51 protein-coding genes (1 of these 51 running past the window's edge) are annotated in these 52076 nt (G+C 71.4%); 29 read left to right on the top strand and 22 right to left on the bottom strand.

The window, feature by feature from the left end:
- Positions 1–376 (top strand): elongation factor 1-alpha C-terminal domain-related protein (locus AC2A1K_RS20815; protein WP_483898227.1); only part of this gene is annotated, 376 nt, incomplete at its 5' end.
- Between the two features lie 40 nt (positions 377–416).
- Here AC2A1K_RS20815 and AC2A1K_RS20810 read toward each other — a convergent pair.
- Entirely contained in the window at positions 417–830 is a 414-nt protein-coding gene (locus tag AC2A1K_RS20810; RefSeq protein WP_483898226.1) for an IS3 family transposase, read from the bottom strand.
- Positions 831–1668: 838 nt separating this feature from the next.
- Here AC2A1K_RS20810 and ccsB point away from each other — a divergent pair.
- Positions 1669–2697 (top strand): c-type cytochrome biogenesis protein CcsB, encoded by a 1029-nt coding sequence (gene ccsB, locus AC2A1K_RS20805; protein ID WP_483898225.1) that lies wholly within the window; start codon positions 1669–1671, stop codon positions 2695–2697.
- Positions 2698–2790: 93 nt separating this feature from the next.
- Complete coding sequence (gene resB / locus AC2A1K_RS20800) at positions 2791–4410, top strand: cytochrome c biogenesis protein ResB (protein WP_483898224.1); 1620 nt, start codon at positions 2791–2793, stop codon at positions 4408–4410.
- A 246-nt stretch (positions 4411–4656) separates the two neighbouring features.
- Here resB and AC2A1K_RS20795 read toward each other — a convergent pair whose 3' ends face one another.
- The 3 genes from AC2A1K_RS20795 to AC2A1K_RS20785 all read right to left on the bottom strand — a co-directional run bounded on the left by AC2A1K_RS20795 (position 4657) and on the right by AC2A1K_RS20785 (position 5534).
- Positions 4657–4809 carry a hypothetical protein gene (locus tag AC2A1K_RS20795; RefSeq protein WP_483898223.1) on the bottom strand — a complete coding sequence of 51 codons (153 nt, stop codon included), beginning with the start codon at positions 4807–4809 and terminating at the stop codon, positions 4657–4659.
- Between the two features lie 75 nt (positions 4810–4884).
- Entirely contained in the window at positions 4885–5208 is a 324-nt protein-coding gene (locus AC2A1K_RS20790) for a hypothetical protein (RefSeq protein WP_483898222.1), read from the bottom strand.
- Positions 5199–5534, bottom strand: a complete 336-nt coding sequence (locus AC2A1K_RS20785; protein WP_483898221.1) for a hypothetical protein — start codon at positions 5532–5534, stop codon at positions 5199–5201. Before AC2A1K_RS20785 ends, AC2A1K_RS20790 begins: the two co-directional genes overlap by 10 nt.
- A 363-nt stretch (positions 5535–5897) precedes the next feature.
- Between AC2A1K_RS20785 and AC2A1K_RS20780 the strand changes: the two genes are divergently transcribed.
- From AC2A1K_RS20780 to AC2A1K_RS20730, 11 genes are all read left to right on the top strand, one after another.
- Positions 5898–6050: a hypothetical protein gene (locus tag AC2A1K_RS20780; protein WP_483898220.1), complete on the top strand. Its 153-nt coding sequence runs from the start codon at positions 5898–5900 to the stop codon at positions 6048–6050.
- A 17-nt stretch (positions 6051–6067) separates the two neighbouring features.
- Positions 6068–8122: a DUF3631 domain-containing protein gene (locus tag AC2A1K_RS20775; RefSeq protein WP_483898219.1), complete on the top strand. Its 2055-nt coding sequence runs from the start codon at positions 6068–6070 to the stop codon at positions 8120–8122.
- Between the two features lie 868 nt (positions 8123–8990).
- Positions 8991–9416: a hypothetical protein gene (locus tag AC2A1K_RS20770; RefSeq protein WP_483898218.1), complete on the top strand. Its 426-nt coding sequence runs from the start codon at positions 8991–8993 to the stop codon at positions 9414–9416.
- A gap of 56 nt (positions 9417–9472) precedes the next feature.
- Complete coding sequence (locus tag AC2A1K_RS20765; RefSeq protein WP_483898217.1) at positions 9473–9745, top strand: hypothetical protein; 273 nt, start codon at positions 9473–9475, stop codon at positions 9743–9745.
- 347 nt (positions 9746–10092) lie between these two features.
- Positions 10093–10416 (top strand): hypothetical protein, encoded by a 324-nt coding sequence (locus tag AC2A1K_RS20760; protein ID WP_483898216.1) that lies wholly within the window; start codon positions 10093–10095, stop codon positions 10414–10416.
- Between the two features lie 9 nt (positions 10417–10425).
- On the top strand, positions 10426–11406 hold the full coding sequence (locus tag AC2A1K_RS20755) for a hypothetical protein (RefSeq protein WP_483898215.1): 981 nt from the start codon (positions 10426–10428) through the stop codon (positions 11404–11406).
- A 27-nt stretch (positions 11407–11433) separates the two neighbouring features.
- Complete coding sequence (locus AC2A1K_RS20750; RefSeq protein WP_483898214.1) at positions 11434–11958, top strand: hypothetical protein; 525 nt, start codon at positions 11434–11436, stop codon at positions 11956–11958.
- 613 nt (positions 11959–12571) lie between these two features.
- Complete coding sequence (locus AC2A1K_RS20745) at positions 12572–13795, top strand: DUF262 domain-containing protein (protein WP_483898213.1); 1224 nt, start codon at positions 12572–12574, stop codon at positions 13793–13795.
- 269 nt (positions 13796–14064) lie between these two features.
- Positions 14065–15150 carry an OLD family protein gene (locus tag AC2A1K_RS20740; protein ID WP_483898212.1) on the top strand — a complete coding sequence of 362 codons (1086 nt, stop codon included), beginning with the start codon at positions 14065–14067 and terminating at the stop codon, positions 15148–15150.
- Positions 15151–15339: 189 nt separating this feature from the next.
- Positions 15340–17031 (top strand): N-6 DNA methylase, encoded by a 1692-nt coding sequence (locus AC2A1K_RS20735; protein WP_483898211.1) that lies wholly within the window; start codon positions 15340–15342, stop codon positions 17029–17031.
- Positions 17032–17040: 9 nt separating this feature from the next.
- The gene (locus AC2A1K_RS20730) at positions 17041–17790 is read left to right on the top strand and encodes a hypothetical protein (protein ID WP_483898210.1); all 750 of its coding nucleotides are present in this window, start codon (positions 17041–17043) and stop codon (positions 17788–17790) included.
- Between the two features lie 1689 nt (positions 17791–19479).
- Here the strand turns inward: AC2A1K_RS20730 and AC2A1K_RS20725 are convergent.
- The 5 genes from AC2A1K_RS20725 to AC2A1K_RS20705 all read right to left on the bottom strand — a co-directional run bounded on the left by AC2A1K_RS20725 (position 19480) and on the right by AC2A1K_RS20705 (position 26451).
- Complete coding sequence (locus tag AC2A1K_RS20725; RefSeq protein ID WP_483898209.1) at positions 19480–21075, bottom strand: recombinase family protein; 1596 nt, start codon at positions 21073–21075, stop codon at positions 19480–19482.
- 16 nt (positions 21076–21091) lie between these two features.
- Positions 21092–22957, bottom strand: coding sequence for a DUF222 domain-containing protein (locus AC2A1K_RS20720; RefSeq protein WP_483898208.1), 1866 nt, complete (start codon positions 22955–22957; stop codon positions 21092–21094).
- Between the two features lie 154 nt (positions 22958–23111).
- Positions 23112–24269 (bottom strand): hypothetical protein, encoded by a 1158-nt coding sequence (locus AC2A1K_RS20715; RefSeq protein ID WP_483898207.1) that lies wholly within the window; start codon positions 24267–24269, stop codon positions 23112–23114.
- 90 nt (positions 24270–24359) lie between these two features.
- Positions 24360–24758, bottom strand: coding sequence for a hypothetical protein (locus AC2A1K_RS20710; protein WP_483898206.1), 399 nt, complete (start codon positions 24756–24758; stop codon positions 24360–24362).
- Positions 24759–24831: 73 nt separating this feature from the next.
- Positions 24832–26451: an FAD-dependent monooxygenase gene (locus AC2A1K_RS20705; RefSeq protein WP_483898205.1), complete on the bottom strand. Its 1620-nt coding sequence runs from the start codon at positions 26449–26451 to the stop codon at positions 24832–24834.
- A 196-nt stretch (positions 26452–26647) separates the two neighbouring features.
- Here AC2A1K_RS20705 and AC2A1K_RS20700 point away from each other — a divergent pair, with 196 nt between their 5' ends.
- A complete protein-coding gene (locus AC2A1K_RS20700) occupies positions 26648–27751 on the top strand; it encodes an LLM class flavin-dependent oxidoreductase (RefSeq protein ID WP_483898204.1) in 1104 nt (367 codons plus the stop codon).
- Positions 27751–28353, top strand: a complete 603-nt coding sequence (locus tag AC2A1K_RS20695) for an FMN reductase (protein WP_483898203.1) — start codon at positions 27751–27753, stop codon at positions 28351–28353. The genes AC2A1K_RS20700 and AC2A1K_RS20695 overlap by 1 nt, the downstream gene beginning before the upstream one ends.
- Here AC2A1K_RS20695 and AC2A1K_RS20690 read toward each other — a convergent pair.
- Positions 28350–30062, bottom strand: coding sequence for an MFS transporter (locus AC2A1K_RS20690; protein ID WP_483898202.1), 1713 nt, complete (start codon positions 30060–30062; stop codon positions 28350–28352). The genes AC2A1K_RS20695 and AC2A1K_RS20690 overlap by 4 nt on opposite strands.
- A gap of 58 nt (positions 30063–30120) precedes the next feature.
- On the opposite strand from AC2A1K_RS20690, the gene AC2A1K_RS20685 reads away from it, so the two are divergent.
- The 7 genes from AC2A1K_RS20685 to AC2A1K_RS20655 all read left to right on the top strand — a co-directional run bounded on the left by AC2A1K_RS20685 (position 30121) and on the right by AC2A1K_RS20655 (position 36588).
- Positions 30121–30798, top strand: coding sequence for a TetR/AcrR family transcriptional regulator (locus tag AC2A1K_RS20685; protein ID WP_483898201.1), 678 nt, complete (start codon positions 30121–30123; stop codon positions 30796–30798).
- Positions 30795–31988, top strand: a complete 1194-nt coding sequence (locus tag AC2A1K_RS20680) for a cytochrome P450 (RefSeq protein WP_483898200.1) — start codon at positions 30795–30797, stop codon at positions 31986–31988. The genes AC2A1K_RS20685 and AC2A1K_RS20680 overlap by 4 nt, the downstream gene beginning before the upstream one ends.
- Before the next feature lie 45 nt (positions 31989–32033).
- Positions 32034–32645, top strand: a complete 612-nt coding sequence (locus AC2A1K_RS20675; RefSeq protein ID WP_483898199.1) for a TetR/AcrR family transcriptional regulator — start codon at positions 32034–32036, stop codon at positions 32643–32645.
- Positions 32646–32786: 141 nt separating this feature from the next.
- Positions 32787–35285: an HAD-IC family P-type ATPase gene (locus AC2A1K_RS20670; protein WP_483898198.1), complete on the top strand. Its 2499-nt coding sequence runs from the start codon at positions 32787–32789 to the stop codon at positions 35283–35285.
- A complete protein-coding gene (locus AC2A1K_RS20665) occupies positions 35282–35935 on the top strand; it encodes an O-methyltransferase (RefSeq protein ID WP_483898197.1) in 654 nt (217 codons plus the stop codon). Before AC2A1K_RS20670 ends, AC2A1K_RS20665 begins: the two co-directional genes overlap by 4 nt.
- Positions 35936–36137: 202 nt before the next feature.
- Entirely contained in the window at positions 36138–36323 is a 186-nt protein-coding gene (locus AC2A1K_RS20660; RefSeq protein WP_483898196.1) for a hypothetical protein, read from the top strand.
- A complete protein-coding gene (locus AC2A1K_RS20655; protein ID WP_483898195.1) occupies positions 36307–36588 on the top strand; it encodes a hypothetical protein in 282 nt (93 codons plus the stop codon). Before AC2A1K_RS20660 ends, AC2A1K_RS20655 begins: the two co-directional genes overlap by 17 nt.
- A 29-nt stretch (positions 36589–36617) precedes the next feature.
- Here the strand turns inward: AC2A1K_RS20655 and AC2A1K_RS20650 are convergent, their stop codons facing one another.
- Positions 36618–38753: a molybdopterin-containing oxidoreductase family protein gene (locus AC2A1K_RS20650; RefSeq protein ID WP_483898194.1), complete on the bottom strand. Its 2136-nt coding sequence runs from the start codon at positions 38751–38753 to the stop codon at positions 36618–36620.
- 226 nt (positions 38754–38979) lie between these two features.
- Between AC2A1K_RS20650 and AC2A1K_RS20645 the strand changes: the two genes are divergently transcribed.
- Positions 38980–40011 (top strand): AraC-like ligand-binding domain-containing protein, encoded by a 1032-nt coding sequence (locus AC2A1K_RS20645; RefSeq protein ID WP_483898193.1) that lies wholly within the window; start codon positions 38980–38982, stop codon positions 40009–40011.
- Between the two features lie 62 nt (positions 40012–40073).
- Here AC2A1K_RS20645 and AC2A1K_RS20640 read toward each other — a convergent pair whose 3' ends face one another.
- Entirely contained in the window at positions 40074–40271 is a 198-nt protein-coding gene (locus AC2A1K_RS20640) for a hypothetical protein (RefSeq protein WP_483898192.1), read from the bottom strand.
- A gap of 95 nt (positions 40272–40366) precedes the next feature.
- Positions 40367–40849 carry a CGNR zinc finger domain-containing protein gene (locus tag AC2A1K_RS20635; protein ID WP_483898191.1) on the bottom strand — a complete coding sequence of 161 codons (483 nt, stop codon included), beginning with the start codon at positions 40847–40849 and terminating at the stop codon, positions 40367–40369.
- A gap of 77 nt (positions 40850–40926) precedes the next feature.
- Here AC2A1K_RS20635 and AC2A1K_RS20630 point away from each other — a divergent pair, with 77 nt between their 5' ends.
- Positions 40927–41085 carry a hypothetical protein gene (locus AC2A1K_RS20630; RefSeq protein WP_483898190.1) on the top strand — a complete coding sequence of 53 codons (159 nt, stop codon included), beginning with the start codon at positions 40927–40929 and terminating at the stop codon, positions 41083–41085.
- Positions 41086–41089: 4 nt separating this feature from the next.
- On the opposite strand, the gene AC2A1K_RS20625 is transcribed toward AC2A1K_RS20630, so the two are convergent.
- Entirely contained in the window at positions 41090–41347 is a 258-nt protein-coding gene (locus AC2A1K_RS20625; RefSeq protein ID WP_483898189.1) for a hypothetical protein, read from the bottom strand.
- A 176-nt stretch (positions 41348–41523) separates the two neighbouring features.
- Here AC2A1K_RS20625 and AC2A1K_RS20620 point away from each other — a divergent pair, with 176 nt between their 5' ends.
- Positions 41524–42825 carry a hemolysin family protein gene (locus AC2A1K_RS20620; protein WP_483898188.1) on the top strand — a complete coding sequence of 434 codons (1302 nt, stop codon included), beginning with the start codon at positions 41524–41526 and terminating at the stop codon, positions 42823–42825.
- Here the strand turns inward: AC2A1K_RS20620 and AC2A1K_RS20615 are convergent.
- The gene (locus tag AC2A1K_RS20615) at positions 42822–43520 is read right to left on the bottom strand and encodes an SDR family oxidoreductase (protein ID WP_483898187.1); all 699 of its coding nucleotides are present in this window, start codon (positions 43518–43520) and stop codon (positions 42822–42824) included. The genes AC2A1K_RS20620 and AC2A1K_RS20615 overlap by 4 nt on opposite strands.
- A 30-nt stretch (positions 43521–43550) precedes the next feature.
- Here AC2A1K_RS20615 and AC2A1K_RS20610 point away from each other — a divergent pair, with 30 nt between their 5' ends.
- Together AC2A1K_RS20610 and AC2A1K_RS20605 are read left to right on the top strand one after the other, a co-directional pair.
- Positions 43551–44045, top strand: coding sequence for a GNAT family N-acetyltransferase (locus AC2A1K_RS20610; protein WP_483898232.1), 495 nt, complete (start codon positions 43551–43553; stop codon positions 44043–44045).
- 7 nt (positions 44046–44052) lie between these two features.
- A complete protein-coding gene (locus tag AC2A1K_RS20605; protein ID WP_483898231.1) occupies positions 44053–44382 on the top strand; it encodes a UBP-type zinc finger domain-containing protein in 330 nt (109 codons plus the stop codon).
- 81 nt (positions 44383–44463) lie between these two features.
- Here AC2A1K_RS20605 and AC2A1K_RS20600 read toward each other — a convergent pair whose 3' ends face one another.
- Positions 44464–45225, bottom strand: coding sequence for an FAD-binding oxidoreductase (locus tag AC2A1K_RS20600; RefSeq protein WP_483898186.1), 762 nt, complete (start codon positions 45223–45225; stop codon positions 44464–44466).
- Positions 45188–45793, bottom strand: a complete 606-nt coding sequence (locus tag AC2A1K_RS20595; RefSeq protein WP_483898185.1) for a sulfite oxidase-like oxidoreductase — start codon at positions 45791–45793, stop codon at positions 45188–45190. Before AC2A1K_RS20595 ends, AC2A1K_RS20600 begins: the two co-directional genes overlap by 38 nt.
- A gap of 248 nt (positions 45794–46041) precedes the next feature.
- Here AC2A1K_RS20595 and AC2A1K_RS20590 point away from each other — a divergent pair, with 248 nt between their 5' ends.
- Positions 46042–47085: an LLM class flavin-dependent oxidoreductase gene (locus AC2A1K_RS20590; RefSeq protein ID WP_483898184.1), complete on the top strand. Its 1044-nt coding sequence runs from the start codon at positions 46042–46044 to the stop codon at positions 47083–47085.
- Positions 47086–47123: 38 nt separating this feature from the next.
- Here AC2A1K_RS20590 and AC2A1K_RS20585 read toward each other — a convergent pair whose 3' ends face one another.
- The 5 genes from AC2A1K_RS20585 to AC2A1K_RS20565 all read right to left on the bottom strand — a co-directional run.
- Complete coding sequence (locus AC2A1K_RS20585; protein WP_483898183.1) at positions 47124–48260, bottom strand: acyl-CoA dehydrogenase family protein; 1137 nt, start codon at positions 48258–48260, stop codon at positions 47124–47126.
- A gap of 16 nt (positions 48261–48276) precedes the next feature.
- A complete protein-coding gene (locus tag AC2A1K_RS20580) occupies positions 48277–49008 on the bottom strand; it encodes a GntR family transcriptional regulator (RefSeq protein WP_483898182.1) in 732 nt (243 codons plus the stop codon).
- A gap of 69 nt (positions 49009–49077) precedes the next feature.
- Entirely contained in the window at positions 49078–50385 is a 1308-nt protein-coding gene (locus AC2A1K_RS20575) for an MFS transporter (protein ID WP_483898181.1), read from the bottom strand.
- A gap of 12 nt (positions 50386–50397) precedes the next feature.
- The gene (locus AC2A1K_RS20570; protein WP_483898180.1) at positions 50398–51201 is read right to left on the bottom strand and encodes an IclR family transcriptional regulator; all 804 of its coding nucleotides are present in this window, start codon (positions 51199–51201) and stop codon (positions 50398–50400) included.
- A 163-nt stretch (positions 51202–51364) separates the two neighbouring features.
- A protein-coding gene (locus tag AC2A1K_RS20565) for a cytochrome P450 (RefSeq protein WP_483898179.1) crosses the window boundary here: on the bottom strand, positions 51365–52076 show its 3' portion. The gene runs 476 nt beyond the window's last position; 712 of the gene's 1188 nt are visible here — the last part of the coding sequence; its start codon lies off the right edge, out of view; its stop codon occupies positions 51365–51367.

Genomic DNA, 52076 nt, shown 5'->3' with positions numbered 1-52076 from the left:
CGGCGCGCTGCTCGCGGCGCCGGGCGCGCCGGAGCCGGTCACGGAGTTCGACGCGACGCTCGCCTGGCTGCACGAGAAGCCCCTGCGTCCCGGCGCCCGCCTGCTGCTCAAGCACGGCACCCGCACCACTCAAGCCGTAATCACTGAAGTCCTCGACCGTCTTGACATGCAGACCCTTAAGCGTGAGCCCGACCCGGGCGCCCTGGCGATCAACGATATTGGACGCGTCGCGGTGACCGTCGCCGAGCCCCTGCCGCTCGACCGCTACGACCGGGTTGCCGCGACCGGTTCGTTCCTCGTCATCGACCCGCAGACCGGGGACACGCTCGCAGCAGCGCTTGCCCTCTGTCCACCGATACCTCCATCTCCTAGATAGAGAGAGGTGCGCTGGCCAGGACAGCCGCCGCTCGCGGCAATCAAGACAGCCGACGACCGACAGGGGCCGTGCGTTCGCCATCCGGGCCGGGGCACGTCGGGCCAGAGAGAAGGCCTCGTCGTTGATCCACACATGTCAGTGCGTTTAGTACTGCAACGGCCCTTATAGGTGGTATCCGCGTTGTCGGTAGTGGCGGGTGCGGGCCTGGTGAGGTTTCCCCCGGTAGCCCGGAGTGGTTCCTACCTGGCGGTGGCGGGCTCGGGTGAGCTCGGCTGGTGTGCCAGGTGTGCTCGTACTCGTCGGGGGACTGCCATCCCAGCCGGGCCTGGATGCGTTCGCGGTTGTACGACCCGTCGATGTAGGTGAACAACGCGTTCTCGGCCTCTTCGCGGGTTCGCCACGTTCTGCGGTAGACGAGTTCGGTCTTGAGGGTGGAGAAGAAGAAGTTCTCCATCAGCACGTTATCGTAGGAATCACCGACCGAACCCATCGACGCGAGAATCCCATGCTCTCGAGCCGGGCCGAGAACCGAACGATGTGTAGGTCGAGCCGCGGTCGGAATGATGCCGAAGTCGGCCATCACGAACATCACCGGACCACACGCCGTACTCGAGGGCGCCGAGGACGAGTCCGGTGTCGCAGCGATCGGAGGTCTTCCAGCCGACGATTCGGTTGGACAACACATCGCGCACCGCCCGCGAGCCAGAACACGCCCTCGCCGCTGGGGGTGCGGGTGGCGTCGGCGACCCAGAGCCGGTCCGGGGCGGGAGCGGTGAAGTCTCGTTCGACCAGGTCCGGGGCCGGCGCGGCGCGCGGGTCCTGCCGGGCCGAGGATGCGCGAACGCTTGCGCAGGTAGGCGCCCTGCAGCCCGGCGGTGCGCATGAGCCGCTCCACGCGCTTGCGCTTGGTGCACCCCGAGCTGCTCGGCGAGCTGGCGGAACGTCGGGCGCGGGGTGCTCGTGCGGTACAGGCGCACCGCGCGTCCCGTCGACCCCCCGACGGTGGGGGCCCCGCAGCTCGTCGGGGTACTTCTTCGGCGCTGCCATGGAGACTCCCTTCACGGCCACCCGGCCATGATCGTCGGTCTCCGGGCTACCGGAACCTCACCTCCTGGTTGATCCTGTCCGGCCGCCAGCGCCGACGACCGCCAGGCCGATCATCCGCAAGCTTGCCTGGCTCGCCAAAGCGATGTCCAACGGGTGTTCGGACAGGCTGCGGCGACCCGTGTGGCGCGGGCTGTCTCCTACGTGGTGTAGTTGGGCGCTTCCGCGGGCTAGTCGAGGGGGATCGGGTGGGCGTCGCGACCTTTGGCGACTGGCTGTTCGGGTCGACGTGCGGGGTGCTGGTCCTCGCGTTGATCTTCTTCCTGGTCGAGCAGGCCTGGGGCCGACATGCGGTGGCCGCCGCCGCGGGGCGACGTCGTCAGGCCCACGAGCTGCTGGCCGTAGGCGGTGCTCGCCGCCGCGACGTCGGCGCGCAGTCGGGGCCGCACGAGGTGGGCACGGACGAACTGGGCACCGCCGCGGGGCCGACCGAGCCGGCGGGGCCCGAGGGGGCTGCGCCAGCGCCGGCCGAGCGGGTGGGGCGGATGGGAGTGGCGCTGACGGTGCTCGCCACGGGGCTGCTGGCCGCGGCGTTGGTCTGCCGTGGCTGGGCGACGGGCCGGCCGCCGTGGGGCAACATGCACGAGTACATCGCGGCGTTGTGCTTGGTCGGCCTGGTGACCTGGCTGACCATGTTGAGGCGCTACCCGATCCGGCATCTGACTGGATTCGCGCTGTTGCCCCTGACGGTGTTGATGTTCGTCGGTGGGACGGCGTTGTATGTGCCCGCCGGGCCGGTCGTCCCTGCCCTGCAGTCCTACTGGCTCGTCATCCATGTCGCGGCCGCCATCCTTGGCTCGGGGATCCTGCTGGTGCCCGGCACCGCCAGCGCGCTCTACCTGGTCCGCGAGCCCTTCGAGCGCGGATCGACCCGGCTGGCGGGGTTCGCCCGCCGGCTGCCCGCCGCCGAGGTTCTGGACCGGTTGGCTTACCGGTTGACGATTGTCGCGTTCCCTATCTTCACTTTCGGTGTGATCTGTGGGGCGATCTGGGCGGAGGCGGCGTGGGGCCGCTACTGGGGCTGGGATCCCAAGGAGACGGTCGCGTTCGTCATGTGGATCGTCCTCGCGGCCTACCTGCACTCCCGGGCCACCGCGGGATGGCGTGCTCGACGCGCCGCCGTCATCAACGTGGTGGCCTGGGCCATGGGCGTCTTCAACCTGTTCTTCGTCAACCTCGTCGTCACCGGCTTGCACTCCTACGCCGGGGTCGGCTGACCGCGCCCCGTGCTGTCAGGTGAGGGGCCCCACGACGCTGCCGATTGCGACGACCGACGCCCGACTGTTGTTGGAGGCTGGGCGGGTTCATCGATGACCCAGGTGGAGAGCAGCTCGACGACCAGCGAGCGGGCGCCGCTTCGCGGCGGTGGTCCTCCTCGCCGGTCGGTGGTCGGCGACGTGTTGGCGATGCTGCGCAATACGTGGCGCGCCCTGACCAGCATGCGTACCGCGCTCATCCTGTTGTTCCTGCTGGCCCTTGCCGCGCTGCCCGGCGCGGTGCTGCCCCAGCGCACGCCGAGCCCGAACGCCGTCGAGGACTACTTCGCCCAGCACCCCGACCTGGCGCCGCTGCTCGACCGGGTCGGGGCGTTCGACGTGTTCGCCACGCCGTGGTTCTCTGCGGTCTACCTGCTGCTGTTCGTCTCGCTGGTCGGCTGCCTCGTGCCGCGGACGTGGGAGCAGCTCAAGGGTGTCCGCGCCGAGCCGGTGGTCGTGCCCCGTAACCTCGCGCGGCTGCCCCACCACGCCGAGGCCACGACCGAGGTGAGCCCGGACGAGACGGTCGAGACGGCCCGCCGGCGGCTGCGCAGGTGGAAAGTGGCTGTGCGCTCCGAGCCCGGCGGGGTTCAGGCGCTCTCGGCGGAGAAGGGCTTCCTGCGCGAGGTCGGCAATCTGGTCTTCCACCTCAGCCTTGTCGCACTATTGGTCGGTATTGCCATCGGTGAGCTGTTCGGCTACGAGGGCCACGTCATCGTCATGGCCGACGGCAGCGAGTTCTGCAACTCCGGGATCTACGCCTACGACTCGTTCCGCCCGGGCCTGCAGGTCGACGGCACCGGGCTCGACCCGTTCTGCCTGGTTGTCGACGACTTCCGTGCCACCTTCCGTCCCAATGGGCAGCCCGACTCGTACAACGCCGACCTGCGCTTCCAGGACACCCGGGCTGTGACGTCGGGCGCGGGAACCTGGCAGCACCATCGTCTGGCGGTCAACGAGCCGCTGCGGGTGGACGGGGAGCGGGTCTACCTGACCGACCACGGCTACGCCCCGCAATTCACGATCACCTTCCCCGACGGCCAGCGACGGTCCGGGCTCGTGCAGTGGCGACCCGTGGACCGGTCGACCTTGCTCTCCGAGGGCGCGACGAAGATCGACCCGCCGGGCGTCGTCGACGACACCGACCGGCGCCGCAACCAGCTGGCCATCGCCGGGCTGTTCGCCCCCACCTCGAGCGGCGGCGGTCTGGTCACCTCGACCTTCCCGGCTCTGAACAACCCTGAGGCTGCTGTCGACATCTATCGCGGCGACCTGGGACTGGACTCCGGACGCCCGCAGTCGATCTTCTCGATCGACCAGGACATGGTCGACCAGGGCCGCCTCCAGCGGGTTGCCCGGGAGAACCTCTCCCTCGGGCAGTCGCTGACCCTGGCCGGCGGCACCCAGGTCCGCTTCGAGGGGGTCGAACAGTGGGTTGCGCTGCAGGTCTCCTACGACCCCGGCCAGACCGTCGTGCTCGTCGCCGCGATCGCTCTGCTGGCCGGGCTGGTTTGCTCGCTGACGATCAAACGGCGCCGCCTCTGGATGCGGGTCACACCTGGTGCCAGCGGCGGTCCGACCGTGATCGAGCTCGGTGGCCTTGCCCGCACCGACCAAGCCGGCTACGGCGAAGAATTCTCGCGCCTACGCCAGCGCCTCCTACCTTGCACCTGACCGAATCAGCCTCCGACGCAAGGCCCGCACCATCACCGAGCAGCGCAAGGCCGAACGCACCGCCCAAGGAGACCGTGCGCCACGATCGCGGCACCCACCAGGGCCTCGAGCGTGACCGCCAGCGCGAACAGTCACAGCCCCCGCGCAACCCTGGCACGACCCCGCCCGCCAGCAGGCCAACCCCGAGGTGTGTCTGAGCAAATGTTGTAGATCGCTGGGGAATACCCGACCAGGATCGGGTGGTGATCATGGTTGGTCCTCGGTGTTGATTCGACGGTAGCCGATGCGGGTGGCACGGGCGGCTTCGAGCCCGTGGCGGCGGGCCTGGCGGGTGGCGTCGCTGTGTCCGTGGTGTTCGTCGTCGGGGGTGACGTAGCCGATCCCGGCGTGCAAGCGCACGGTGTTGTACTCGCCTCGGACGCGGTCGGGCTCGACTGCGAGCTGGCCGGGGTCGCGGATCTTCTCCAGGTGCGGTCACTCGGTCTTGACGCGCCCGAACAGCGACTCGATCCAGGCCTGGTCGTTGGGGGTGTGGGATCTGCCGAACTGCTGGGCGATGGCCACCCCGCTCCCAGCCCAGCAGCCCGTGACGCGGTGTCCCGCCCGGGGCCCGGTCGTCGAGCGCGTCGGTGGCGCGGCGAGCCCGCCAGCGCGCGGCGCGGACCTCGTCGAGCTCGAGCAGCCCGGCCGCGCGCCGCGGGGACCAGCGCGCTCGACCGCGTGGTCGATCAGCTCGAGCAGCCCGGCCTTGACCTGTGCGTCCACCCGCGGCGGGACCGGGCCGCTGGTCAGTCCCAACGCGCTTTTCCCTCGTGCAGATGCAGCGCCACCGCCTGCTCGGTGACCGTGGCCCGCAGCCGCTCTAGCTCGGCGGTCATCGCCGCCCGCTCGGCGTCGGCCCGCGACTGGCCGGGCCGGCCGGGTACCGCCGCGGCCAGCGCGTCCAGCGCGCCCTGCTTGGCCGTGCGGCACGTCGCCACGACCGTGGAGCGGTCCACCCCGTAGTAGTCGGCGGGCTCGCGCTGGGTGGCCGGCCCGCACAGCACAGAGATCCACATCTCGTACCTCTCGGCCGCCGAGAGCAGCCGGCGCTTCTTTCTGCTCGACACGGACGGATCGGACATCTCCAGCAGCCTCCAGCTCGGTCGGACACGCCGACCTGTGGCTGGGTATTTCCGCCGGGATCTCCTTCACGAACTCAGACGTAGAACGCCCGTCACGGCGCTGCGGGGTTGTAGCGGCCTGGTGGGCCGGTGAGCTGGGGTGTAGCGGGTAGCGCCCTGTGACGGCCGGTCTGTCTCTGCCGCGGGTTGGTCCGGGGTCGGCCCGGTGTGGTTATTGGGGTGACGGGCCCGTGACGGGTTTCTACGTTTCTGGGTCATGACTGGTTTCGGCAACACCGTGGGTCAGCGCGCGAGCGCGTTGGGCGTGTCGGGTGTGTCCGTGTCGTGGGTGATCGACGGTGTGACGAGGTGGAGAGGCGATGGTTGGGGAGGGTCGCGGGCGGGACCGCGACGACGAAGACGACGAAGACGAGCCCGCTGGTGGTGACGGCGCCGCGGGCCCTGATCGGTCCCGACGGCGCCGCGCCGGTCGGGCACCGCGAGCTGCCGGTCGGGCTGCGCGCTTCGCTGGGGTAGCGCGGGCCGGGCGGGGGGTGCGTCGCGGGCTGTGGCCGCGGCTGGTGGTGGCGTGGCTCGCGCTCCTGCGGTGGGGTCGTGAGCGGGCGGCGGCGGTGCTGGAGCCGGTGGCGCCGGCTGCGCGGGATGCGGTGGCGTGGCTGGTGTACCGGTTCCCGGGCGTCGCGGCCCGCACGGTCGGGCGGGGTCTGGGCACGGTCGTGCGTCGCGGCCCCGCGATGGTGCGCCGGCTTGTGGTGGATGTGGTGACCGGGGCCCGGTTCCTGGGTGGGGTTCTGGGCGGGTATGTGTCCGGGTATCGGGATTTCGCTCCGGTGGTGCGGGAGTACCTGGACCGTGACCGGCCCGTCCGCGCGGCCGAGGTGCGGGAGGTGTGGCGCCGCACGGTGCTGGCCCGCCTGCCTCTCGTGGTGCTGGGGCTCGGCGTGGTCGGGGTGATCGTGGCCGGGGTCCTCGAGCGCGACGGACGACCCGGCCTGTGGGTGGTGGCGGCGGTGGTGCTGGGTGTGCTGGCCGGTGTTGGTCGGGCCCGGCGCCGCCGCGCCGGCCCCCCGCGTCTGACCGCTGGCCCAGAGCCCGGCCCCGAGGCGGCGGTGGAGGGGGCGCCGTTCCCGATTGCGGATGCCCGCACCCGTGGTGAAGCGGTCGAGGCGGTGACCCGCGCGCTGTCCGCGGAAGGTATCGCCCTGCGTTCTGCTGGTGAAGCGTCCCGGGAGCGCTGGGGGTGGACGGTGCCGGTGGTGCTGCGCACGGGCACCCCGGACACGGTCGCGGGGCGCACCGAGCGCCTGGAAACCCACCTGGATCTGCCCGCCGGGGGTGTGCTGGCCTCCCCGGATCGGACCCGCCGCGCGCGGGTGGTGCTGCGCCTGGCCGAACGGGACCCGTTCACCACGCTGGCGCCGCTGCCGCCCCGCCCGCCGGGTTCCGCGACGATCGGAGAGCGGGCGGTGATCGGCGCGCGGATCGACGGGGCGCCGCTGGCGGTGCCGCTGCTCGGCGTGCACGCCGTGGTGATCGGCTCCTCCGGGGCGGGGAAGTCCGGAACCCTGGCCGTGATCGCCGAGGTGCTGACCGCGTGCCGGGACGTGGTGGTGTGGGATCTCGACCCGGCCGGGTTCGGTCTGGACGTCTACGCCCCGGCCATCGGGCGGATCGAGCGGGACCCGGCCGGGATCACCGACGCGCTGGGCGACGCGGTCGCGCTCGCCCGCGCCCGGCCGCGACTGCTCGGTGGGCTCTCCGCCGACGCGGCCTGGGCGCCGACCTGGGAGCGCCCGGCGCTGGTGGTGATCGTCGATGAGTACCCGTCCCTGCCCGAACCGGCGAAGGCCGCGGCGGTGGCGCTGCTGCGCATCGGGCGCAAAGCACGGGTGACGCTCATCCTGGCCGCGACCGAGGCCACCTCCGACGCGCTGGGGGCGGCGGTGGCCGAGTCCGCGGGGCTCAAGGTGCTGCACGCCTGCCGGCACTCCGATGTGCGGCTGGTGCTCGGCCCGGCCATGGCCGCCGAAGGGTGGCGCCCGGACCGGCTGCACCCGGCCACCGCCGACGACCCCGGCGATGTCGGGCGGGCGTTCGTGGCCACCGCCGGGCTGCACGACCCGCTGGTGTCCAAGGTCGCCTACCTCGACCCCACCGACGCCCGGGAACGCGCCCTGGCCCGCGCCGCAGCGGGACGGCCCCGCCTCGACACCGCGTCCTGGGCCGCCGCCCGCGACCTGCGCGCCGCCGACGCCGTGGGCCGGGCAGGCGGGGCTCGGCCCGGACGCGTTGGCGCCACCGCTGCCGCCGACGCCACCGCGGGGGTAGGTGCCGAGGGGATGGGTGCGGAGGGGGTCGGGCGGTTCGCGGCCGATCTGCGGGCCGCGTTCGGTGACGACGAGCGAGTCGCCTCCGCCGACCTGCTCACGCGGCTCGCCGCCGTGGCACCCAGCCGGTACGCGACATGGCGCACCGAGGACCTGGCCGACGCGCTACGCCCCTACGGCGTGGCGCCCGCCCAGGCCCGCATCGAAGGCCGTGTCCGTCGCGGATACCACCGCGACACCGTGCTCGCCGCCCTGCGCTGAACCGAGCACACGGGCGGGGCCCGGGCGGCCCGAGCGGGGCGGGGCTGTCGGTAGCGGCATCCCGCCGCCACCGACAGCCCCCTCCACCTCTCCCGCGAACTCGTGCCCCGGGCGACCCAAAGGACCGACAGAGCCGCGCGGACACAGCCCGGAGGCATCCGGGCGCCGGGCGGGGAGCGACGACCCCGCGGTCAGCACGCCCATAACCAGCGCAGCTTGTGACCAGCGCAGCTTGTGAACCCATTGACGACGACCACAGGTGAGGCCCGGAGAGGAGGGAAGGCACGACATGGCGACCGACGACACGGCAACCGACGACGAAGCCACCGACGACGAAGTCACCGGCGACGACACCGCGGCGGCGGGCACGGCCCGCGCGGCCGTCGATACCGCTGTCGGGGAACCACCCGACGCTACCGGTTCCGGGGACGCCGATGATGACGGTGCGCGGCGTGCGCTGCTGCGCCGCGCCGTCTGCGACGCGCCCGTGCCGTCCCCGTCCGCGGCTCGACGGATCTACGCGCTGCTCTACCGCGGGCGACCCGCCAGCTCCCGCGGGGCGTCGGGTCCCCGGAACCGGCGGCAACAACGGGTCCGGTGCGCACCGCAGCCCAGCGTGCCGGGGACACCTCAACCCCGCCACGACACCTGCGCCGACCGGTTGCTGCCGAAGCGTGGCCCGCGTGCGTCGGGTCCTTTTTCGCGGTGTGGCTATCGAGTTCTGTCTCACTCGAAGTCATTACCGCGCCGATCGCGCTCACGCGCCACGGGGATTTCGCGCGCCCAATTTCGAGGCAGATTCCTAGCACTGTCGTAGGTAATCGAAATTCGGGTGCGGGGATCGGCTGGTTCTGTTGATTCTCGTGTCATGACTTCTTACCGAACCCGCGCTATCCGCGGGCTGCCCACCGTCCTGACCGTTGTGCTGCTCACCATCGCCGCACTGACCGTGTCCGCTGCCGTCGGCGTCCCCGCGGCCGTTGGCGCCGAAACCGTGTCCTGCCCGCGAGGGGGCCCGATCTTTCACCGCATCCCCGACCTCACCGCCTCTGTGGAGGACATGCCCTTCGCCGACTATTCCTTCTCCACCTGCTGGCCCGAAGACACCGTCCGAATCCTCTACGACGATCCCGGCTCCCGAGGCACCGGTGGATACGCCTGGTACTTCGCCGCGATCGACGGGCCGCGGTGGGGATACCGGGTCGGCTGGATCCGGGGCTACTTCCTGTCCCTGCCACCCGACCTGACCATCCCCGACCGACCCGACCCGCTGCCCGGACCCGGCACCCGATGAACCGTCCCCCAATTCAGTTCCTCACATCCGAGACCTGTGAAGGGAGGTGAATCTCCATGGACTCCGAAATCGGTGGCGTGCCCACCTGGCTGATCGTGGCCGCCCTGGCCGTCGTGGCGGTGGTGTTCCTCGCCTCCGCCATCGGCGCCGGCGGCGCCGGCCGCGGACGCCGCCGCGGACGCGGCCGAGGCGGCGGCGTGGCCGGCATCCCCGCCCTGCTCGTGATCGGACTTCTGCTCGGCGCCACCACCTTCGGCGGCGAAGTCATCCGCACCATCATCGCCACCCTCGTGCGCGCCCTGACCACCATCGGCGACCTGTTCGGCTAACCCGAGGCCATCAACACCCACGCCAGACAACCGCCCCCTCGGAAAGGGAGACCCACGAGTGCCACAACCCGACACCCACGACCCGACAACCCACGATCCCGCGGGCGGGGCGCGACTACTCCAGACAGGACGCGCCCCGCCCGCCTTCTTCGTCTCCGGGGCCGAGGGCCGCATCCCCACCACCGCCCACGTGCGCATGCCGCTGACCCCCGGCCTCCCCGCGATCGACCGACGCGGTTCTCGCCGCCCGAGCCCACGCGTCCTGAAGGTCGACGGTCGGGGCCGACATGTGCACGACTTCCGCGAAGCGCTACATCCATCGCGGGGCGGCGGGCTAGTTTCCGAGCATGGGTTTCGAGGTGGACTTCCCGACCATCAGGTCGGCCGCCGAGCGGCTCCAGGCCGCCGACCATGAGGCGCGCAGCGCCGGGGTCGAGATGAGCCGTGTGCTCGAGCAGGGCGCCGACGCCGCCGGGGTCCTCGGCGACTTCCCGAGCGTGTTGGGAGACCTCGCCGGCACGGTGAACCGGCAGGCCGACAAGCTCGCCAACGTCGTCGAAGAGTTGTGGCAGGCGGTCGACGAGGCCGAGCACGCCTATTACCGCACCGACCATGCCCACGCCCGCGACATCGCCGACGTCGGGTTCGCCGGCCGCGACGGACACCAATAGGGCAGCGCGATGTCGATCAACTACGACCTGCCGATTCAGGCCACCATCCCCGGTGACCCGGCCGCGCTCCGCGCCTCAGCCCGCGCGCTGCTCGACGTCGTCTCCCCGCGGGGCCGGCTGGTCGGCGACCACGCCGAGTCCGCCCACCACCTCGCCGCGCAGGGGTGGCGGGGCGCGGCCGGGGACGCGTTCGGGGCGGCGTCGATGAGCGCTGCGCAGCGCGCCCGTGGCTTCATGCGACAGGTCGAGCACGCCGCCCCCGTGATCCACGGGTTCGCCGACACCCTGGAGCGGCTCCAGCGCGAGTTCGTCGAGATGCAGGGCCGCTACCGCGCACTCACCGACACTCTCCGCGCCACGCCACCAGCCACCGAGCAGGCGGAGGTGGCCGGACGGGACTGGCTCGCCGCGCAGGAGCGGATGGTGGCGATCAGAGCCGAGACCGAGCAGGCCAGCAACACCGCCGCCGCCGCGCTGCAACAGGTCATCGACGTCCTCAACGTCTACGACAAGGCCGCCGAACGCATGGCCCTCACCGTCGCCACCGGTGAGGTCGGCGCCGGGTTCCAGGGCGCCCACCAGGCCGCCCAGACCGTCCTGGGCGACGGCCCCACCGCCACGATGTGGAGAGTCGCCGGGCGGACTCTCGGCCCCATCGGCGCCGCGCTCTCACAGGCCGTCGAAGACACCTCCAACCCGAACTACTCCGCCGCCGAACGGATCGGACGCGCCACCGGCCAAGCGCTCTACAGCGGCGTTCCCGCCACCGCGGCCGGGATCCCCGCCACGTTCGCCGGCGGCGTCCTCGGCTCGGTCGCCGGCCCGCTGGGCACCTTCGCCGGAGGGTTCGCCGCCGGGACCGGCGTCTCCTACGGAGTCAGCACCACCATGCGCAGTCTGCCCATCGCCGACGACGTCGTCGACGCCAGCGGAGAAGCCGCCGACGGGCTCGCCGACACCATCTCTGAGGCTCTTCACCCCGATGACTAGCCACCCTGGACCCGGAGAGTGGTTCCCGTGATCCGCAACCCCGTCCACCGCAGCGCCGACACCCTCGTTCTCTACCCGCGCCGGCTCACCGTCGCCTCGCTGCTGGTGATCGGGCTCGCTCTCGGGATCAGCGGGCTCATCGGCGTCCTCCACGGTTCCGCGCAAGGATGGGAGATCTTCAACGCGATCTTCGGCGCAGCGGTGGTGCTGGGATGGCTGTTCTTCGTCACCTCCGACAACCCCGTCCTCATCGTCGACACCCGCGGTATCCGCGCGCCGTTGTTCCGCCAACACGAAGTACTCGGCTGGGGACGGATAGCGAAGGTCCGCCGCGGCGCCACCTGGGCCCAGAACGCCCTCGACATCTACGTCTGGAAAGACCTCGACAACCAAACCGCAGCCAGCGGCGTCGAGCACGTCATCCACATCCCCGCCAGCGCACTGCCCATCAACGTCAAAAAACTCGTCCCGCAGATTGAGAGCTACCGACCGGGCGCCAAGCACGAGCCGATCGACCTCTCAGACCCCGACCCGATGCCTCACAAAGAATGAAGGAGTGGTCGCCCCGCGGAGATCTGAACGCCCTCGCGCTCGCCGACGGCTGGACGTGTACTTAGCGTCGACAGCGCGTCAAGACGGCCGCGAGCAGGCCTCTCCCTGGCCGGTCGCGGAGACCGGCTCTGGGCTCCGATACATAGCCCAGGGGGTGTAGTTCTTCGTCATGTTGAGTTGACGCGACGGCCGAGCCGAGCGTGCCCACCATCTATTGACTGGGACCGGGCCCATTTGAAGGTGCCTTCCGCGAACGAGGTGGCCAGGGACTCGCGACAGTTGCTCAGGTCCGTCGGGTCGCGTCGTGATACGTGGCGGGAGTTCGTCGATCCCAGGCTGCGATAGGCTTAGTCGAGGGTGCTCAGCCGAGCATGGCGTGGCGGCCTGGACGGCGACTGAAGGGTCACTTACACGACGTGTTCTCGCATGGCGGTAGACCATCAGCACCTTCGGGCACACGTTCCTTACGTCCGCCTACACGTGTCTGGTCCCCTTGGTCTATCTTTCCTCCTGCAGTACTCGACCGTCTGACGGGCCGTCGATGGCTGTAGGCAGTCACACCGACGCTATCTAGGAGAGGTCGACCCATCCGACCCGACGAGGGGTGTCCGCGATGAAGCTTCAGCGAACCGAGGTTGAGCTCGAAACAATTGTTAGACGGGTTAACGACAACGAGATCGATCTGCAACCGAATTTTCAGCGGGGCGAGATTTGGGATCTCAAAAGGCGTCAGCGACTGATTGACTCCGTACTACGTGAGTGGTACATTCCCGCAATTCACCTCGTCAGTAGGCGGGATGCTGAAACTCGATCACCTGACATCTTTGTAGCTGCTGGCGATGAGCCCAGGACTTCAGGACCAGTGGAGGTTGTGCTGGACGGGCAGCAACGCCTGGCTGCGATCCGGGATTTCTTTAACGGGGAATTTGCTGTCGACGGCAAGACAAGCCCTGAGAATGAACATATTCGAGCACTTCACGGGAGCACATTCCATGATTTGCCACCTTACGTGCAGGGGCGAGTGCGCAGGTTTGCGCTGCCTTGTATTATCCTGTATGAATACAATCCCGATGAGCCGAACGAGCTCTTCTTCCGACTAAACCAATCGTATAACCTGACACCTTCCGAAAAACGGAACGCCTTGCACGGACAGGCTCGGGACGAGGTCAAGGCGCTAGTTAGCGAGTTCGTAGATATCGGGTTCTTGCGCCGAGAAGTTGTAGGGTTCGCGAATGGGCGACTTGCTTATGACGACATACTTTCCCGAACCTGCGTCGCTCTCGACCGCGCGAGCTTGAAGCTGCATATCAACAACAACGTTGTAGAAGACTACTATCGACGCGAGCATTCCTTCGCGGACTCCACCATCACTTCGGTCCGTGATGCTGGGTATGTCCTCTTTGATCAATGTCAGCTGAGTGACCTGAAGTTGAGGTTTAACAAGGCTACCCTCTTCTCTTGGCTGATCTTCTGCGCATGGACAGGCTCTTATCTCGATGCTTCGTTGCCGCCCGAATTGCTGCACCGTTTCGAGACTCATAGACAACTGCTTAAACGAAATGAAGTCCCACGCGATCTTCCATCGGAGATGATCGGACCGGTCTTCATGTACGATGACCGCGCCTCATACCGCGTGACCGATGTTTCTTCTGTCCTCTCCCGTGATTGCACCCTTTATCTGTACCTACAGGAAATGTTTGAGAGCCCTCCACTTCTTGGTAGTGACCGACTATTATGGCAATTGCATGGCCTCAATCAAGCTCAGGCTCAGCAACGCATCCTTGATTTCGTCACCGAAACGTCTTGGGGTGACCTGCTGGAGGTCGCAAGGCGATGAGACTTGCTGCCGAGTTCTCAGCGTGGAAAGACCTTGATAAAGACCAAAGCGATGACTATCCACCACCTGTTACGGTGCTTCTAGAAGACGGCGCAGGCGTCCCGCTTGATCGGCGTTGCACAGTTCTGGCCGGGATGAACGGCGCGGGGAAGACCCAAACGCTACATCGAATTAGCCGAGCACTTCGTAGCGAAGCCATTACAGTCGCTGTCCACCAAGTGTGCGAACAGGTTCGGACAGTTCTTTCATCTCGCTCGGATATCTGCGACATGGAAGACGAGGTGGGGGAGTCAGGATCGCTGGATGAAGTAAGCGCGGTTCGCATCAAGTATGTCGTGGGGAGAGACTATTCGGCGTTGAGTTGGTTTGACCTAGAGCTCGAACCTGGCGGGTCGCAGTCGACGTGGCCTTGGACGCCTGACGACGAGGACCCCGTTATCACTCCGCATTTCCGCGTCGAGCATGCAGGTGTGAGCTATGGCGCGACCGAGATGGGTCTCGGCGAGTTTTCCGCCCATCTCGTTATGTGGGCGCTCCTGCGTTTTCGCGGTCGCACGGGGCTGACGTTCGTCCTCGACGAACCGGACGCTTACCTACCGCCAAGCACGCGAACCCGTTTTCTGGCCGCACTGCTAACTCTCGCGCGAGAGAACAAGTGGAGACTGGTGATTACGACGCACTCCCAAGAGCTCATCTCAGCCGCCTTTGGGCGTGATGCGCTTTTTGTTGTCTCCCGGCGGGATGGGATCGCGCGTTGTCTTAGCGTGTCGGAGTTCGGTCCGGAGGTTGCGTTCAGCCTGTTGCCGGACGTCGGGCAAGATTGCCTCATCTTCTGCGAGGATGAGTCGGCCGCCGCGTTGACGCGGGTGATGCTCCGGGGAAGCACCGACCTAAGCGCTCGGTGCGCCGTTGTCTGGAAAGATGGGGACGGTTATCTTAGGCAACTGTGGAAGCATTTGCCAAGAACTCCGATTAGCCCCATCAAGTTCTTGCTCCTATTCGACGGAGATCAGCGCGCTCGCGTGGAGGCTAATGACGACAGGCACTGGCCGGTTCTGACTCTACCAACCGAGTCCTCGCCAGACGTGCTCTTTCGAAGTGCAGCTACGAGCACTGAGGTTGTTGCAGAGGCGTTCAACGTCTCGACCGACCGCGCGCACGCTGTCCTCGCAGCTTTAGAGGGAATCGATGTACACGACTGGGTCAATGATGTATGTGCGCAGCTTGGGGCAGGCCGGACCGACGCACTCGAGCGCCTAGCATCCTTGTGGATAGCTGCAAATCCGCGATCAGTTCGTGCTTTCATTCGCGACCTGAGACACGCACTGAGTGTCGGGGTCGACTCAGGCCGGTAGGTGCTCGACCTAAGTCGTTGAGTACCGGCGGGCAACCCAGTCAGGCTTGTTGTTCCAGACCAACGAGTCGCGACGTGTTGCACTATCCGGGCCTACCGGCAGTCTCACTTGGTTGTCGCACATGCACATCGACTGGTCGAGCCGGACCTACGCGAGCGGTACGGCGTGCGTCCCTCGCCCGTCGGGGGTATGGGGGATGATGCTTCCGTGGCGTCTCCTCAAGTGTCGGACACCCCGGCTGCCCGCAAGGCCCGGGGGGCGTTCTTCACCCCGCCGGTCCTGGCGCGCTACGTCGCTGACTGGGCCGTGCGCTCGGCCGATGACGACGTTCTCGAGCCGTCGTGCGGGGAGGCAGCGTTCTTGCTCGCCGCCGGGGAGCGCCTCGATGAGCTCACCGCGACCGGAGGCGAGGGACGGGGGCACCTCGACGGAGTGGAACTCCACGAACACAGCAAGAACCAGGCGGAGACCCTCGTGGCTGAGGCCGGGCATCACGCCCGGGTCGTGGTGGGCGATTTCTTTGATCACTCGCCGACCGGCAGCTATGACGCTGTGGTCGGGAATCCGCCGTACGTGCGGTATCAGGACTTCGCGGGCGACGCCCGCGCCCGCGGCCGCGAAGCCGCGTTGCGCGCCAACGTGCCGCTCTCGGACCTGGCGTCATCGTGGGCGGCGTTCACCGTTCATGCCGCGTTGTTCTGCAAACCTGGCGGGCGGCTCGGGTTGGTGCTGCCCGCCGAGTTGCTCTCAGTCAACTACGCGGCCGGAGTGCGCCGGTTCCTGATGGAGCGCTTCGCCCGGGTGCGGCTGGTGCTGTTCACCGAGCGAGTGTTCCCCGGGGTGCTTGAGGAAGTGGTGCTGCTACTCGCGGACGGCTACGAGCAGGGACCGGCCGAGCACTGCGAACTGGTGCAAGCCCGCAACGCTGCCGACCTTGCCGACACGGCAGCCGTGCCGGTGACCCGACGCTGGACCCCGCAGCCGGTCGATGGGAAGTGGACCGGCTCGCTGCTCTCTGCTGAGGCCCTCGATGCCTACGCTGCCACCGAGACCGGCGGCCACTTCACTGGGTTGCACACCTGGGGCGAGACCACGTTGGGCATGGTCACCGGCAACAACAAGTACTTCGCCGTGACCCCGGACCGGGCCCGCGAGCTCAACCTGCCCGATCGGGAGCTGCTGGTGTTGTCCCCGCCCGGATCACGGCACCTGCGCGGGTTGAGCTTCACCCCGGCCGCGCACACCGAGCTCGCTCGAAGCGGCGCGGCAACGCTGCTGTTCCGCCCGCCCGGCGAACCGTCACCGGCCGCAACTCGCTATATCGCCATGGGCGAGGCGACCGGGGTCAACCAGGCCTACAAGTGTCGGGTCCGTCGCCCGTGGTGGCGGGTCCCGCTGTTGCCACCCGCCGATGTGCTGCTGACCTACATGAACGCCGACACGCCACGGCTGTGCGCCAACCGCGCCCGCGCGCATCACCTAAACTCGGTGCACGGGCTCTACCTGCACGACGAGCACCGCAACCTCGGGGCCGACCTGCTGCCTCTGGGCGCGCTGACCTCGATGACCCTGCTCGGCGCAGAGACCGTTGGCCGTGCCTACGGCGGTGGAATGCTCAAGCTCGAGCCCAAGGAAGCCGACCGGCTCCCGGTGCCCGCCCCGGACGTGCTCGCGACCGCCCACGACGCGCTCACCGCGATCCGCCCGCAGGTCAACGCCAAACTGCGCACCCCACGCGGGCTGCTCGAGGCGGTCAAGCTCGTCGACGACGTGCTGCTCGTCGGCCAGCTCGGAATGCGTCGCAGCGACGTGCGTGCCCTGCGCGACGCCCACGCCGAGCTCTCCGCGCGTCGCGTCGCCCGTGGCAAGGCCGCCCGGTAGACCTCTGCTGTGGCCCGCATCGACGACCTGGTCAGCGCCGCGCTCAAGAACCTCGGCGAGAAACCCGCCGACACGGCCCCGCAGAGCGCGAAGAAGAACTACTCCCAGAACCTGTCTACCGCGCTCGCGCTCGCGTTCGCCGACGAGCTACGTCACCGCGGCATGGACGGTGCCCGCCCGGCCGGCCCTGGCGAGCTCGGAGGGTCGGGCGCCGAACGCCGCCTCGCCGGAGGGATCGGAGCCAAGAAGGTCGACGTTACCTGGGCCACCGAGGAGTCCGGGCTGCTGCTGGGCATCTCGGTCAAGACCATCTCCTTCCGCGACATGCAGACCAAGAACTTCCAGAAGAATCTCACCAACCGCCGTTCCGACCTTCTCACGGAAGCGGTTACCCTCCACCGGCGCTTCCCCTACGCCGTCCTGGCCGCGTTCCTGTTCCTCGACAAGGACGCCGAGCACGACAGCACGGCCAAGCGCCGCTCCACGTTCGGCAACGCCTTTCCCCGCTTCCGGCTGTTCACTGGCCGGCGTGACCCCGGCAACCGCGACGAACAGTTCGAACGGCTCTACCTCCTCCTGGTCGACGCCAACCCGTTCAGCCCCACCGTGCGCTGCTTCCACGTCGCCGACCCCGACCCCGACAACCCCACCAAGGTCTCCCTCAACGAGGCGCTCAACTACCTCGTCGAGCTGCTCGCCGAACGCAACTTCGACACCTACGAAACCGACGGCCACGGCAACATCCACAAGAGCCAGTAGGGCTTTCGATCATGCCCGCGTACGCGGCTCCACCACCCGGGCCCGGCTCGAGCCGGGCCGCCAAGGGCCTCCTCGAGCGCTGTCCGCTCGTCATCGCCGACGAAGGCCCCGCCACACGACCCGGAAAGCGACCTACGGCTCGCCGTTCACTTCGCTGACCCTCGCCTACGGCACGCCCACCGCGTAGCCACTAAGCTAAGTCCGCCGAGCTTTCACAACGGGCTGGACACGCTCGCCAACATGGAGTACAAGACTTAGCTGACACCGGGCAGCCACGAGGAAATTCGACGTGCGGCATCCTGGAAATTTGAACGGGCGATCTCGGCCTGACTCCAGGCGTCGTTCCACCTAGGTCGGCCTTTTCCCCGGGTCGAGGCGCGGCCGTCGTCAGCTCTAACGCAAAAGTCTGCATACCAGGTATCGGTCTGTTCTTGAAGTTCGTATATTGCGGCGTGCACCGAGTTAGCGGTAGAGCGAACTTCGACCGGTGTCGCAACTTGCACCGCCGCGAGACTATCGTGATAAGTGTTCCACTGCTTCAGCCACTCCCTGTATAGGTCCTGATAGCCTTCTGGAAAATGGGACTGGCGTAGCGCGAACTCGAGGCTCGCGGCCGCCGTCATCAGCGCGTTGACTCGGGCCAAGAACTCAACTATAGCCTCCTGCTGGAGGATACGAGCTTCCCGTCGATCAGTTCGCCGCGCAGCCAACCATTGAGCACCCGTCGCGCCTAGTGCGCCGAAAAGCGCGCCAGCTACACCGGCGCCAGCAGCAATCCAAGCGGGCAACAAGCTTTGACTCGACAAGCGATCCACCGTCTTCGTGTCCTATCGACGCACAGGTCCGAGGAAGCTTAGCTCTGCATCGACGCCTAAGCCGCCCCGATCGGACTCCTCAAGCGCGGGGCGATCAGGGGAATCCGCTGAAGGCCGTCAAGCTCAAGCTTATGCGTCGCCAGGGGTGGCACCTATCCATCTCAGAGGCATGCGGGCGGTGCAGCTCGAATCGTTCGGTGGCGGGCATGGCGTGCCCTCCGCCGCGCCGTCCGGGACGTTCGCCGGACTCGCAGGACGTCCACGTGGGCAGGGTCGGGGAGGAACCGGGCCAGCTCGCGCCGCGCGGACAGCGGGGCGAACTCCCCACGACCGTCGGATGTCCGACCCAGGCTGAACGAAGCCGTGCAGGGCCGGTGGGATGGTCAGTTCGAGGTCGCGTTGCTCGGCGGCGGCGAGGCGGGCGAGCAGTTGGGGTTCACTGCGCGCGGCCAGGGCCACCGAGCTCGTTCCGGTGGCGACGGCGTCGGCGAGCTCGCCCAGCCGGGTGCGGAGCTCGGCGATCTCGTCGCGGAGCGCGGCGCCCTCGGTGGCGTGTTCACCGCCGGATGTAGGCGCGGGACCGCTCGTCATAGCGCCACTGGTACCCCGTACGGAGCGTGCCCAGCCGGCGCCGCCCTCGGCGCTGGAGACCTACTGGCCCAGCAGTTTGCGGTGCCCGTCGGCGGTGACGCCCCTCGGCGATCGGGGCGTGCAGATTCACGGCCCACCCGGCTTCGCGGAACTTGAAGACCAGCGCGTCGGCGGCCAGGAACGTGTACGCGTGTCCCGGAGCCGCATGAAATGGTTCTGGCAGCGGGCCTCCGAGAGCCGGTGCGGATCGATGGCGCGGAACCGGGATTCACTGGGGCTTGTCTTAGGTTCCGGTCGTTGTTCTTCGTTGTGCGTCGTGGTGGCGGAGTTCGAAGCGTTCGGCGGCGGGGGTGACGCGGGTTCCGCCGCGTTGTTCGACTGGTAGCCGGAGCACGGTGAGGTGTCCGAGGTGCTCGGGAGCGAACAGGTAGCGGGCGAGTTCACGGCGCGCGGCCAGAGGCGCTTGGTCCCACGACGCCTGAATGTCTTGGCCGGGTTGGAGCAGGCCGTGCAGGGCTGACGGCGTGGTGAGTTGTTGTTCGCGGTGTTCGGCGGCGGCGAGCCGTTCGAGGAGTTGGGGTTCGCTGCGCGCCGCGAGCGCGATGGACACGGCGCCCTTTGCGACGGCGTCGGCGAGGTCGTCGAGCCGGGCCCGGATGTCGGCGATCTCGTCGCGCAGCGCGGCGCGTTCGGTGGCGTGCTCGCCGTCACCGTCGCTCGCGGCGTGTAGCGCGGCGTAGACGTCGGGGCGCGACAGGTAGGTGATGATCAGATCTTCGGCGAGGCTGTCGAGGTCGTCGGCATTGAGACGTACGCAGCCGCGGTGGTGGCACCTGTACTGCCGCACACCCCGCTTGTTCGCCGCCGAGAGTGGCCCGTCGCAGGGTCCGCACCGGGCGATCATCGAGAGCAGGTGGCGCCCGCGTCCGGCGCGGGAGGTGATCCGGGCGGGGTCGGTGAGCCGGTCGCGCACGGCCAGGAAGTCCGCGCGTGAGACAAGCGCGGGCCAGGCGGCGTCGGTGACCTGGGTGCCGTGCGACAACGCGGCGCGCAGCACCCGCCCGCTGCTGAGCCCGCTCTGATCGGTCACATGCACCCGGAGAGCGGCGTAGGCGGGGTTGACCGCCATCGAGCGCAGGTGCTGGGCGGTGAACGGGCCCCCGGAGCGCTTCTCGATGCCGCGGGCGGCGAAGTCGGCGGCGACCGAGCGCAGGGAGTGCCCGGCCAGCATGCGGGAGAACAACTCGACGATGACCGGGGCCTCGTCGGGGTGCGGTTCCTGGGCGACGTACGCGCGGGTGCGTTCGTCGTAGCGCCGCCGGTAGCCGTACGGGACATACCCGTGGGGTTTGCCCTCGGCGAAGTTCGCCGCGGCGGCCCGTTTGGCCCGCGCGGAGACTTTCCCGGACTCGTACTCGGAGTCGACGGCGTCTTCGAGCAGTGAGCGCCGGTCGCGCGGGTTGGTCGGGTCGTAGGTCCGGGCGTGGGTGGTCACCCGAATCCGGACTCCGGCGCGTTCGCAGGCTTCGATCAGCTCGACCCATTCCCCGACGCGCCGCGACCCGCGCGAGGACTCCCACAACACCAACACATCAGCACCGAACGCCTCGGAGGCGAGATCGGCCATCAGCCGGTCGAAGTCGTCGCGGGTCTTGGTGGCGTACCGCGACGCCGAGCGGGAGTTGTCCCGATAGGCCTCGCCCAACACGATCGCTTCGCGGTCGGCGTCGCGGGCGTTGTCGTCGTGCTGCTCGTCGACCGACCGTGCCCGCCCCGAGCGGTCCAGCGACACCCGCAGGTACTCCCGCCCCGTCCACGGCCTGGTCCCCGGGGTGGCCTGCGGGCTGGTTCGGGGGTTCTGCGGCTGCTGACCTGGCATACCCCGAAAGGTACAACTAGGAAGGGGGGTGCTTCCAGCTCGCGGTGGGTCCGCCGTGGGCGTGGTCGCGGGTGTGGTCGATCTGGGCGCGGTGGGCGGGTCGGCGACACCACGGGACGACGCAGTGCCGGTCGCGGGCGCGGGTCCAGCGCTCCACCTCGGCGCCGGGTCGTCGGCGTAGCCACTGGTCGGGTCCGGAGTCGGCGTCCGGTGGGCGCCCGAGGGCGCCGGTGTTCCGGAGGTCGGCGAGTCGGCCCTGCAGCTCGCTGATCAGCGGTGCCCATGGGCCGTGGTCGTCGGGGGTGAGGGCGGCGAGCAGTGTCGTCGGAACCTGGAGTTCGACGATCGCGCCGGTCCGGGTCGCGCCCGGTGCCCTCCCCCGCCCCTGTGACTGGTGGCGGGGGCGGGTTGGTCGGCTGCGGGCGAGCAGGACGTGGTGGAGGTGCCCGTCGTCGTCGACGAGCACGACCCGCCATTCGCCGGACCGGCGTTGGTTGATCAGGTCGCGGGCGACAGGTGCGGTGATGGCGCCGTAGCCGGGCACGGTGGCGGGGTGCTGGTCGAGCCCCAACGCTGTGGACAGCCGGAGCCGGATCTCGACGGTGCCGTGCCGTAGCCGCCCGTCCCGCCGCTCCGTCTCCTGCTCCGGCCCGGGCTCGTCGGCCGGGTCGGGGAGGCCGGGGAGGTCGAGGGCGCCCTGGGCGTCGGGTGAGCCCGGCGCCGGCACCGTCAGGTCGAGGTCGTGACGACCCTCGATCCCCTCGCCCACCCCCTCATCGAGCCCGCCGCCCGGCCCGTCGCCCGGCCCGTCGCCGTCCCGCTCGTCGCCGTCCCGCTCGTCGATCGGCCCGTCGCTGGAGCCGGTGTCGCCGGGCCCGTCCTCGCCAGAACCGCTGTCACCGGGACCCTCGGGACCCTCGGGGCCACCGTCCGGCCCACCGTCCGGCCCGTCGTCCGGCCCGTCGTCCGGCCCGCCGTCGGGGTCCTCATCGGTGGGGCCGGCGTCGTCAGGGCCGGCGTCGTCGGCGCCGGCGTCGGTGTCGGTGGGGGTGCTCGCGGCGTGGTACTCGGCGGTGAGCAGGGTGATGATCTCGGGGTCGGTCATGCCCGCGGTGGAGCCGTCGAGCAGCCGGGTGCCGACGTGCAGGCGCAGCGCGTTGATCGGGGTCAACACCCCCGCCGCGCGCAGCCGGGCGGCGAGGGCCTCGACCCGCGCCATCGACGCGATCCCGTCCGCGGCCGGCGCATCCAGCAACGACAACGTCGCCGTGCCGGACGGGTTGCACACCAACCCCACCCGCCCCCGCGCCTCCGCCCGCTTGCGGCGCCGCTCGGCCCAGTCGGGGTCGATGGCCAGCACAATCTCGGTGAGCCGCTCGCGCAGCGCCATCACCGCCATGTCGCCCGCCTCGGGCAGCACCTCGGCCACCGCCAACCGGGCATGATCCTCAGTGAGGTCGCGGACGCCGTCGCTGATCGCGCGGACCTTGGACTCGTCCAGCACACCCCGCCACAACGCGTCCCCCAGCGCGGGCAGCCGGGAGAACAGGTCGTCGGCCAGCTCCAGGCGCCGCGAGGCCATCGTGCGCGAGCAGCCGAGCACCGCGGCGACCTCGTCACCGGAGAACTCATCACAGCCCGGCAACCGCCGCGGACGCCCCTCCGCGTCCTCCGCCGCCATCCCGAGCTCCCGCAGCCCCGCCAACAACTGGGCCTCGGCCCGGTTGTGGACCGCGAACCGGGCCCGCACGAACGCCGCCAACTCCGGACCGTCCAGGGTGCTCGGATCGACCGTGTCCAACAGCGCATGCAGATCCGCGTCCGGAGCACGACCTGCCAGCCGGGCCACCAGGCCGGGCTGCTGATCCTGCTCCACGCTCATGCCAACGACGCTAGAACCGACCCCCGACAACGCCGCCCGAGAAACCCCAGGACAGCCGACCAGGCCAGGTCACGAAAAGGTAACGATCCCCCGCTCGGTGCGGGTACCTCCAGTCGCGCGTCACGCCGCCGGGAGTTCGGACATCAGCCCCCTCTCATCTTCCGGGTCCGGCCGCCTGCGGCTCGAACATCGCCGCCTCCGTGGCGTCGTCGGCCGCATCGTCGATGGCTCGCTTCTCCATCGCGTCGGCGATCAGTTCCAGCAACGCAGCTCGACGGGCCTGGAAGAAGGAGCCGAAGTCGTCCGCTCGCAGCGCGGAAGGATCGACGAGGTGGGTGCCGAGCACCCGGTCCAGCGCGGCTACCTCGAGACCCGACTTCTTCTCGACCTTCTCGAGGTACTTGGACGGCGCCGCGCCGCCGATCATCCGGTTGGTGTCGAAGGAGATCGCGGTCTTGTTGACGATGCTCTCTCGCTGATCGCCGTCGACACCGTTCTTGTCGCACCACGCCTTCGGGAAGATGTGGTGGATATCGATCTTGTAGTCGAAGAACGTCGAGAGACCCATCGGCTGGTCCTTGACCCGGTCGAGACACCCTCGCTTCATGAGGAGGGCGTACACGCCCTTGTACGCAGCCGAGTTGCGGGTCTTGAGCGTGAGCAGGCGTGCTGCGTAGAAGGCTGCTTCACCGACGGTGCCGGGCTCGCGTCGACCACCTCGCACCCAGGCCGGGACCTGCTCGACGTCCCGCGCGAACCTCGTCTCCGTACTCCCGCCGTACATCTCCCCGAGGACTCCGCACCAGAACCAGCGGCGGATCATCGCCCGCGTGGCGTACACATCGGCGTCCTTGCCCAGGAGGACCCTGATGACCGCGAGAGGGACGAGCTGCGTGCGGTAGGGCAGGTCCGCGGCCCGGAAGAAGTGCTCGTGCGCCAGGAACTGGTGGCACCACTCCAGAGCCTCCGTGACGGGCTCCGCCCACCGACGGTAGTCCTCGAGACGCAGCCGGAGGATGTCGCGGCGCTTGCAGGAGGTCGACCCCGGCTCGATCAAACCGTCGTCGCGGCGAGCACCGGTCGCGAGGAGCGAGATGGCCTGGAGGAAGTCCGTGCTCTCGAGGGAGCGGAGGACCGGCTTGCGATGGAGACGCTCCGCTCGATGGGCCCAGTCGTCCTTCAGAGGGAAGTCGTCGGTGGCGAAGGTGGCGGTCAGCAGCTCGAACGCATTGAGCGGGACACCTCCGGTGTTGACCTTCTCGAAGACGGTGCAGACAGCCTCCTTGGAGGTGTCCTTCGTCAGACGGATCACCGGGACCTTGTAGCCGGTGATCTCCTTGAGGACCTTCTTGTGGAACTCCTTCCACCGGCCCTTGTTGGCGATCTCGGCCTCGACGTAGGCTCACATCCACTCAGTGGTCGCGTCGGAGTCGAAGACGATCCACGCCGGGAACGCTCCCGCCTCGCACTGCTTCTCCGTCGTGCTCAGGTCGGACACGATGTCCTTGCCGAAGTTCTCACGGACGACCAGGTCCTCGGGGATCGAGACGACGGCGTCCTCGAGGTCGGCGTTCGGAGCCAGCGCCTTCTCGATGTCGAGGAAGTACCAGCGCCTGATTCGGCGGTCCCGCGAGTCCTTGGTGTCCACGACCCGCCCCGAGTACAGCGCCTGGTAGAGCGACGTGGTTCGTTGCTGGCCGTCCAGGAGGAGCTGCTCGGGCTTGTCGGCGCCGGCCGGGTCGACACCCGCGATCGGGATCGGCTTGAAGTTGGACCCTCCGCCGCCGAGCTCCAACGTCATCGCCACACCGACGGATGCCCCTGGGCCACGCTGGCGATCAGGGCGCGGATGCGCGTCCGACGGGCCAGGTCACCTACCGCGGCACCTGATCACCAGTACCCACGAGGGACTGCAGGTAGCCGGCGAACTCGGTGGTGATGATGGGGCGCGCGGTCCAGCCGACGTAGCCGTCGGGGCGGACCAGCACCGCGTCGCCGCCGGTCATCCCGTACACGGCCGCGAGGTCGCCGACGCTGTCGACGAGGCACGGCTCCCCGGCCGCGGCGAGCGCCGCGCCCAGCTCCGGACCGGCGACCACGTGCACGCGCATCGGCAGCGGCACGGTCGCGGCGTGGACGCGCGCGGCGTTCACCTCGGCGATCTGGGCGACGTCGTCGACGTAGACGAGCAGGGCGTGCTCGGTGGCGGCGAGGACGGCGTGCAGCCGGATCGGGTCGGTCACCGCCGGACGGCGCAGCCCCCGCGCGTCGGGCGCCCGGTCGCCGGGCGCGACCTCGAGCGTCTCGCCGACCGACCCGACGATCGGGCTGTCGGAGTAGTTCACCAGCAGCTGCGCCTCGCGCCGCAGCATCGCCGCCGGGTCGTCGGTCTCGAAGCCCTCGCGGGCGTGGCGGGTGGTGCGGCCCACGACCTCCTCGCCGACCGGGTGGCGCTCGACGTGATAGCTCTCGAGCAGGCCGGGCGCCGCCACCTCGTCGATGACCAGCGCGAGCTTCCAGGCGAGGTTGACGGCGTCCTGGATGCCGGTGTTCATGCCCTGCCCGCCGGTCGGCGGGTGGATGTGCGCGGCGTCGCCGGCGATGAAGACGCGCCCGTCGGAGTAGCGGTCGGCGAGCCGGTGGCTGATGCGGAACACCGACGACCAGCGCAGGTCCGACACCGTCGTCGGCTCCGGGGCGAGGCGGTCCACGACGGTCTGGAAGTGGTGGAGCTCCGGTGCGCGTCCCCCCTCGAGCCCGTGGGCGATGTCCCCCTCGAAGCGGGTCGAGAGCTCGGGCGGTGCCAGCATCGAGATGCGGTAGCGCCCGGCACCGGGCAACGGGATGGCGACGAGGGCGTCGTCGGGACCGCCGGCCTGGGCACGGGTGATGCGGACCCCGTAGCCCGCGGGCATCGACCAGCTCAGGACGACGTCCCCGATCATGTACTCCTCGTCGAAGGCGTCGCCCTCGAACAGCAGGCCGAGCCCCTGGCGGACCACGCTGTGGGCGCCGTCCGCGCCGACCAGGTACGACGTCCGCACCGTCTCCTCGCCGTCCGGCGTGCGCAGTCGCACCGTGACCCCGTCGGCGTCCTGCTCGAAACCGACGAGCTCGGTCGAGCGCTCGACCGAGCCGCCGTGGCGGCGCAGCTCCTCGGCGAGCAGGCGCTCGGTCGTGTACTGCGGGAGGGCGGTGAACCCGTAGGGCACGTCCGGGGGCAGCGCGAGCTCGACGTGCGCGACCTTCACCCCGTCCCGGTAGACGATGTTGCCGCGCATGGTGCGCACCTCGTCGAGCGCGGCCGTGAGCATCCCGCTGCGCTCCCAGTGCTCCAGGGTCCGCGGCTGGAGCCCGACGGCCTTCGCGTAGCCCCGGGGCGCGGCGAGCGCCTCGACCACGCGCGCCCGCACCCCGCGCCGGGCGAGCTCGACCGCCGCGGTCAGGCCGACGGGCCCGGCTCCCACGATGACGACACTGACGTCCACGCCCACGGCACGCTCCCGCTCGTCACACGACGTACTCGCGATACCCCGACCTCTGGGCCGAACGTGGTGACAGCGCGACCCTCGATGACGGTGAGTACAACGCACAGGCCGGATGAGCGTCAACGAGCTCCGGAATAGTTGACAGGTCAACCACCGTTCGACACAGTGCAGGTTGAAACGTCAACGAATGGAGCGCAGGGCCATGCAGTTCGGTGTCTTCTCGGTCAGCGACATCACCCCCGACCCGACCACCGGCCGTGCCCCCACCGAGGCCGAGCGTCTGCAGGCCGTCCTGCGGATCGCGGAGAAGACCGAGGAGGTCGGGCTTGACGTCTTCGCCCTCGGCGAGCACCACAACCCGCCGTTCTTCTCGTCCTCCCCGACGACGACGCTCGGCTACCTCGCGGGCCGCACCCAGCGGCTGCAGCTGTCCACCGCGACGACGCTCATCACCACGAACGACCCGGTCAAGATCGCCGAGGACTACGCGATGCTGCAGCACCTCGCCGGCGGCCGCGTCGACCTCACGCTGGGGCGCGGCAACACGGGCCCGGTCTACCCGTGGTTCGGGCAGGACATCCGCCAGGGCATCCCGCTCGCGGTCGAGAACTACGCGCTGCTGCGGCGGCTGTGGGACGAGGACGTGGTCGACTGGGAGGGGAAGTTCCGCACGCCGCTGCAGGGCTTCACCTCCACGCCGCGCCCGCTCGACGGCGTCGCGCCGTTCGTGTGGCACGGATCGATCCGCAGTCCCGAGATCGCCGAGCAGGCCGCCTACTACGGCGACGGCTTCTTCCACAACCACATCTTCTGGCCCGCCGACCACACCCGGCGCATGGTCGACTTCTACCGCCGCCGGTTCGAGCACTACGGCCACGGTGACGCCGACCAGGCGATCGTCGGGCTCGGCGGTCAGGTGTTCATGCGGAAGAACTCGCAGGACGCCGTGCGCGAGTTCCGGCCCTACTTCGACGAGGCCCCCGTCTACGGGCACGGCCCCTCGCTGGAGGACTTCAGCCGCGAGACGCCGCTGACCGTGGGCAGCCCGCAGCAGGTCATCGACCGGACGCTGGGCTTCCGCGACTACGTCGGTGACTACCAGCGCCAGCTGTTCCTCATCGACCACGCGGGCCTGCCGCTGACGACCGTTCTCGAGCAGCTCGACATGCTCGGCGAGGAGGTCGTGCCGGTGCTGCGGAAGGAGTTCGCGGCGCGCAGGCCCGCCCACGTGCCGGACGCGCCGACCCACGAGTCGCTGGTAGCCGCCCGTGACGCGGCGCAGACCCCGCAGGAGGTGACCGTCTGATGAGCACGCGCACCCTCGCGGTGGTCAGCGCGGGGCTCTCGGTGCCGTCGTCGACCCGCCTGCTCGCCGACCGGCTCACCGACGCCACGGTGAGCGCGCTCGGCGAGCGCGGCGTCGACGTGCGGCCCGAGGTGATCGAGCTGCGCGACCACGCCCGCGACCTCGCCGACCACCTCGTCACGGGCTTCCCGAACGCCGCGCTGCGCCCGGTGCTCGACACCGTCGCCGGCGCCGACGGGCTGATCGCCGTGACGCCGATCTTCTCGGCGTCCTACAGCGGCCTGTTCAAGACGTTCGCCGACGTCCTCGAGCGCGACGCGCTGGCGGGCACCCCGGTGCTGCTCGGCGCGACGGCGGGCACCGCGCGCCACCAGCTCGCGCTGGACCACGCGATGCGCCCGCTGTTCGCCTACCTGCACGCGACGGTCGTGCCGACCGGGGTGTTCGCGGCCTCGGAGGACTGGGGGGCGGCCCCGGAGCCGGCCGAGCGCATCACCCGCGCCGCGGGCGAGCTCGCCGACCTCGTCGCGGCGCGCCCGGCAGGCACCGTCGCCGACCCGTTCGCCGACCCCGTGCCCTTCGAGCAGCTCCTGAAGGGCTAGACACGGGCCGGGGCGGGCGCGTTCCGCTCGCCCCGGGTCCGTTCCACCAGGTCGACGTCGCGCTCGACGCCGTCGGTGCCGGTCAGCGGTTCGGCCTGGGCGATCCCGGACCACTGCACGACCAGCAGGTGCGCGCGCCCGCGGCCGGTGCGCCGTACCGCGAACGCCCCGTCCTCCCCGGCGCGGACGGTCCCGAGCTGGTGGCCGTCGGTGCTGACGACGGTGAGCACCGCGCCGGCGGCCGGGGCGTCGTGGTGGCGGACCACCCCCCGAACCAGGTCGGGCTCGTCGGGCTCGTCAGGGGCACTGATCGTCTCCGTCGTCCGCGGCACCGGCCGCTGCGGGGGGATCGCGGCCACGATCGTCACCGCGACCACGGCCGCCCCGGCGCCGAGCAGCATGACCAGCACGAACGCCGCCTCGGTCGGCACGCCCGCCGTGGTGACCAGCGAGGCCAGCAGCACGCCGGCCACCGCGCTGGCGAACGAGGTGCCGAGCGCGCGCATGAGGTTGTTGAGGCTGTTCGCCGCCGCCGTCTGCTCGACCGGGACCGCGGCCATGATCAGCGACGGCATCGCGCCGTACCCGAGCCCGATGCCGCAGGCGATCAAGACGGAGCTGACCACCAGCTCCCCCACCGACCCGTGGAACACCGCGCCGATGCCGTAGCCGACGGCGACGACGAACCCTCCGAGCATGAGGGTGGTGCGCGGGCCGGACGCGGCACTGATGCGCGCCGACACCGGCGACATCGCCATCATGCAGAGACCGCCGGGGGCCAGCACGAGGCCCGCGACGAGGATCGACTGCCCGAGCCCGTAGCCGGTCTCCACGGGCAGCTGCAGCAGCTGCGGGTAGACCAGCGACATCGCGAACATCGAGAAACCCATGACGATCGACGCGGTGTTGGTCAGCAGCACCTGCCGACGACGGCTGACCCGCAGGTCGACCAGCGGCTGACGCGTCCGCAGCTCCCACCAGGCCCACAGCAGCAGCACGACGCCCGCGACGACGAACAGCGACACCGTCGTCGGGCTGCCCCAGCCCCAGGTGCCGCCCTTCGACACCGCGAGCAGCAGGCACACGAGCGCGACGGCGAGCCCGATCGCGCCGACGAGGTCGAACCGGCCCCCCGCGCGCTGCGCCGACTCCGGCACCAGCGCGAGCACCCCGACGAGCACGACGACCCCGAGCCCCCCGGCGGCCCAGAAGAGCACGTGCCAGTCGGCGGTCTGCGCGATGAGCGCCGCCAGCGGGAGGCCGAGCGCGCCGCCGACGCCGAGCGAGGCGCTCATCAGGGCGGTCGCCGACCCGAGGCGCTCGGGCGGGAGCTCGTCGCGCATGAGGCTGATGCCCAGCGGGATGACGCCGGTCGCCAGGCCCTGCAGCGCCCGGCCGACGATCAGCGGGATCAGCGACGTCGACAGCGCCGCGACCACCGAGCCCGCGATGAGCATGGCGAGACAGACGAGCAGCATCCGCCGCTTGCCCACCATGTCGGCCAGGCGCCCGACGATCGGCACCGCCACGGCCGCGGTCACCAGCGTCGCGGTGACGATCCACGCGGTGTCGGCCGCCGGGGCGCCGAGCAGTCGCGGGAACTGTGGCACCAGCGGCACCACGAGCGTCTGCTGCAGCGAGACGGTGATGCCGGCCAGCGCGAGCACCGGGACGAAGGCCGCGGCGCGGCCGGCCTGAGGGGTGGTCACGCCAACAATTTAACTCAGGCGATTGACATCGGCGGGGTGGGATCGTTCACTCGATGCCGTGCCCGCCAAGGCCCGGACCGACCGCAACACCGCCACCCGTGAGCGCATCCTCGTCGCCGCGGAGCGGCTCTTCGCCGAGCACGGCGTCCACGAGGTGTCCAACCGCCAGGTCGCCGAGGCCGCGGGCCAGGGCAACACGGCCGTCGTCGGCTACCACTTCGGCACCAAGACCGACCTCGTGCGCGCGATCGTGCACCGGCACAGCGACGCCATCGAGCGCGCCCGCGAGCAGATGATCACCCGTGTCGCCGGGAGCGACGACCTGCGCGACTGGCTCGAGTGCCTCGTGCGCCCGACCTTCGACCACCTCGGTGCGCTGGGCGCCCCGACCTGGTACGCCCGCTTCGGCGCGCAGGTGATGACCGACCCCGCATTGCGCGCGATCATCGTCGACGAGCACCTCGACTCGCCGGTGCTGGTCCGGATCCTCGACGGGCTGCGCGCCTGCCTGCCGAGCCTGCCGCCCGCGGTGTCCCGCGAGCGCGGCGACATCGCCCGCCACCTCCTCGTCGACGTCCCCGCCGAGCGCGAGCGCGCGCTCGCCGAGGGCGCCGCCACCGCCCGCGCGACCTGGGCCGACGCCGCCACCGGCCTCGTCGACGTGCTCGTCGGCGTCTGGCTCGCCCCCGTCACGTCCACCCCGAACCACCACTCGGCCGATCAGGAGCACGCTTGACCACCGAGACTCCCCTCGACCTGCGCCGCACCGGCTTCGGCCCGGCGCCCGACGCGGAGGCGGTGCGGGACCGCGGCGCGATCGCCCGCGTGCCCACGCCCTTCGGGCCGCCGGCGTGGCTGCTGACGCGCCAGGCCGACGTGCGCCGGATGCTGGGCGACGCCGACACGTTCGCCAACGGCTGGACCCCCGAGGACCTCAGCGGCGATGTGCGCCGCGACCCACGCCAGCTCTCCGGCGACCGCCGCGGCAACCTGCTCTCCCTCGACCCGCCCGAGCACACCCGGCTGCGCCGCATGCTCGCCGGCGAGTTCACCGTGCGCCGGATGCGGCGCCTCGAGCCCCGCATCACCGAGATCGTCGACGACCACCTCGACGCGCTCCAGCGCTCCGGGGCGCCGGCCGACCTGGTGTCGCAGTACGCACTGCCGATCCCCTCGCTGGTGATCTGCGAGCTGCTGGGTGTTCCCCCGGCCGACCAGGACGAGTTCCAGGCGCGCACCAGCGCCCAGCTCGACACCGGGCTGCCCGAGGAGCGTCGCGCCGCCCTCGCAGCCGACGCGCTCGCCTACATGCAAGGTCTGGTCGCGCGCGCCCGTCAGGACCCGGGCGAGGACCTCATCGGCATGCTGATCCGCGAGCACGACGACGACCTCACGACCGAGGAGCTGGTCGGCATCGCGAACCTGCTGCTCGTCGCGGGGCACGAGACCACCGCGAACATGCTGGGCCTCGGCACGCTCGCGCTGCTGCGCCACCCCGAGCAGCTCGCCCGCGTCCGCGACGACGAGGACGCCGTGGCGCCGGCCGTCGAGGAGCTGATGCGCTGGCTCTCGATCGTCAGCAGCGGCTCGCCGCGGCTGGCCCTGCGCGACGTCGAGATCGAGGGCGTGACGATCCGGCGTGGCGACCTCGTGATGTTCAACCTGCCCACCGCGAACCGCGACCCGGCGGTCGTCGACGACCCCGAGCGCTTCGACATCACCCGCGACAGCCCGCCGCACGTCGCCTTCGGGCACGGCGTGCACCACTGCCTGGGCGCCCCGCTCGCGCGCATGGAGATGCGGATCGCGTTCCCGGCCCTCGTGCGCCGGTTCCCGACGCTGCACCTCGCGATCCCCGACGACGAGGTCGACTTCGCCACCCGGCAAGCCATCCACGGGCTGGAGCGGCTGCCGGTGGCGTGGTGAGCGCGATCGACTTGTCGTCCGACACGGAAAGCTAGAGTCGGGCGGGTGAGTGCCGCACCCCGCCGCCGCACCCAGCAGGAACGCCGCGAGCACACCGAGACCGCGCTCGTGGCCGCGGCCGCGGAGATCGTCGTCGAGTCCGGGGTCCGCGCCCTGACGCTCGCCCGCGTCGGGGAGCGCGCCGGCTACAGCCGCGGCATCGTCACCCACCACTTCGGCTCCAAGCAGGGCCTCGTCGACACCCTCGCGAGCACCATCCAGGGCGGGTTCGTCCCCGGGCTCGACGACATGGCGCCGGGGCTCGAGCGCCTGCTCGCCCTCGTCGACGGCTACCTGCACGCCCTCACCAGGCTGGGCACCGCCAACCGCGCCTTCCTGCTGCTCTGGGCCGAGGCGGCGTCGACCGCCGAGCTCGCCGAGACGTTCCGGGCTCGCGATCGCGGATTCCGCGCCGACCTCCGGGTGGACATCGACGCGGGCCTGGACGCCGGGGAGATCCGCGCCGACGCGGACCCCGAGGCGGTCGCCGTCGCGGTCGTCGGCCAGCTCCGTGGCATCGGTATGCAGCGCCTCGTCGACACCGACGGCGTCGACACCGAACGCCTGCGCCGCGACGTCACCGAGCAGTGGCGCCGGGCGCTGCGCCCCGACGGCTGACGCGACCTCTCCCGAACGATCGCTCGAGGGTGCCGTGGCGGCGACCCGCGCCCACCCGCCGGCGTTCCGGCGAAGGGCGCCCCTCGCCCGTCGATACGACCCACAGGTCCCGTCGCTCGGAACGGCCGGGATCATCCTCCCGTGACCGCGACGCTCGAGGGGCTCAGCGAGGCCCAGGCGCGAGAGGCCGCCCGGCGGGGCCGGGCGAACACGCCCGTCTCGGGGTCCGGACGGACCACCGGCCGCATCCTGCGCACGACGGTCTTCTCGTTCTACAACAACACGCTGTTCGTCATCGGGTTCGCACTGCTCGCTCTCGGGCGCTACAGCGACGCCCTGGTCAGCGTGGGTCTCGGGATCATCAACGCGGCGCTCGCCGCCGTGCAGGAGCTGCGCGCGAAGCGCCAGCTCGACCGGCTCCAGCTGCTCGCGCGCGAGCCCGTGACCGTGGTGCGCGACGGCGAGGACCGGACGGTGTCGCCGACCGAGGTCGTCGTCGGCGACCTCGTGCGGGTGCGCTCCGGCGACCAGATCGTCGTCGACGGGCCGCTCGTCGACGGCCGTCTCGAGGCCGACGAGTCGCTGCTGACCGGCGAGTCCGACCCGATCGGCAAGACCGTCGGCGATCCGCTGCTGTCGGGCAGCTCGTGCGCGGGCGGCGAAGGACTGCAGCGCGCCGAGGCCGTCGGCGCCGAGAGCCACGCCGGACGCCTCACGCTCGCCGCGCGCGCCGACACCACCGTGCTCACGCCCCTGCAGTGGCGCATCGAGCTGGTGGTGCGCCTGCTCATCCTGCTCGTGGTGCTGATGAGCGGGGCGATCCTCGCCCAGGCCGCGCTCGACGGGTCCACGGTGCTGCGCTTCGTCCAGACCTCCGCGGTGCTCTCGGGCCTGGTGCCCTACGGACTGTTCTTCCTCATCGCCGTCGCCTACACCGTCGGCGCCGCGCGGATCGCCGGGCGCGGGGCGCTGGTGCAGCGCACCAACGCCGTCGAGGCCGTCAGCCGCGTGGACGTCGTGTGCACCGACAAGACCGGGACGCTGACGAGCGGGCGGTTGACGACGACCGAGGTCGTCCCCGACGGGGGCGACGAGGCGGGCGCGCGGGCGCTGCTCGGCACCTTCGCCCGCTCGGTGGCCGCCCCCAACGCGACCACCGCCGCCCTCGCCGCCGACACGTCGTTGTCCGGGGACCGCGCGGAGGTCGTCGACGAGGTGGAGTTCCGCTCGTCGCTGCGCTGGAGCGGGATCACGCTCGCCGACGGCACCGCGCTCGTGCTCGGCGCGCCCTCGACGCTGCGCGCCGCGCTCACCGACCCGGCGCTCACGGCCGAGGACGCCGTGCGCCGGCGCACCGACCAGGGCCTGCGCGTGCTCGTGCTGGCCCGGGGCACGGGCCCGCTGCGCGATGCCGACGGCCGGCCGACGCTGCCGCGGCTCCACGGTGTCGCCCTCGTCGCGCTCGCCGACGAGCTGCGCGAGGGCGTCACCGACGTCCTCACCGGCCTGGCCGACGAGGGCGTGGCGGTCAAGGTGATCTCGGGCGACGACCCCGACACCGTCGCTGCGCTGGCCCGCCGCGCCGGGCTCGACGCCCCGGCGATCGCCGGGCCCCGGCTCGCGACGCTCGAGGGTGAGGCGTTCGACGAGGCCGTCGACACCCACGGCGTCTTCGGCCGGATCGCCCCGGAGCAGAAGGAGCAGATCGTCGCCTCGCTCCGCCGGCGCGGCCACCAGGTCGCGATGGTCGGCGACGGCGTCAACGACGCCCGCGCGCTGAAGTCCGCGCAGGTCGGGGTGGCCATGCGTTCGGGCAGCTCGGTGACCCGCGACGTCGCCGACATCGTGCTGCTCGACGACTCGTTCACGACGCTGCCGCCCGCGCGCACCGAGGGCCGCCGCATCATCGCCGGCGTCGGCTCGTCGATGTACCTGTTCCTGTCGCGGGTGGCGACGCAGATGCTGGTCATCCTCACCGTGACGCTGCTGGGGCTGGGCTTTCCCTACACCCCGACCCAGGTCGGGCTGACCCTGTTCACCGTCGGCCTGCCGACGTTCTTCCTGACGATGTGGGCGCGCCCGGAACCGCCCGCCGAGGACCTGCTGGTGTCGCTGGCGCGGTTCGTCATCCCCGTCGGCGTGATCACCGCGGGCTTCGCCACCGCGATCTACGCCTACCTCTACGGGCAGATCCTGTACGGCTTCACCGACACCACGCCCCAGGCTCGTGCCGTCGAACTGTTCGAGCAGTACACGGGCCTGACCTACGGTGTCGACGCCGACTTCGCCGAGGCCTCGGCGACCCTGGGCGCCCAGTCGGGGATGTCGGTGTTCGTCTCGGTCACCGCGATGGTGCTCATCCTGCTGCTCGAACCGCCGCACCGGGTCTTCACGGCGTGGCGGCCCGTCAGCGGCGACCGCCGGCCCACGTGGCTGGCGCTGGGCCTGTTCGTCGCGTTCGTGATCGTCCTGATCGTGCCGGCGACGCGCGAGTACTTCGGCCTCACCGCGCCGGACCCACCCGTGGTCGAGTACCCGGCGATCGGGCTGGTGCTGTGGTTCGTGAGCCTGTCCCTGGTGCTCCGGTACCGTGTGCTCGAGCGCGTCCTCGGGCTGTACCGGCCTACGGTCGAGACATGACCCCGACTGCGGACGACGTCGACGCCTGGTTCACCGACCACCTCCACCTCGAGGACGCCACCCTGCGCGCCGCGCGCGGACGGGCCGGCGGCGCGGGGCTCCCCGACATCGCCGTCGCTCCCGCGCAGGGCGCCTTCCTGGCCACCCTCGCCCGGCTCGGAGGTGCGCGCCGTGTGCTCGAGGTCGGCACCCTCGGCGGCTACTCGACGATCTGGCTCGCCCGCGCGGTCGGCCCGCAGGGTCTCGTGACGACCCTCGAGATCGACCCGCACCACGCCGAGGTCGCCCGCACCTGCGTCGACGAGGCCGGCGTGGGCGACCGCGTCGAGATCCTCCTCGGCCCCGCCCTCGACACCCTGCCGACCGTGGCCGGGCCGCTCGACCTCGTGTTCATCGACGCCGACAAGGAGAACAACGCGGGCTACGTCCGCGCCGCGCTGCCGCTGTGCCGGCCGGGCACACTCGTGATCGTCGACAACGTCGTGCGCGGTGGCCGCGTCGCCGACCCCGACGACGACTCCCCGACGGTGCGCGGCGTGCACGAGGTCGTCGAGCTCGTCGACACCGACCCCCGTCTCGAGGGCGCGACCGCCCTGCAGATCGTCGACCGGAAGGGATGGGACGGCGTCCTGCTCGCCACCGTGCGGTGACCGGCGTCAAGGGTCCAGCACCGATGAGGTGCTGTTTCGGTTCAGGCTTCGCTCGCGTGGCGAGCCGTGCGTGATCTGGACCACCATCGCGGGTGCCGTGTTCAGTCCGCGAGCCACGGTCGACCCTCCGTGAGCGCCGGCGCCGTCCCCGGGACGGGCGCGCGAGCACGGGTCCCGGTGGCGGACGAGGAGGTCCCCGCCCATGTGGCACCTGCACTGGCGCGCCGAGGTGGCGCGCGCCGAGTCGCTGCGGCCCGCGAAGGCCGCACCCGGAACCGGGAAGAGCACGACCGCGAAGGCGAGCTCCTTCCAGCGGGTCTGGCACGACACCCCGGCCGCGACGGTGGCCGCCGACGTCCCGGAGTCGGTCCGTGTCCGGGGACGGTGACACCCCGGGTGCCGCCTGCACCCGCGCCGCGGCCGCCCTCGCCCCGCGCGCCGTCCCGGACGGCGGCCTGATGCTCTCGCCCGCGGCCGTCGCCGCGCTCGCCGAGCTGTTCCGGGCGGTCGGGCGGGGACGGGACGCCGACGCGGTCACCGACGTCGCCGACCGTGCGGCCCGCCGGATGCTCGCCGCCCTCGACGGGACGCCCGCCGCGCCGGCTCCGCGCACCCCGGGCGATCAGGACAGCGGGGTCCTGGCCGCCCGGTAGTCCTCTCAGAAGTCCTCTCAGAAGTCCTCTCAGACGGGCGCGATCTCGACGCGCGTGTCCGAGAACGTCGGCGCGTTGCCGAGGTCGGCGAAGACGAACGGGTTGACGGCGTTGACCGTGCTCTGGTCCTTGGCGTTCTTCGGCCACGCCCCCATCGGCGCGACCGCCACGCCCGGGACCACCTCGTCGCTCACCCGCGCGAGCGCGACGAAGCGCCCGCGGTCGTTGAACACCGACACGTAGGCGCCGTCGACGATGTCGCGGGCCTGCGCGTCGGCGGGGTGCAGCGTGACCGTCTGCTCGCCCTGCACGCGCTTCTGCATCGCCTGGTCCCCGGCACTCGAGTTGAGGTACGCGTGCGACTTCGGCGAGAGCAGGTTCAGCGGGTGGCTGTCACCCGTCTCGCGGGGAGCCACGTAGTGCGGCAGCGGGTCGACGACCCCGCCGGGCTGGAACTCCTCGGAGAGCTGGCGGAACAGCGGGACGACGAAGTTGCCGGCCGCCTCGAGGGTCGACGAGCGGAACTCGGTCTTGCCCGACGGCGTCGGGAACCCGCCCTCGGCATGCGGGCGGTACTCGTCGGGGCTCGGGAGGTTGAGCCGGGCCCAGCCGGCCTCGCGCAACGACTCGAGCGTGATGCCCTCCATGACCGGCGAGGACCAGTCGTAGGACTGCTCGAGCAGCTCGGAGTCGGTGAGCCGGAAGTACTCGTCGTCGAAGCCCATCGCGGCGGCGAGCCGGCGGAACAGCTCGGTGTTGGGGATCGCGTCGCCCAGCGGCTCGATGGCCGGGGTGTTCAACGTGACGTAGAAGTGGCCCCAGCTGAACATGATGTCGTGCTGCTCGAGCTGGGTGGTCGCCGGCAGCACGATGTCGGCGTAGCGCGCCGTGTCGGTGAGGACGTGGTCGCTGACCACCGTGAACAGGTCCTCGCGGGCCAGCCCCCGGGCGATCTTCTCCTGCTCGGGGCAGACCACCATCGGGTTCGAGTTGTAGACCATGAGCGCCGACACCGGCGGGTCCAGCGCGAGTTCTCCGGTCAGCGCCCGCCCGAGCAGGTACTGGTTGACCACGCGCGTGCCGGGCGTCGCGAACTCGGGGTGGACGAAGGCGGGCCAGTTCACCGGGTGGGCCCAGAGCGGGAGCTGCAGCAGGCCGCCGCCGACGTGGCGCCACGCCCCGACCAGTGCGGGCAGGCACGCGATGGAGCGCACCGTCTGCCCGCCGCCGGCGTGCCGCTCGATGGCGACACCGATGCGGATCAGCGACGGATCGGTGGTGGCGTACTCCCGGGCGAGCGTGCGGATGTCCTCGGCCGGGATGCCGGTCTCCTGCGACGCCCACTCCGGCGTGTAGTCCCGGGCCCGCTCGACCATCTCCTCGTAGCCCACGGTGTGGTCGCGGACGTAGTCCTCGTCGGTCAGGCCCTCGTCGATGATCACGTTCATCATGGCGAGCGCGAGGGCGCCGTCGGTGCCGGGACGGATCGGGATGTACCAGTCGGCGCGCCGGGCGGTCTTGTGTCGGACGGGGTCGATGACGACGACCTTCGCGCCGCGCTTCTGTGCCTCGGCGACGATCGGCCAGAGGTGCAGGTTGGTCGAGACCATGTTGCAGGCCCAGATGATGATGTAGCGGGAGTGCACGATGCTCTCGGGGTCGACGCCCGCGGTCGCGCCGATCGTCGCGGCGTACGCGGTGCAGGAGCCGGAGTCGCAGTAGGTGCGCTCGGTGATCGTCGCGCCGAGCCGGTGGAAGAAGGCGTCGCCCACCGACAGACCGTTGAGGATGCCCTGGGTGCCGAGGTAGCTCACCGGCATCACGGTCTCGGCGCCGTGCTCGGCGATCTTCGCCGTGAAGGTCGAGGCGATGGTGTCGATCGCCTCGTCCCAGCTGATCTCCTCGAAGCGCCCGCCGCCCTTGGGCCCGGTGCGGCGCAGGGGGTGCAGGACACGGTCCGGGTTGTAGACCTTGTCCTGGTAGTTGTTGACCTTGACGCACAGACCGCCGCGGGTGATCGGGTGCTCCGGATCGCCGCGGACACCCGTCGCCACGCCGTTCTCGACGGTGACCGTCATGGCGCAGGTGTCGGGGCAGTCGTGCGGACACGCCGCGCGCACCGAGGTCGTGGTGGGCGTCAGCGGCAGGTCGTCGAGGGCGGTCACGTCAGCCTCCCGGAGTGGTGGTCTCGGGTGCGGGCCAGAGCTGTCCGGCGGTCGCCCCGAGGGGCGGGGCGACCGCCGGTGACAGCCTGACCACCCGCCGCGCTCGGGCGCTTGTCGCTCCGCGACGGAACGACGCGCCGTTGACCGGCGAGGCGGGGTTCCCTAGCGTCGAGCGACCGCCGCCGTTGTCGGCCTCCTCGTCCCCTCCCCCACCCGGGAGCCGCCCGTGGCGACCACCACCCGCCCCGTGGGGCCCTTCGCCCGTCCCCACGCTCGCCCTGATGTCGGGGTCCCGCGCGCGCCCGAGGTGCCGGAGGTGCGCGGGCGTGCCGACCGCCTCGACGGCTGGCGCGACCTCCTGCGCGAGCACTTCGTCGCCCTCGACGTGAACGCCGCGCCCGACGACCGCTTCGACGGTGCGGTGCGCAGCAGCCTCGTCGGGCACCTCGCCGTGGCGACCGTCGATTCGACCGGGCAGGAGTGCGTGCGCACCCCGGGGCTCGCGCGCCACGACCCCGACGACTACCTGCAGGTCGGCCTCATGGCGCGCGGCGAGGCGGTGGTGCGGCAGGACGGGCGCGAGGCCCTGCTCGGCCCCGGCGCCTACACGATCTACGAGACGGGGCGGCCGTTCGCCTGGCAGTTCCGGGGCGACTGGCGGATGTTGGTGTTCACCTGGCCCCGCGACCTCGTCGGCATCGACCACGCCACCTCACGGGCCGCCACCGCCCGCGCCCTGGGCGGTGACCGCCTCGGCGCGATCGTCGGCCGCACCCTCGCCGACGTGGTGGCCGCGCCGCCCGAGCTCTCGCCCGGCGCCGGCGCGCGTCTGGCCACCGAGCTCGCCGACCTCCTGGGCACCGTGGCCGGGGAGGCCCTGCACGCCGACCGCCTCCCCGGTTCCCGGGGCGCCGCGGAGCTGCGGGCCCGGGTGGAGGGATACGTCGCCGAGCACCTCGAGGACCCCGACCTCTGTCCGGAGACGATCGCGCGGGCGCACTTCGTCTCGACCCGCCAGCTGCACCGGGCGTTCGCCGAGGCCTCGACGACGGTGGGGCGGCTGGTGCGCCGCCGGCGCCTCGAGCACGGGCAGCGGGAGCTCGCCGACCCGCGCCTGGAGGACCTGTCGGTCACCGAGATCGCCCTGCGGTGCGGCTTCGGCGACCTCGCCGCGTTCAGCCGGGCGTTCAAGGAGACGTTCCACGAGCCGCCGAGCACGTTCCGCCTGCGCCACCGTCCGAGCGAATACCGATCATGAGCGCCGACCGGGTCGTGTTCACCGCGGACGAGCGGGCCGTCCTCCGGGAGGGCTGATGCCCCTTACTCCCAGGTCTGCCGGCGCTTGTACTCCGCCATGATCTCCCGCGGGAGCGGTCCGTTGGCCGGGACGGCGAGCCCCTGCTGGCGTGCCCACATCCGTGCGGCTTCGACGAGGCCGGAGCGGTTGCCCGCCGGGACGGGCTCGTCGTTGTCGTGCCGCTCGCGGGGAGCGGTGGGTTCGCGCTTCGCGTCGGTCATGCGAGTACCTCCGATGACCCGTCGATGACCCATCGGTGACACCGTTGTCACCGCTGTGCCGCGGACCGACGGACGCCGGACCGCTGTGACCCACGTTACGCGCCCGCGACCGCCCCCGCTCCGGCACGGTGGCGACGCACGGCGTCGCGGTTCGCGCAGGCCGGCGTGCAGTAGCGCTGCCGACCGGTGCGCGAGACGTCGGCGAACACCTGCTCGCAGCCGCCCGCGGCGCACCGGGCGAGCCGGTGCATGCCGCGCGCGGTGAGGTGCAGCGCGGTCCCGACGCTGACGAGCGAGCGCAGCAGCGCGGCGAGCGTCATGTCGTCGTCGCGGTAGTGGATGTGCCAGCCGGAGCCGGCGTGGTCGGTGAGACGGGGGTGCGCGGTCGATGTGGCCAGCAGCGTGTTGAGCAGGTCGGCGCGCGCGTCAGGGGTGTCGGCGTCCACGACCGCCACCCAGCGTGCGAGGTACGCACCGACCGCGTCCAGGTCACGGTCCACCGCAGGGCGGTCCACGTCGAGACCGGCGGCCCGGCAGCGCTCGTCGAGCTCCGCGGCGGTCGCCGGGGGGCGGTTCACGAGGTCCACGGCCAGGAGAACGGCGTCACGCCCGTAAGGGTTGAGGTGCACAAGACCATGACACCACGGTGGACGCCATGAGAGAACACCAGTGGTTGACCGTCTCCACCCACCGCACCGCCGACGGGCCCGTGCACTACCAGCGCTGCCGGTGCGGTCGCTGGCGGACGCTGCAGGGCGTCGAGGTGCTCGCGGCGCCCACCGCGTCCTGCTCGCCGCTGCGGGCGGCCGCCTGACCGGTCACGCGCCGCCCGCCAGCTCCGCGAGGAAGCCCGGCACCCGCCCCTGCCCGAAGTCGTGGAAGCGCGCCCACCGCGGCGTGATCACGATGCGCACCATCTGCGGGTACGTCGCCCGCACGGCACGCTCGAACTCGACGGGGTCGATCCCGTCCAGCGACTTCGCGGTCCCGGTGTAGGCGATCCGGGCCAGCAGCGCCGTGCGCAGCAGCTCCTGGGCGCCGGGCTGGGCGAGCTCGTCGGCCGTGGTGGTGGTCATGTCGTCCTCCTCGGGTGCGGTCTGCACCCCGGGGACGGAGCCGGTCCGGCGTTCTCGACACCGCGACAGCGGCCGCCACCCCGGCGGACCCGGCGGACCGGAGGTCCCGGAGGTCCCGGAGGACGCCGCCGACCCTGATCACCAGACCGATACCTCACGACTGGCAGGATCGTGTGGTGGACGTCGCGCTCGAGCTCGGGCTGGTGCTGCTCTTCGTGCTGATCGGCGGGTTCTTCGCCGCCGCCGAGATCGCGCTGGTGTCGCTGCGCTCCAGCCAGGTGTCCGCGCTCGCCGAGCGCGGCAAGCGGGGCCGCGCGGTGGCCCACCTGCGCGGCGACTCCAACCGCTTCCTGTCCGCGGTCCAGATCGGCGTCACGTTCACCGGGTTCTTCGCCTCGAGCTACGGCGGCGCGACCCTCGCGGGGCGCCTCGAGCCCGGGCTGACCGGGCTCGGCCTGCCGGTGGCGCTCGCCGCGACCGTCGCCCTCGTGCTGGTCACGGCGCTCGTGTCGTACCTGTCGCTCGTCGCGGGCGAGCTCGTGCCCAAGCGGCTGGCCCTGCAGAACCCGGAGGGCGTGTCGCTGACGACCGCCCCGGTGCTCGACCGCCTCGCCTCGCTCACCCGCCCGCTGATCTGGCTGCTCTCGGTGTCCACGAACGCCGTCGTGCGCCTGCTGGGCGTCGACCCCAAGCACACCGAGGACGAGGTCAGCGAGGACGAGCTGCGCGACATGGTGCGCACCACCAGCACGCTGACCGACGACGAGCGCCGCCTGGTCACCGACGCCTTCGCCGCGACCGACCGGGTGCTCTCCGAGGTGATGGTCCCGCGGACCGAGGTCGACTTCCTCGACGCCGACCTCACCGCCGCCGAGGCCGTCGCGCAGATCTCCGACCGGCCGCACTCGCGCTATCCCGTGATCGGCGAGTCCGTCGACGACGTGCTCGGCTTCGTCCACGTCCGCGACGTGCTCACCGCCCACGTCACGGCCGAGGGCGAGTCGCCGCGGCTGCGCGACATCGCCCGCTCCATCACCGTGCTGCCCGGCAGCAAGCCCGTGATCGACACGCTCTCGCTGCTGCGGCGCGGCGGCGGGCACCTCGCGCTCGTCATCGACGAGTACGGCGGCACCGACGGGATCGTCACCGTCGAGGACCTCGTCGAGGAGATCGTCGGCGAGATCCGCGACGAGTACGACCCGGCCCACGCCGCCCGCGCGCCGGCCGACGGCCCGCACGAGCTCGACGGGCTGCTGCACCGCAGCGAGGTCGCCGAGCAGACCGGGATCGAGCTCCCCGAGGGGTCGTTCGACACCCTCGGCGGCTTCGTCCTGCAGCTGCTCGGGCGCACCCCGCAGGTCGGTGACGCCGTCGAGGAGCTCGACCACCGCTTCGTCGTCACCGCCGTCGACGGGCACCGCGTGTCCCGGGTGCGGATCACCCCGCTGGTGCGCGAGGAGGCCACCGAGGACGGTTAGATCTCCAGCCCCTTCGGTGGGCCCGCCAGTGCCTCCTTGAGCAGGCGGCTCGGGGCGTCGGCGAGCACCTCCTCGGCGCCCGACTCCACGGCGTCGACGATGAGCCGCGCGACCGTCGGTGCGGCGATCTTCGGGACGTCGAGGTGGGCGACCATGTCGGTGTCCATGACGCCGAGATGCACCCCGACGACCTGGGTGCCCTGGCCGCGCAGTCCGGCCCGGGCGGTGTTCGTGAACGACCAGACCGCCGCCTTGGTCGCCGAGTAGGAGCCGGCGGCGGGCATCGCCGCCCACGACAGCGCGGACAGCACGGTGACCGCGGCGCCGCCACCGCGCCGGGCGAGGACCGGGGCGAACGCCCGCACGAGCGCCACGGGTCCCCAGAAGTTGGTCTCCATCTCGGCGCGGGCGCGCTCGGGGTCGGTCGTCAGCAGCGAGCCGGCCCCGCTGACCCCGGCGTTGTTGACGAGGATGTCGACGTCGCTCGCGCGTTCCGCGGCCGCGCGGACGGTCGCGAGCTCGGTGACGTCGAGCCGGAGCGGCACCACGCGCGGGTCCTTGTGCGCCGCGCCGCGGGGGTCGCGTGCGGCGGCGTAGACGGTGCCCGCGCCCCGGGCGAGCAGCTCCTCGACGAGCGCGGCGCCGAGGCCACGGTTGGCTCCGGTGACCAGCGCGTTCGTCCCCGAGATGATCATCGGTCCAGCCTCTCCACCGTGGCGTCCCTCATGGCTCCTCCTCGCTCGGACCGATCGGTCCTGGACCGATCGGTCCAGATACTTCGCCACGCGCTGAGCGCCGTCAACGCCGGGTGCTCCACGTCACCGGCGCCGGGGGCATCCCGGGAGCAGGATGAGCAGATGGACGAGAACAGTGAGATCGATGTGCGGGAGGAGCCGGACCGCCGGGCGTTCCTGCTGCGCGTCGACGGCGCCGAGGCCGGGCAGGTCGTGTACCACCGGCGGCGGGGCGGCAGCGACGTGCCGGCGGCGATCGTCCTGATCCACACCGAGGTCGACGACGCCTACGCCGGCCGCGGGCTCGCGGGCCGGCTGGTGCGCGCGGTGTTCGACGCCGCGCGGGCCGAAGGCGTCGCCGTCGTGCCGCGCTGCCCCTACGCCCGGCGGTGGCTGGGCCAGCACCCCGAGTACCTGGCCGACGTGCCCGCGCACGACCGCCAGGAGCTCGGGCTGGGCGAACCGCACCGTCAGGAGGCGTCATGACGAAGAGATCGACCCGCACGCGGCACCGTCGGGCACCGGCTGTCTCGAGTGCGACGCGAACGGCGGCTGGTGGTTCCACCTGCGCCGCTGCGCGGCGTGCGGTCACATCGGCTGCTGCGACTCGTCACCGAGCCAGCACGCCACCCGGCACGCCCGCGAGCAGGGTCACCCGATCCTCACGAGCTTCGAGCCCGGCGAGGACTGGTTCTTCGACGACCGCGACGGCTCGGTCGGGCACGGCCCCGTCCTGGCCGGGGCGCAGAACCACCCGGAGGACCAGGGCGTCCCGGGCCCGGCCGACCGTGTACCGAAGGACTGGCAGCGCCGGCTGCACTGAGCTGTCGTCCCAAGGAGATGCCACACGCCGGCGCTCCTCGGTCACACTGCCCGGCGATCTCCGGCGCGGTGCGGCTCCGCCTCACCCAGTAGGTCCGAAGCGCTCCACGCGGATCGTCTTCGAGGGCTGGCCGGCGTCCATGAGCAGCGTCTCCATGGCGCCGGTGAAGCGCGCCGAGCCGCAGAGGTACACGGTGGCGTCGGGATCGACGAGCCCGGCGATCGTGGCCGGGTCGAGGCGCCCGCCCCCGGGCTCGCGGGTCAGGGCGATCCGGGCACCGGCGGCCTCGAGCTCGTCGACGTAGGGCAGGCGCGCCCGGGTCGTCGCGCTGACCGCCATCCGCAGGCGCTCGGGGTGCCCGAGGTCGGCGGCGTGGCGCAGCATGCCGCGCAGCGGGGCGACGCCGCTGCCGCCGCCGACGGCGATCGCCGGGGTGCGCCCGTTCCAGACGAACCAGCGCCCGATGGGGCCGCGCACCTCGAGCTCGTCGCCCGGCTCGACGACGTCGGCGAGGAACGTGGACACCTCGCCGTCGGAGATGCGCTCGACGAACAGCTCGATCAGGTCGTCACCGGGCGCCGACGCGACCGAGTAGGACCGCTGCGCGGTGTAGCCGTCGGGCGCGCGCAGGCGCACGACGTAGTGCTGCCCGGGATGGTGTGCGACCCGCTCGGGGACGGCGAGCCGCAGCACCACGGCGTCGGCCCCCGGGTGCGCGACCTCGACCACGCGCGCGTCGCGCCACGTCGCCGCGGCGCGGCGGTCGTTCGGCCCGCCGGCGCGGTCGTCCGGGACCGCGAAGGCGTCAGTCCCCGTCGAAGCGCTGCTCCCGCCAGGGGTCACCTCGCTCGTGATAGCCGTTCACCTCCCAGAAACCGGGCTCGTCGTGGTCGAGCAGCGTGATCCGCTCGATCCACTTCGCCGACTTCCAGAAGTAGAGGTGCGGCACGAGCATCCGGACCGGCCCGCCGTGGTCGCGCGTCAGCGGCTTGCCCTCGTGCTCCCAGACCAGCCACGCCTTGCCGCCGCGCACGTCGCCCAGCGGGAGGTTGGTGGTGTAGCCGGTGGTCGAGGTCTCGACGACGAACGTGGCCTCGGGCTGCACGCCGACCGCGTCGAGCAGCGTGTCGAACGAGATGCCGGTGAAGTTGGTGTCGAGCTTCGACCACGTCGTCACGCAGTGGATGTCGCCCGCGTACACCGAGGGCGGCAGCAGGCGCAGCTCCCGCAGCGTCCACGTCGTCGGCTCGTCCACCAGCCCGTCGACGGTGACGGTCCACCTGTCGGCGTCGACGCGCGGCGTCGCCTCCGCGGTGAGCACGGGCCACCCCGCCCCGACGTCGTACTGTCCGGGCGGCAGGCGCGGATCCCGCTCCCGCCGTCGCCCGAGGAACCCACGTGTGGTCGCCACGACGATCACCCCACTCCCTGGTCGCGGGTCGCCCACGGTCGAACCTAGCGACCGTGAGGCCCTTCGGACGACCGTTCCAGGGTGACTGCGACGACTCCTCGCCTGGCGCGTCGCGCTCCACACACGTGGGTGTCCGTGCGCATCCCCACCGGCCGGCCCCGGTCGGGCCGCTCCGGAACCTGTCGGAAGATGCGGCGCCGCGGTGTCGTTGCTGACGAACAGAACGGACCTCGTCCGAAGGAGCTGCCGTGCCCACGCCCGACGTCCCGCTCGAGAAGCTGGGATTCCTCACGCTCGGACTCTTCGACGGCGACGATCCCGGTCCCGGCATGGAGAGCACGCTGGAGGTCATCGAGCGGGGCGAGCAGCTCGGCTTCGACAGCGCCTACCTGCGCCACCGGCACTTCCAGACCGGCATCTCGTCCCCCGTGACGATCATGGCCGCGGCGAGCCAGCGGACGTCGAAGATCGCGATGGGCACCGCGGTCACGCCGCTGGGCTGGGAGAACCCGCTGCGGATGGCCGAGGACCTCGCCACCGTGGACATCCTGTCCGGCGGGCGCCTGCAGCCCGGCTTCAGCATCGGCCCGCCCATCCACTGGGAGAACGTCAAGGACGCGCTCTACCCCGACACCGCCGACGTCGAGAACCTGACCTACGAGCGGGTGTCCCGGCTCCTGCGGATGATTCGTGGCGAGGAGGTCAGCACGTTCTCGGGTACCGCGGGCTTCGAGGAGTTCTCGGCCCGGGTCGAACCGCACTCCCCCGGCCTCGGCGACCGCATCTGGTACGGCGCGGGCAGCAGACGCTCGACGCAGTGGGCCGCCGAGCAGGGGCTGAACCTGCTGACGAGCAACATCATCAAGACCGAGGACAGCGACCTCGAGACCGACGGCAGGTGGGACTTCGCCGCCATCCAGCAGCGCCAGATCGCGCTGTTCAAGGCACACCACCCTGACGGCGACGCCGCCCGCGTGTCGCAGGGGCTCGTCGTCATCCCGACCGACTCGGCCACCCCCGAGCAGCGCGCCAAGTACGAGGCCTACGTCGAGAAGCGCACCCCGCGGACCGCGGCGCCGATGGGCCCGCCCGGACCGGGACTGCTCGCGGCACCCGACGTGCTGGGCACCTCCGACGAGGTCGCCGAGAAGCTGTACGCCGACGCCGCGTTCCGCGAGGTCCGCGAGGTGGTGTTCGCGCTGCCGTTCACGTTCGAGCACGAGGACTACGTGCAGATCCTCACCGACATGGCGACCAGGCTCGGCCCGGCGCTGGGCTGGAAGCCCGGGTAGATGGCGGACACCGACGAGGGGCCGGGCCGACCCGGGGATCACAGGCCGTAGGACTTGCCGATGATGTCGCGCTGGATCTCGCTGGTGCCGCCGTAGACCGTCGAGACCACGCTCTGGCGCAGCAGACGCTCCATGCCGTACTCGGTGGCGTAGCCGTAGCCGCCGAGCATCTGCATGCCCTCGAGCGAGAGGTGCTTGGCGATCTCGGTGGCCTTGAGCTTCGCCATCGAGGCCTCGCGTGGGAACAGCGCGCCCGGGTTGGCGTCGATGGTGCGCGCGGTGTCGTGCACGAGCAGCTTCGTGGCCGCGAGGTCGGTGGCGTTGTCGGCGATCCGGTGGCGCATCGCCTGGAAGCTGCCCACCGGCCGGCCGAACTGATGGCGCTCCTTGACGTAGGCGACGGTGTCGTCGAACGCGCGGCGGGCGAGCCCGAGCATGAGCCCGGCGAGGATCATGCGCTCGAGGTTCAGCCCGGCCATGAGCTGGCGCCAGCCCTGCCCCTCGGCGCCGACGACGGCGTCGGCGGGCAGGTGGCAGTCGGTGAAGTAGAGGTCGTTGACCTCCTTGCCGCCCATCGTCTCGATGCCGTGGATCTCGAGGCCCTCGGCGTCGGTGGGGACGACGAACATCGTCAGGCCCTCGTGCTTGCCGCCCTCGGTCGAGGTGCGCGCGACCAGCAGGATCGTCGTCGAGATGTGGGCGTTGGAGCACCACGTCTTCTGGCCGTTGACCACCCAGCCGTTCTCGGTCTTCTCGGCCTTGCAGGTCAGGCCGCCGACGTCGGAGCCCGCCCCGGGCTCGGACATCGAGATCGCCAGGAGATCGCCGTTCACGACACCACCGAGCAGCTCCTGCTTCTGCTCCTCGGAGCCGTTCCGCTCGATGGCGGCCGCGGTGATGATCGTCGTGCCGAAGCCGCCGATCGGGATCTGGTGATACGAGGTCTCCTCGAGGAAGACGAGCAGGTCGGTCATCGACCCGCCGGACCCGCCGTACGCCTCGGGCAGCGCGATGCCGAGCCAACCCTGGTCGGCCATCTTGCGGTAGATCTCCATCGAGTGCGGGCCCTCGGCGGTCAGCTCGTCGCGCCGCGCCTTGTCGGGCACCTCGCGCCGGCCGAACTCGCCGATGGCGTTCGCGAGGTCCTGCTGTTCCTCGGTCAGGGTGACGGGCATCGTCGGCCTCCCTCTCTCAGCTCTCGTCCCAGAAGCCGACCGCCTCGAGGTGGGCGACCAGCAGGTCGCGTCCGTCGAGGACGTGACCTTCCATCGCCGCCCGGGCGCCCTCGGCGTCGCCCGACGCGAGCGCGTCGAGCAGCGTGCGGTGGGCCGCGACGGTGGCGGTGCGCCAGTCGCGGCGGTCGGTGTAGAAGCGCGGCGGCAGGTAGTGCGCGGCGCGCCCGACGAGCCAGGCGAGCTTGCGGGCACCGGCGGCGCGGTTGAGCGCGGCGTGGAAGCGTCCCTCGGCCCGGGCGAGGTCGTCGGCCGGGAGACGAGACCGGGCGGAGCCCGACCCCTCCTGGATCGCACCCGCGTCGATGAGGGCGTCGACCTGCGCGGCCTTCTCCCGCAGCGCCGCGAGCCCCTCGGCGTCGAGGGCGGCCGCGGCCCGGGCGGCCAGCTCGCCGGTGAGCTGGGCCTGGACGGCGAAGAGGTCGAGGACGTCGTCGCGGTCCAGGGGCGCGACGACGAAGCCGCGCCGGGGCAGCGCGCGCACCATGTCGTCGGCGCGCAGCGCCTGCAGCGCCTCGCGGACGGGCGTGGGGCTGACCCCGAGCTCGACGGCGAGGCGGTCGGGCCGCAGGAAGGTGCCGGGGCGCAGGTCGCCCGAGAGGATCTTCTCCCGTAGCTGCAGCGCCACCTGCTCGGGCAGCGCCGGGGCTCCGGTGAGCCTGCCGAGCAGCGCCGTGTCGGGACCGCTCACGGCGTCGGACCATATCCTATGGGATTTGTCGCGACCAGGGTCGAGCGCCGGCGTGGAGAACAGGGGTGGTCAGGCGACCACCTGCGCCGTCTCGCGGGTCCCCGCGCGCCGGACGAGCCGGTCGGCGGCCAGCGCGCCGAGGCCCGAGATCAGGGTGATGAGGACGAGGTAGCCGGCCGCCCCGGCGATGCCCAGGGGCGAGGCGAGCAGCAGTGTCGTGAAGATCGGTGCGAGCGCGCCGCCGACGATCGAGCCGAGCTGATAGCCGACCGAGGCGCCGCTGTAGCGGACCTCGGTCGGGTAGCACTCGGCGGCGAGCGCGGCGGACGGGCCCCACATCGGTGCCGATGCCCAGCGCGCCCCCGCGACGGCCACCGCGATGAGCAGCAGCGACCCCGTCGCCAGCAGCGGCAGGAACACCGCCGCCACGACGGCCGTGGCGAGGCTGCCGGCGACGATCGTGCGCGAGAGCCCCCAGCGGTCCGCGCCTGCGGAGACCCAGAGGATCAGCGGCACCTCGAGGATCGCGACGACGAGCACGATCGCGATCAGCGGTGCGCGCGGCAGGCCGAGGGTGCTCGTGCCGTACTGGATGCTGTACGTCGCGGCCATGTAGCCGATGCCCGTGATGCCGGTGAACATCGCGATGCCGCACAGCACCTGCGGGAAGTGGTGGCGCAGCACCGACGCCAGCGGCAGCGTCATCGACCCGGCGCGGCGCACGGCCACGAACTCCGAGCTCTCCTCGATCCGCAGCCGCACCCAGAGCCCGACGAGCACGAGGACGGCGCTGAGCAGGAACGGGATACGCCAGCCCCACGACGAGAACGCCTCGGCGGGCATCGCGGCCGCGAGCACGAGGAACATCGCGTTCGAGGCGATCAGGCCGATCGGCACCCCGAGCTGCGGGAAGCTGCCGTAGAACGCGCGCTTCGACTCCGGCGCGTGCTCGACGGAGATCAGCACCGCGCCGCCCCACTCGCCGCCGACCGCGAAGCCCTGCACGAGCCGCAGCACGACGAGCAGGACCGGGGCGAGCGCGCCGATGGCGGCGTAGGTCGGGAGCAGGCCGATGAGGGTCGTGGCGACACCCATCGTCACCAGCGTCGTGACGAGGGTGGCCTTGCGCCCGATCCGGTCGCCGAGGTGCCCGAACACGACGCCGCCGATGGGGCGTGCGATGAACCCGACCGCGAACGTCGCGAACGCGGCGAGCGTGCCGGTCAGCGTCGAGACCTGCGGGAAGAACTGCGGTGCGAACACCGTCACGGCCGCCAGGCCGTAGATGTAGAAGTCGTACCACTCGATCGACGTGCCCACGAGGCTCGCGAGAGCGACCTTGCGGACCTCGCGGCCGGAGCGTTTCTCGTCGGCCATCGGGGCCTCCCGTCAGTGGTTCGGCAGGGTCCGGCGCCGGCGGCCCGCCGACAGGGCGTGCGAGACGCCGGCGGCACTCGTGCGCACCAGCGGGGCGAGCACGGAGACCGGCGGGTTGCCGTGGTGGGCGACGACCGACAGCGCGGCCACGACCTCACCCGAGGCGTCGCGGACGGGCGCGGCCACGGAGGTGGCGTCGTCGGTGATCTGGCGCTCGCTCACCGCGTAGCCGCGGGTCCGGGTCGCGGCGAGGACCTCCCGGATCCGCACGGGGTCGGTGAGCGTGTACGGCGTGTGTCGGGCGAACGGCCCTTCGAGGACGCGCTCGACCACGGCCGCCGGTGCGTGCGCGAGGAGTACGAGCCCGACGCCGGTCGCCGTCATCGCCCACCGGCCGCCGACGCGGGTGAGCACGCCGACCGCGCGGGTGCCGGCGAGGCGTTCGACGTAGACGATCTCGTCGTCCTCGCGCACCGCGAGCTGCACGTTCTCGCGGGTGACCGCGCAGAGGTCCTCGAGGTAGGGCAGCGCCCGCTCCCGCAGGCCCGGTCCGCGCGGCGCGAGCGCGCCGACCTCCCAGAGCCGCAGGCCGACCTGGTAGCGGCCTCCTCCGTCGCGCTCGACGGCGCCCCAGGCCTCGAGCTCGGCGACCAGGCGGTGTGCCGTCGACAGCGGGACCCCGGAACGCCGGGAGATCTCGCTGAGGGTCAGCGTCGGGCGATCGTCGGAGAACGCCTCGAGCAGGCGCAGCGCCCGGGCCACGACCGGACCCGTCGACACCCGGTCCGAGCGGTCGACGGGGTGCGTGACCGTCATGGCCCCTCCGGTGGCGTCGGCGACACGGATCGCCGGAGTGTGCGGCTCGTCACGCCCGGTGCCCAACGCCGGTTTCCGGATGCCGGAAGGCCGGATGCCGGAAATCGAGCGCGTGGCGCTACGGACGCTCAGTGTCAGCGACGCCACGCCGCTGGCACGGGGATCAGGCGGCCACCAGGCGCACGGGGACGGAGGCGAAGCCACGCAGCCAGTTCGACAGGCGCGGCTGCGACTCCCCCGTCGGTTCGATCCGTGCCACGCGGCGCGCGAGCGCGCCGAGGAGCGCCTCGGCCTCCATGCGCGCGATCACCTGGCCGACGCAGTTGTGCACGCCCGCGCCGAAGGACGTATGGCCGGCGGTGCGCCGGTGCAGGTCGTAGACGTCGGGGGCGTCCCACCGGCGCGGGTCGCGGTTCGCGGCGCCGAGCATCATGAGCAGCTTCTCGTCGGCGCCGACCGTCGCGTCCCCGATCGTGACCTCGCGGGTCGCCGTCCGCCCGATCACCGGGCTCGGGGTGTGCAGGCGCAGCCCCTCCTCGAACGCCGCCCGCGCGAGGCCGGGTTCGGCGTGCAGGGCCGCCCACTGGTCGGGACGGCGAGCCAGCTCGTGCACCGCGGAGCCGAGGGCGAGGATCGTCGTGTCGATCCCGGCGGACAGGAACGAGCGCACGAGCAGCGCGGCGGCGTCGGCGCCGATGTCGCCCGCCTCGGCGTGGGCGTAGATCGCCGCACCGATCCCGTCGTCGGTCAGCGCCTCGCGCCGCATCTGCCAGGTGACGTACTCCCGGGCGCCGCCCGCCCGGCGCTCGGCCTCGGCGCGCAGGGAGTTGTGCGGGCCCATCGACTCGAAGTTCAGCGCCGCGTAGGGCAGGAGG

The organism is Actinomycetospora sp. 2LY8.5 (assembly GCF_057180585.1).
Note: the sequence above shows the minus strand (reverse complement) of the source record. Positions and strands in the feature narration are given on the sequence as shown.

Excerpts from the sequence above, each read along its gene's own strand:
- AC2A1K_RS20810 (WP_483898226.1), bottom strand. The coding sequence starts at position 830 with ATGGAGAACTTCTTCTTCTCCACCCTCAAGACCGAACTCGTCTACCGC.
- resB (WP_483898224.1), top strand. The coding sequence starts at position 2,791 with ATGACCCAGGTGGAGAGCAGCTCGACGACCAGCGAGCGGGCGCCGCTT.
- AC2A1K_RS20785 (WP_483898221.1), bottom strand. The coding sequence starts at position 5,534 with ATGTCCGATCCGTCCGTGTCGAGCAGAAAGAAGCGCCGGCTGCTCTCG.
- AC2A1K_RS20770 (WP_483898218.1), top strand. The coding sequence starts at position 8,991 with ATGACTTCTTACCGAACCCGCGCTATCCGCGGGCTGCCCACCGTCCTG.
- AC2A1K_RS20765 (WP_483898217.1), top strand. The coding sequence starts at position 9,473 with ATGGACTCCGAAATCGGTGGCGTGCCCACCTGGCTGATCGTGGCCGCC.
- AC2A1K_RS20760 (WP_483898216.1), top strand. The coding sequence starts at position 10,093 with ATGGGTTTCGAGGTGGACTTCCCGACCATCAGGTCGGCCGCCGAGCGG.
- AC2A1K_RS20755 (WP_483898215.1), top strand. The coding sequence starts at position 10,426 with ATGTCGATCAACTACGACCTGCCGATTCAGGCCACCATCCCCGGTGAC.
- AC2A1K_RS20745 (WP_483898213.1), top strand. The coding sequence starts at position 12,572 with ATGAAGCTTCAGCGAACCGAGGTTGAGCTCGAAACAATTGTTAGACGG.
- AC2A1K_RS20740 (WP_483898212.1), top strand. The coding sequence starts at position 14,065 with ATGGAAGACGAGGTGGGGGAGTCAGGATCGCTGGATGAAGTAAGCGCG.
- AC2A1K_RS20735 (WP_483898211.1), top strand. The coding sequence starts at position 15,340 with ATGGGGGATGATGCTTCCGTGGCGTCTCCTCAAGTGTCGGACACCCCG.
- AC2A1K_RS20725 (WP_483898209.1), bottom strand. The coding sequence starts at position 21,075 with ATGCCAGGTCAGCAGCCGCAGAACCCCCGAACCAGCCCGCAGGCCACC.
- AC2A1K_RS20720 (WP_483898208.1), bottom strand. The coding sequence starts at position 22,957 with ATGAGCGTGGAGCAGGATCAGCAGCCCGGCCTGGTGGCCCGGCTGGCA.
- AC2A1K_RS20710 (WP_483898206.1), bottom strand. The coding sequence starts at position 24,758 with ATGACGTTGGAGCTCGGCGGCGGAGGGTCCAACTTCAAGCCGATCCCG.
- AC2A1K_RS20700 (WP_483898204.1), top strand. The coding sequence starts at position 26,648 with ATGCAGTTCGGTGTCTTCTCGGTCAGCGACATCACCCCCGACCCGACC.
- AC2A1K_RS20695 (WP_483898203.1), top strand. The coding sequence starts at position 27,751 with ATGAGCACGCGCACCCTCGCGGTGGTCAGCGCGGGGCTCTCGGTGCCG.
- AC2A1K_RS20665 (WP_483898197.1), top strand. The coding sequence starts at position 35,282 with ATGACCCCGACTGCGGACGACGTCGACGCCTGGTTCACCGACCACCTC.
- AC2A1K_RS20660 (WP_483898196.1), top strand. The coding sequence starts at position 36,138 with ATGTGGCACCTGCACTGGCGCGCCGAGGTGGCGCGCGCCGAGTCGCTG.
- AC2A1K_RS20640 (WP_483898192.1), bottom strand. The coding sequence starts at position 40,271 with ATGACCGACGCGAAGCGCGAACCCACCGCTCCCCGCGAGCGGCACGAC.
- AC2A1K_RS20630 (WP_483898190.1), top strand. The coding sequence starts at position 40,927 with ATGAGAGAACACCAGTGGTTGACCGTCTCCACCCACCGCACCGCCGAC.
- AC2A1K_RS20625 (WP_483898189.1), bottom strand. The coding sequence starts at position 41,347 with ATGACCACCACCACGGCCGACGAGCTCGCCCAGCCCGGCGCCCAGGAG.
- AC2A1K_RS20615 (WP_483898187.1), bottom strand. The coding sequence starts at position 43,520 with ATGATCATCTCGGGGACGAACGCGCTGGTCACCGGAGCCAACCGTGGC.
- AC2A1K_RS20610 (WP_483898232.1), top strand. The coding sequence starts at position 43,551 with ATGGCTCCTCCTCGCTCGGACCGATCGGTCCTGGACCGATCGGTCCAG.
- AC2A1K_RS20585 (WP_483898183.1), bottom strand. The coding sequence starts at position 48,260 with ATGCCCGTCACCCTGACCGAGGAACAGCAGGACCTCGCGAACGCCATC.
- AC2A1K_RS20575 (WP_483898181.1), bottom strand. The coding sequence starts at position 50,385 with ATGGCCGACGAGAAACGCTCCGGCCGCGAGGTCCGCAAGGTCGCTCTC.
- AC2A1K_RS20570 (WP_483898180.1), bottom strand. The coding sequence starts at position 51,201 with ATGACGGTCACGCACCCCGTCGACCGCTCGGACCGGGTGTCGACGGGT.